Origin of the sequence: Pseudoalteromonas sp. GutCa3, from assembly GCF_002836155.1 — a bacterium.
Taxonomy (GTDB): domain Bacteria; phylum Pseudomonadota; class Gammaproteobacteria; order Enterobacterales; family Alteromonadaceae; genus Pseudoalteromonas; species Pseudoalteromonas arctica.
Genome location: NZ_PJBK01000090.1, coordinates 1 through 57671, shown reverse-complemented (window position 1 = coordinate 57671; position 57671 = coordinate 1). Strand labels below are relative to the sequence as shown.

The window sequence follows — 57671 nt, the reverse complement described above, 5'->3', positions numbered from 1 at the left end:
GCATCTGGACATTGGTACTTTTCGTTAAAAGACGATAAAGCACAAATTAAAGCCGCCATGTGGCGAGGCAATAATCGCAACCAAAGCTACCGCCCTGTAAATGGCGCACAAGTTACAGTAAAAGCGCGTGTATCGCTTTATGAACCTCGCGGTGACTACCAGCTTATTGTTGAGCATATGGAACCCGCAGGCGAAGGCCAGCTAAAACAAGAATTTGATGCGCTTAAAATGCGTTTAGCCGCCGAAGGATTATTTAGCTCTGCTCACAAACAGCCATTGCCCCAAAATATTAATCGCATTGGTGTTATTACCTCAGCAACCGGCGCTGCTATAAAAGATATTTTAACGGTACTCAAACGCCGTGCACCGCAGCTAGAAGTCATCATTTACCCTGCTATGGTACAAGGCAAAGAAGCGCACGTGCATTTAATTAACCAAATTGAATTAGCCAACACACGTGATGAAGTAGACGTACTTATTTTAGGGCGAGGCGGCGGATCACTTGAAGATTTATGGTGTTTTAATCACGAACAGCTCGCCCGCGCTATTTTCAAAAGTGAATTACCCATAGTAAGTGCGGTAGGCCACGAAATAGATACCACTATTAGCGATTACGTTGCTGATGTTCGTGCAGCGACCCCATCAGCCGCAGCTGAGCTTGTAAGCCCAAATACGCAAGAGTTACACAACAAAGTAACGCAATTAGTTAATCGTTTATCTAACGCGTTTAAGCACGGCATTGCCGACAAGCGCGCACTAGCAACGCAGTTACAACACCGCCTTAATTTATGTCATCCGCGTAATCAGCTTAATCAAAAATCACAACGTTTGGATGAGCTAAGCATTGCGCTGCAACAGGCGATGCGTAATCGTTTATACCAACAAGAACGCACACTCAATAACTTAACGCCGCGTTTAATGCGCCAATCACCCGATAAAAAACTCGCTACAGCAAGCCATCAACTTTCGCAATTACAAGCTAGGCTAAATCAAGCTATACAGCATCAGTTACAGCAAGCGAATAATAGCTTAGCACTGCAAGCAAGCAGGTTAGATTCAGTAAGTCCGCTTAATGTTTTAGCGCGCGGTTATAGCATCACTAAAACACAACAAGGCAAAGTGGTTAAATCTGTGGGGCGAATTAAAACAGGCGATGTTTTGATTACAGAGCTAGTTGATGGCTCTATAGAATCACAGGTTATACCTGTTACATAAAGTTGGTATTACTTAAAACTCTGTACTTAGCAACAATTTAAGCTCGCTATCGCTTGATGTGGAGGTAGTGCTTTTAAATTGTTGCCAAAACTCTTGCTTCATCAACTTGTCGTTTAGCTCTCGCCATTGAGAATTATCAAATGTGTCGTTATCAGCGGGTGCGGCAAGTTCAAATTCACATATCGTCGTTTTACATTTTGCGCTAACAACATCGGGTATAATCGCTAAATCAGCTGTTAATAAAAAATCTTGTAATGCCATTTCAGTACGATAAGCCCATTCTTCGTCACGCGTTTGCTTTTCAAATTTATCACGTAAGATCTTCTCAAAATCTGAAGGACCTCTCATTTGCTTTAAAATACTTTTAACTGTCGCTTTCTGCTCAGCAAGTTGCTGCTTAAGCTGAGTTACTTGATCTTCTAAAGGTAGCTCATCAAGCATTTGGGTTTCTGAATAGGTTGGAGGCGTGTCTTCAGCGGGCTCTATACTAGCATCTTGCTCAGGTACTGCAGAGTCTGCATTACTTAATACTTCATTACTTTGTTGTTCAGTATGAAGCTTTTGCTGTTTTTCATAACTTGGCTGCGACTTAACAGATTCTGGATGACTTGAAGCTGCGTTAAAGTAGCTCCAAGTTAAACCTACACCCGCAATAAACCCAATCCCTAGAGCCAATAAACTATTCTTGTTCATGTTAATTCCTTTTAAGTTTTATTATTTTTAATTACTTATAGCATTGCACTCGTGTGCGATTCGTTTTCAGGCTCAGGATTTGCTAAAAAGTTTTGGTTCATACTTTGCGCCGGACACTCACAATCCGGTCGACCAATAATTTTAGCGGGTACGCCAACAGCGGTTGTGTGTGGTGGAACATTGCTAAGTACAACTGAGCCCGCACCAATTCGTGCGCCCTCACCTACTTCAATATTACCAAGCACTTTAGCGCCAGCGCCAATTAATACACCCGCTCTAATTTTAGGATGACGATCGCCCTGCTCATTACCTGTACCGCCAAGCGTTACAGATTGCAAAATTGATACATTATCTTCAATTACCGCTGTTTCACCAATAACAATACCGGTTGCGTGGTCAAACATAATGCCTTTACCTACTTTACATGCTGGGTGAATATCAACCCCAAACACTTCAGAGTTACGGCTTTGAATAAAGCGCGCTAACTCTTTGCGGTTTTGTTGCCACAAGCAATTAGCCAAACGGTGTGCCTGAATAGCATGAAAACCTTTTAGATTTAATATAACCGTAAGATAGGTTTCTGATGCAGGGTCGCGGTCTTTTACCGCTTTAATATCCTCGGCAACAAAAGATAGCATACGGTCACATTTTACAAATGCTTGGTCAAACAGCTCTCGGATAGTGAATGCCGATACCACCGCATCAGCCAACTTATTAGCAACAATAAAGCTCAATGCCGAACCTAAACAATCATGATTCAAAATGCATGAATAAACATGACTTGCTAATAATGGTTCACGTTTTACTACATCGTTAGCTTCGTCGCGAAGCTGTTGCCAAATTGCATGACGCATAATACTGCACTGCCTTAAGTTGATATAAAATAGCCTTTTCCCAAGTCTAACGGATTTAAGCACTAAGGTGTTAATCCCTTAGTTATTTGTTCTGGTTATTAGATATAACTAGCACCCAGAAATGATATTTTAAATACGTACCTATTTTTTAGATTAAGTCATACGACAGTAGCTAAAATGACCAATACATACTTAAAATATAATAAATTAATAAAAAAAATCAAAAGCTAGCAACATACGAAAGCTCACCTATCATATGACAAAATACGGACTGACGTACAGCTGACGGCGTAAAAACGCTAAATTAATTAGGATTTAAGCTAAGTTTGTTCATTATACCGAGCTAAGCTATATTTAGTTTTATTGATTTTTTACATAAAAAATAGAAATGAGGAATTCAAAATGAGTGATGACTCTGAATTAAAAAATAAAGAAAAGCGTGGAATAAATATATTACTTCTCATTAGTTTAATAATTATGATTATTGGTATTGCCATCAAAATATATGATGCGCGTTTCATTAATTAAAGGACCCTACTACAGAGTCCTTAAAGATATAAAGTGCCCCATAAGTTAGGGCACTTTCCAACCATTAAAAACCACTTAAATTATTGAAATACTTTTTCAACTTTTACCACTTCAATATTTTTTGCAGGAATTGCTAATTTATAATCGGCAATCACTTTATCCTCAGCAACCAACTCAGCAGGTTTATTAGTGTTGTAAACCATTGGCGATGTTTGCTCAGGCACTAAACGTTTTTGCATATCAGCGCCGTCTGCGGTTATAAACACATATTGAACATTGTCTGTTTGTAAGTTTTCTTTGATTACGCGATTTACATCAGCAACGCTTAGCGTTTTAAGTTTATTAGTTACGTAACTTACAAAGCTATCTGTGTTGTAAAATTCGCTATCAAGTGCGTAACCTAATTGGCGATTTTGACTTGCCACCATTTGCGGCACAAAGTTAATTAAAAAGTTACGCGTTGCTTCAAAGTCATCTTCGCTCATACCATTTTTAATTAGCTTATCTAGCTCAAACAAGGCTGTGCGTGTTGCAAAGTGCGCATCGTTATTAGAGCGAAGTGGGCGTAACCACACTTGAAAAATTTGCTCAGAGCGCCCTAGGTTTGCATCAGGCTTGGTTTGAAACATACCACGTGGAAAGTATTCAATGTATGCGTAATCGCCATAGTTCATGCCGCGAGTTTCGCGAATGCGCTCATATAAAAAGCTGTTAGAACTACGGTGCTCACCGAAGTACGAACGCACAAGCCAAAGGGCTGTCCAGTCTTCGCTACTTCTTATTGTATCAATAGGGAAACCAAACGATACCGCCGTCGATTGCGCTGACTTTTCTACAATAGTTGCATGATGACCTTTAAGCGCTGGTGCATCAGGAATACTTAAACGGCTTTGCTCACCTTTTGGTAGCGTTGCAAAATCGCTCATCATTTTAGCTTTAAGTTTTGCAGGCACAGCCCCAATTAAACCAACCGTTAACTTAGATTGCGTAAGCTCGCTGTTATAAAACGCTTTAACATCATCAAGGGTCAGCGCTTCTAAATCCGAAATATCACCATAGTTGTAGCTTTCGTAAGGGTGATTTTTGTAAAGCGCACTGTATAGCACTTCTTTGCCTAGCTCTTCATCGTTAGATGCTTTTAAGCCTGATTTAATACCGTCGATCATTTCTTTTTTAAGGCGTTTAAAGTCGTCATCTCTAAAACCTGGGTTTAGTAATTGATCGCTCACAAGTGTATACCACTGCGCCGCATTATCTTTATGAATACGCCCTTGAAACGACAGCATTTCTTTATCTATTTGATAGCCAAAGCTACCCGCAAGCGGATAAAGTGCTTTTTGAATATCTTTATAGCTTGTCGCCTCTGAGCCACCTTGTGCAAGCATAGCCGCAGTTAACGCAGCAACACCTTTTTTGCCTTGTGGGTCGGCAGCCGCACCGGTATTGAATAAAAAGTTAACATCAATTAATGGCGAGCTATTCGTTTTATCAAGTACTTTAAATACAGGTGCCGCAGGTGCTTGTTCAAGCTTTGCAGTAAGCGCATTTAAATCAACTTCTTGCTCAAAACCTGGGGCTTTATCAAGTGCCGACATTGTTAATGTGGTACGTGCGTTATCAGTAAAGTATTTATTAGCAACGGCTTTAATATCTGCGCTGGTAATGTTATCTGCCGATTTATACAGCTGGTTTATAACCTCAGGATCGCGCTCAAAATGCATGTAGCTGGCAAGAGTTGATGCAATCGCTTGCGATGAGTCTAAGCCATTAATAAAACTGTATTTAAGGTTCGATTTTAAATCACTGAGCTTTTGCTCATCAACAAGCTCAGTGCGTGCTTTTGCATAAGTTCGGTTAATGGCATCGCGTGCAGTGGCTAAATCATCTGCATTTTCTACTTTAACAAATACGTGTAATAAACCCGGATCTTTAGTCTCTGGGTTATAGGTAAACATTTGGCTGGCAATTTGTTTGTCGACCACTAGCTCTTGATATAAATCTGAATTATTTGAAAAATAAAGCTGTGAGATTAAATCAAGTGCCGCTCTGTCTTTTTTAGCAGGCTCCCACGCAGCGCCTTTGTAAGATACAAGTAACCAATGCCCTGGTAGCGCTTCATCTTGCTGGTGCAAATATTTTGGTGCTTGTTGAACAGGCTCTGCTTTAATGTCAGCAACATAGTTACCCTTTTTCCAGCTGCCCCAATGCTTTTTAACCATTGCCATTGTTGCTTGTGGATCTACATCGCCCACAATAACAAGTGACACATACTCAGGTTTATAAAACTTAGCAAAAAACTCTTTCCCGTACGCCATTTGATCTGGCATGGCTTCTATGTCTTTAAAAAAGCCCATAGTGGTGTGTTTATACGTGTGCTTATCAAACGCTTCTTCGCGTACAGCGCTTAATAATTTACGAATTGGACTCGCGTTGTTTTTTAAGTACTCACCTTTTACCGTTTGTGCTTCTGTTCTAAATTGCTCTTCGGTGTAAGTTAAGTTTTGAAAAATATCAGCTTCAAGCTCAAGTACTTTATCAAGATGCTGCTTTGAAAAGTTTAAATGGTAGTTTGTAAAATCGTTTGTTGTATAAGCGCGGTTATCAACACCTGAATTTTTTAATATGTCTGAGTACACATCTTCAGGGTATTTTTGTGAGCCTTTAAACATCATGTGTTCAAAAAAGTGAGCAAAGCCTGTTTTGCCCTCTTCAACTTCGTTACGCGATCCAACCGATACCGGAATTTGCAGCGACACTACATCAGGGTAATCGGTTTTAACAACCATGACACGTAAGCCGTTTTCTAGCTTTTCAATTAAATAATCTTGCGAAAAAACACGATCATCAGCTTTATTTACTTGTTCTTGTTGTGCTGTTGTTTGCGTGCTTTGGTTTTGTTGCATGGCGCAACCCGTTAACGCCAGCGATACCGCTAAGCTGGTTGCTAATAATTTAAATTTCATTGTTGTCCCTTTTTAAATTGAGCAAATTTGTTGTCAGATGTATTACTAACTCACTCTCGATTATGCCCCAAAGCCAATAAATATAAGAGCCCAAAGGGAATTTATTATGTAAACAACTGTGTCAATTATAAATTATGGGAACAAGCAATATGAATAAACATCATGTTAGTTGAAAAACTTTCATTAAATAAATCTATCTAGACGTCTAAATGGCTGCTATATTAAATCCATCAAAACAAACTTAGCTGGAATGAGGATTATGGCTTTATCACTAAAAGAGAAGATAGTGGACACCAATCAAGGTGTTTATCTTATTGGTACTACCCCGCCTAAAATTGGCACCGATAAAGCGCAATTAAAAACCATTGCAGAAAAGCTATTAGGTCGCTTACACGAAATTGAATACGACGGCGTGATAATTTACGACATTCAAGACGAAAGCAGCCGAACCAATCAAGACCGCCCATTTGCGTTTAAACAAACCGTTGATCCGCGTGAATACAGCCATTTACTTCGTAATTTATCTGCACAAGATGTGATTACTTATAAAAGTGTGGCGCAGCGTGGCGTAGGCGAATTTAAAGATTGGCTAAGTGAAACTAAAAACGACTACGATTTACAAAATGTTGTTTTAGTAGGTAGCCCATCATCGATAGGCGATATAAAGCTAAGCCTGCCAGATGCGTATAAAGCGATGGCTGAGCAATCAGATGATTTCTTTTTAGGTGGCGTTACGATTGCCGAGCGCCATTCAAGTAAACGAAATGAGCACGAACGATTAATAGAAAAAACAGCACAAGGTTGTCAGTTTTTTATATCGCAAGCTGTTTACGATGCACAAGCGACTATAGAGCTAATTACTAGCTACGCACGTACATGTAAAGCACAGGGTATTACACCTCAACGTATTATATTAACGTTTACCCCGTGCGGCGGCGAAAAAACCTTAGAGTTTATGCAATGGTTGGGTATCTCAGTGCCAGAGGCAACTAAATGGCGCATGCTTGATGCAGACAATACATTAAGCGAATCAGTCCGTATTTGCCGCGAAAACCTCGACTTAATACTTAAAAGCTGTGCGCATTTAGATGTACCGCTGGGCTTAAATATTGAAAGCTTAACAAACCGTAAAGAAGAAATTGACGCGTCAATTAATTTATACCGTTTATTAAAAGCCATTATGGAATTGAACCTTGCGGAAAAGCTAATAGCTTAAAAGCTAGGTTAGAGCTAATTAACACCCTTCTTGGCAAGCCTCATGGCTTGCTTTTTTATGTCCGTACTTTGAAAAATAAATTAATAAGTACAAGTAAAAATTTGCAGCTTAAGCTATCCATGAAAGCTATTTTTGGTTATTACTCTCAAGCCTTTTTAAGGCAAACCCCATCGATGAGCACATAACACCAAAAATAATTCCCTCATCAGATATAAATCTAATGCTAGGGAGCGTTTCAAATAAGCTTATTATTGCTAATGAAAAAATAAAACCTATCGCAGAAAAAACCAGCCAAGTTTTTGTGGCATGAGTCATGACGAACCTCCTTTTTCTATGTTGACTTTATATAAGTAAACTTTATAAAAGGTAGCTTTTCTTTCATTTTATCTATATCAGATAAATAATTAAACTTCTCAATATTTTAATATTCAATCTGCTATTCAACTGAATATTACGACAATAAATAGTAAATCACTTACTCTTAACAAGTCGATTACTGTACAAGTCTGCTACTGGAAAAATCATTTTATAATCGTCCCAATTTAAATTCCCATCTACAATTTTATAATTGAGAAAATGCCTTCTCTGTTTATAAATATCATAATCTGGGTGCCCAACAGAGAAAATAAATGGATGAAAATCAACCAAACATTTATGCCCATCACTAAAATATATCTCTAAAATATGATCAGCTATGGGTTTTGAATTAATTATCGATAATTCCAGCATTAAGTTCCTTTTTACATTTTACCTTTCATAAATCAGATTCAAGTACACTATCAATGCCTTCTCGCATATCAATTGATAAATGATATCGTTCTGATTCTTCATCGAGCTCAAGCACAACAAACCCACAGTTAAAAAACTTTTCAGCTTCTTCATATTGTTCATACGACCAATGAAAATAACGCATTAAAAAGACTAAAGCTGTAATACCATGTGTACTAATAACAAGACTATCGGTCCAATTATCTTGAGAAAAATCGCGATACAGCGTTTCTAAAAACGTAGAAATTCGATCATATACATCTGCACCTGATTCACCATTTTCTATACGATAAAAAAAGTAACTATGCCTTTTGCGATCTTCATATTTAAGACGAGCCTCATCTTCTGTATAAAAATTCCCCCAATCTTGTTCACGTAATCTAGGATCTTCTTTATATTTAATATTACTTTTTAGCTCAGAGGTGATTAACTCAGTTGTTTGCCTTGCTCTGTTATAAGGTGAGGACCACACAGTTACATTTTTATTTGCTAGCAGTTCGTTTAGTTTTACACCCGTTTTTATACATTGCTCTTTACCTGATTCAGTTAAATTAACTAAATGATCAGGAGTATGCTCATACATCCCTTTATCTATGTTTGCTTGAGATTGCCCATGACGAATAATAATAATCTGCTTAGGCTTCATTACGCCCTCCATGCACTATTGTAATAAATATCTAAATAAATAAGCTCTTGATGAATGATTAAAACATAAAAAAGAGCTTATTATTTTAAGGTTATTTCAGAATAATTTAACCACTAGTCGCATAATATTCAACCCCTAGTTGATGTAGTTACATTGATTAATAAGTTAAAAGGAAACAGTGATAAATACAATTTTTCATAATACCTTTTTAGCTAATTAAAAATGAATTAAGTAAAATCAACTCAAACTACGTAATTAAATTTTAAGTTATTTTTATTACTGCGCTTTTTTAGCGAGCTTGTACGCTTGTTTATTTTTATACATTGCGTGGTCTGCATCATTTAATAGCATTTCAAAAGGCTGCTTTTGTTTATTAGTAAAGCTATAACCTATGCTGAGCGATAAATCGCAAACGTCTTCTTTGAGTAAAGCTTTTGAATACTCAGAGGATATTTTATCCATGATGTAATTAATTTTACTCTTATCGCTTAATTGCATTACTGCAACAAACTCATCGCCACCTAAGCGCCCTACTATATCGGCATCTCTTAAATGCGTTTTTAGCGTATCTGCCAATATAATTAAGGCTTTGTCGCCCACTTCATGTCCGCAGGTGTCGTTTAATTTTTCAAAGTCGTTTATATCGATAAACAAACAACACACGTCAAAGCCTAAACGCAGTGCTAAGTTAAGCTTTTGCTGAGCTAGTAAGTTAAGTGCTCGGCGATTATAAATATTCGTTAATGAGTCTAACATGGCTATTTCACGCATTTGCTCATAGCTATAAACAAGCGCTAAGTCGTCTTCAATCAAATCGCGTAGCTGTTCTATGAGTTCAAAGTATTCATCGGTATAGCTTGTTATTTTAGTGTCTTTTAAACATAACGTGCCAAACACTTCGCCTTCAGGCCAATGAATGGGTAAACCTAGGTAGGATTCAACACCGTCTTCAACTACTTCTGGTAGGGTGTTCCATGCATCATTATTACTTGCATCATTAACATATAATGTATTGTTAGTTTCAGCTACGTGGCGACAAAACAGAGGAGTTTGAGGAGGGAGTATAGGGTTGGTCTCAAAGTTAGAGCCACCCTCGTTACTTCTAATAACAACGCGATAGCCTTTGCTTGTTGCCTGAACTATATAACCAGACGGGGCTGAAAAAAGCCCCGTTATAAGGTCGATTGTTTTTTGCCATTTATGCAAAGATATTTGGCCATCAATACCAGAAAATGCCCATTGATCAATTTCAAACATTGCTTTACCTCAGCGACTTATTAGCTCCAGTATAGGCAAAAAAGCAAAGTAAAAGCTATTATTTACGACGTCTACTTGGCTCTCTTTTACCAGTGATGCGTTTTTTATCACGATCTTTTCGCGACTTATTGGTGTTTTTACGATTGTCTTTTGGCTTTTTATTAGGATCTGGCTCGTAACCTTCTAACCACTGCGGCGTTAGACGCGTATCGAGTAGTACTTCAATTTCTTCTAGCAGCCATTGCTCATCAAGACTTACCAGCGACATAGCAAGTCCTTGTTCACCAGCACGACCTGTACGGCCAATACGGTGCACGTAATCCTCGGCAATGTAAGGTAGTTCAAAGTTAATTACGTATCTAAGTGTAGAAATATCTAAACCACGCGCAGCTACATCGGTTGCAACAAGTACGCGTGTAATACCTTCTTTAAAGTTTTGTAGTGCGCGGTCGCGCGCGCCTTGTGATTTGTCGCCATGGATTGACTCGGTTTTTAAACCGTCTTTACACATTTCTTTAGCGAGCTGATCAGCCATTTGTTTTGTGCGAGTAAAAATAAGCACTTGGCGCCAGTTTTTCATGCCAATCATGTGCGATACAAGTTCGCGCTTACGATCCTCATCTACAGCGTAAATAACTTGCTCTACTTCAACCGCAGCTGAGTTACGTTTATCAACTTCAATTAGCTCTGGGTTTTTAAGTAGTTTTTTACTGAGTTCAAACACGCTGTCATCAAACGTAGCTGAAAATAGTAAAGTTTGGCGATCGCCCGGGATATGGCGCAATATACGTCTAATTTCATCAATAAAGCCCATATCAAGCATGCGGTCAGCTTCGTCAAACACTAAGGAGTCTACGCTTGAAAGTACCACACTGCCTTTAACTATATGATCAAGTAAACGCCCAGGTGTTGCCACTATAACTTGGGCTGTTTTAAGTGCTTTTATTTGTGGACCAATACTTACGCCGCCATACGCTAAAGCACCATTAATGTTAGTGCCTTGTGCGTACTTTTCAAAGCTTGCAAATACTTGCTGAGCAAGCTCACGGGTTGGCGTTAAAATTACAACGCGAGCAATGCCTGGCTCATCTTTTTTTGGGGTATTTAAAAGCTTATGTAATAAAGGTAAAACAAAGGCGGCGGTTTTACCCGTACCTGTTTGCGCGCTGCCCATTACATCACTTCCGGCTAAAATAGGCGGAATAGTTTTAATCTGAATTGCGGTAGGCTGGGTGTAATTATTTTGCTCAATCGCTGTTAATAATAACGGGTCGAGATTAAGTGATGAGAACGTAGTGGCAGACATAGGCTTAGCTTTAAAATAACAAAGAGCGCTATTGTACGCATATTACTGTACTGCGTAAATTAACCAGTCCAGAAAAGTATTTAATCGTGGTTGCTCACTTTCACTTTAGCGCTAAAACAATAAAAAACCAATAAAAAAGGCGCTAAATAACAGTTGTATTTAGCGCCTTTTATAATTTTCTGTAGCTTTAAGCTGGCTTTAGTGTCGCTTTACGTTCGTTGTAAAACGCGATTAAATCATCAACTGTTGCTTGGCAGTATTCGCGTATACCCGAAACTACCATATGCTTTTCACCACTACCCACTTTAACGCCGTTTTCCAACAGGTTAAAACGTAGTGTGATTTTTCCGCGCTTACCGGCATACTCAAAACTAGGCTCTGCAAACTCAAGTTCTGGTTCTGTAATATCAAGATTATCAAGGTTGATAAGCATTGATTCGTAAATAATCATTGGGCGAGCAGGGTTAATCATTACCTCTTGCTTACCCATTAATGGAATAATTACATGCGGGAAAGTAGTACCAGAAAACTCAACATAATTTTTTATTAGGCTATTAGTCAGTGCTGGGCATTGGCTGGTTTTACCTTTGCGCTTTACCTTTAAAATAACTTTTTCGCCATTGGTTACATCAAACTCATCAGCTCCCTCAGGAAAATTAAGTTTGGTGTTTTCATCAACCATACCGGCAAAAGTAAATTCCATTTGTTCACTAATACCGTAGCGGTCTAGTACCAATGAAAAAAGTAAGTCTCCTGGCGCGCAAAACTTTTTGGCATCTTTGTCGTGGAGTGGATTGTAATCGTCAGCAACGCATTTAGCGAATCGACAACCTTGCTCACGAGAGATAGAAACATAATCAGCATGCTGCTGAAAAAAAGGACTTAACATAGTTTGTTCACTGCTTAAACTGCTTATAACCTATCTATATTACCAGAAAAAAAATACTGAGAGGTCGAATCTGTTAGATTAGTTGCTAAATAAAACAGAGCAATAAAAAACAATGACCTTTTATTTATTAGCGCTATCAATTATATGTGTATTTCCGTACTGCAAAATATCAATAATGCGGCAACCCCTTTGGCACTACTTACTAGCTTTAAGTGTTGTAAGTGCATATTTTCAAGGTTATATAAATTTATATGCTCTGCTGTTCATTGGGCTTTACGTTGTTTTATACTACTGTGTGCTAAATACAAAGCGTGCAATAATACGCGCTATATTAAGTACTGTGTTTATAGTTTCCTCATTAGCATTAGCACTTCATTGGGTGCCTGGTTTTAATAACCTCCCCATTGTTATAAACGAGCGTATTACCAGCGATGCGATTACTTTTACCCTTTATGCTAATTTTGATAAAGCTATGGCTGGGTTATTTCTTTGTGCTTACTTTTATTCGAATAAAAAAACTTTAAAAGCAGACTCTAATAAAGCGGGCCCATTAAACGTTAAACAAGCCAGTTTAATAATTATTGCTACTGTTTTAGCTGCGCTCACTGCGGCTTTAATGCTTGGACTTGTAAGCTTTAACCCTAAGGTTCCTGGCTTTTGGTTAGCCTTTATTGCTATTAATCTTTTATTTACCTGTGTTGCCGAGGAAGCTTTATTTCGAGGTTTACTACAAACTAAGCTTAGCAAAATAATTACACCTACCCGTTTAGCAATACTTGCCCCTGTAATTACTGCAGGTATTTTTGCTTTGGCACATTTTGCTGGAGGAATTAACTATGTATTGGTTTCATTTATTGCAGGCTTGGGGTATGGCTATGTTTTTTATAAAACGCAGCGCTTAGAGTGGGCTATTTTATGCCATTGGTTGGTTAATATTTGCCACTTCTTTTTGTTTACTTATCCTATGCTCAATAAAATCTAAATACATTTACAAATGCTAACAATTTACTTAGTAGTAAACATTGCCCGCATTTGATTTTGTTAGTAATTTACTACTTTAAATAATAAATTAAGGGACTAATAAATATGCTACGTTTTATAACGGCAATAACCGTGCTCGCCACAATAACGGGTTGTTCAGGCATGACTTATCATACAGATATAAACAACGACGTTTTATCTCAAGAAATTGGTACTTACGTTAATAAAAGAGATTTACGGCAGTTTTATAGCGACCAAGAAGCCCATGAAAGTGGCGCTACACTCTTAGGGCGAATAGAAGGTGAAAGCTGTGATGGCGACGGTATGGGTAACAACAATGTAAGCTATAATCGCTCTAAATCAAACGCGATTGATTTACTTAAAGAAGATGCCATGCGCAGAGGCGGCAATGCTTTTACTATTAATTCTTGTAGCGAAACGTCTGTATCGTATTGCGATTTATCTATTTTATGCACCGGGCAAGCTTTCGACTATTAATAAGTAAAGGTGCAAATTATATATTAAGCGCAAAGCTAAGCAGCACACGCTTTCCAGACTCGATTTTAGATACGCTGTGCTCGTGCTTATCGGGTCTAAACAAATACACGCGATTAAATAAATTTATAATGCATTTTGAGCATTTAAATACCCCACCTGTTTTAGGTTGCTCTAATACAAAATTGAGCTTGTAATAGCGCCCTTGCTGCACAGGGTCAATATGGTTCATTACGCTATGATTAGTTGGGTAAGTAACAAGGTTTATCGAAAATATATTACTGCTAAAAATAGCTTTGTTTTTAACGGTTGCAATCATACTGCCTCCTATGGGTTTACAGGCCTTATTGTATCATTGGGTTGAGTACTAATACTTTAGTTAAACAATATCAAAATGCCATGTCATATAGCTAAACAACCTGACACAAAAAAGCCGAACTTATTTTACTAAGCTCGGCTTTTAAAAATGCATTATTTAGTAATTATGCACTTGGGTATTCGCGGTACGCACGCTCTATATTTTTAGCCTGCTTTTTAGAAATACCTAAATGAGCAAGTGCAACACGTAAACGAGCACGTGATAAGTCAGACCCTAATATTTCCATTGCATCAAGCACTGACGTACTTGATGTTTTGCCTGTAATGGCAACAAATATTGGCTCTAAAAAGTCTTTAATTTTAAGCTCGTGGAAGGTTGCTACTTCTTTTGCAATTGCAAAAATAGCGGGCTTTTCAAAGCTAAGTAAGCCTTCAAGCTGCCATACAAAAAATTGTAGCGCTTGGCGAATCACGTTTTCGTCTGCTTTACCGGCTGTTAAAAGCGCTGGATCGTATGTTGGAATTCCGCCTACAAAGTGACCTGCAAGCTCAACCATATCCGACAGCGTATTAATACGTGTTTTAACTTCTGGTAATATTTTAGCGAGCATCTCACCATTAAACTTCCAATCAACAAAGCGCTGAATTAACTGCTCGTCGGTTAGGTTTTCGCGGATCCACATGCCGTTTAACCAGCTTAATTTATCTACGTCGAATACTGGACCACCAAGCGATACGCGCTTCATGTCGAAGTTTTCAATCATCTCGTTTAACGTGAACTTTTCACGCTCATCTGGCATTGACCAACCCATACGGCCTAAATAGTTAAGCACGGCTTCTGGCAGGTAGCCCATTTCTTTATAGTAGTTAATAGACGTTGGGTTTTTACGCTTAGATAGCTTTGATTTATCTGGGTTACGTAATAACGGTAAGTGACCAAGTACTGGTGCTTCCCAACCAAAATCTTCATACAGTTTTAATAACTTAGGTGCTGAGTTTATCCATTCTTCGCCACGGAAAATATGGCTAATTTCCATGTGGTGATCGTCAACTACGTTCGCTAAAAAGTAAGTTGGAAAGCCATCCGCTTTTAAAAGCACTTGCATGTCTACGTTTTCCCACGGAATCTCAATTTCATCACGTAGGTAGTCGTTAAACTTAAATGTGCCTTCGCTTGGGATTTTCATACGTATAACGTAAGGTTTGCCCGCTGCTAAGTTTGCTTTAATTTCTTCATCTGTATGGTTTAAACCACGACCGTCGTATTTAGGGCGCAAGCCTTCTGCCATTTGCTCTTCACGCATTTGGTCAAGCTCTTCGCTTGTTGCAAAGCAGTAAAACGCTTTGCCATCGTCAACTAACTGATGCGCGTATTTTTTGTATAAATCGCTACGCTCAGATTGACGGTATGGACCAAATTCGCCCCCCACATCAGGACCATGATCCCACTCAAGCCCTAACCAACGTAAGCTATCCATAATCGCAAGTTCAGACTCTGGCGTGCTACGTACTTGGTCTGTATCTTCTATACGAAGTACAAATTCACCGCCTTGTTGTTTAGCAAAACAGTAGTTAAATAAGGCGATATAAGCGGTGCCAAGATGCGGGTCACCAGTTGGCGACGGGGCAACACGGGTGCGAATTGTCATGGTATATTCTCTTTAAATAAGTGAGATAATAAAAGTGGTTTATGCAGCTACTTTGTTTAAGTAAGCAATAATATCGTTTGATTCATACAGCCATTGTACTTGGCCGTTTTGCTCTATACGCAGGCAAGGCACTTTAACTTTGCCGCCTTGTTCTAGTAGCTCTTGACGATATTGCTCATTGTCTTTTGCATCACGCGTTTCTATGTTTAAGCCTTCGCGTTTAATAGCGCGACGTACTTTTACACAAAACGGGCATGCTTTAAATTGATACAGTTTAAATTGTGAGGTTTGCTGATCAAGCTGTGCTTGCTCGTCGCTTGCACGCTTTTTACTGCGAGGAGTAAATACAAAATTAAAGAATAAGATTATACAACCTAAAAACCAACGAACTAATTTCATGTTCTGTGCTCTGCTTACAACAATTTAAGGAGCCAGATTTTAGCACAAATTTACAATCAAAAAAGTGTAATACTGCGAGAATTACACTCAAGTAATTTAATTTACTAAAAGTGCTTCTATAGCAATACCATATCATCCCTATGAAGTACTTCTGCGCCACTATCGTAATCGAGTAATTGGCCTATTTGACTAGAGTGCGCACCCTTTATTTTATTTACCTCGGTACTACTAAAGCGCGTTAAGCCCCGTGCAATCACTTGATTTTTATTATCAATTAAATCAATTAAATCACCGCGTTCAAAACGTCCAAATGCATTAGTAACGCCTTTAGCGAGTAAGCTTGCGCCTTTATTTTGCAGCGCTGTAATAGCACCTGTATCAATAACAATTTGGCCGGTACTTTTAGGCCCTGCTAGTAACCATTTTTTACGGCCATCTTTTGGGGCGGTGAGTTTTAAAAAACGCGTGCCTGGTAACTCGTCACTCATACATTTTAAAATAACGTTTTTACCTGCGCCTTTGGCAATAATAACTTCTACACCTGCGCGCCTTGCAATATCGGCGGCTTGCAGTTTAGTCGCCATGCCGCCTGTGCCTAAATTTGTGCCACTGCCACCAGCAAGTTGGCGCAGTTCATCGTTTATATGTGTTACTTCGCCAATGAGGGTGGCATCGGCATTTGTGCGCGGATCGCTGGTAAATAACCCTTCTTGATCAGTAAGTAGCAGTAACTTATTAGCATTAGCCAAAATAGCGACAAGTGCCGATAAATTATCGTTGTCGCCTACTTTTATTTCGCTCGTGGCTACAGCGTCATTTTCGTTAATGATGGGTACAACGTCGTAATTTAATAACGCATTGAGTGTATCGCGGGCATTAAGGTAGCGTTCTCTGTCGTCTACATCAGCGCGAGTTAGCAGCATTTGCCCTACATTTACCCCGTATAAACCAAACAAGCTCTGCCAAATATGAATAAGTTGACCTTGTCCAATTGCAGCAAGCATTTGTTTATCAATTAAGCTTCTGCCACAGGGTTTTAATAGTTGTTCGCGCCCAGCAGCTACCGCGCCGCTCGATACTAAAATAACCTGGTGACCTTGTTTTTTAAGCTCGCAACATTGGCGTACTAATTCAACCATATGTGCTTTATCTAGTTTATCGGTGCCGCCAGTAAGTACGCTTGTACCAAGCTTTACAACTATTACCTGTTCCCTTTGCATGTGCTTTTTACTACTGATTAATTAAAGATGAATTAATTTATACCAGCTCGGTATTTTTGAACAAGTTAAAAATATTCATGCTAGGATCTGATTTTATTAAATTATGTAAATTACTCTCTATGCCTGCCAGTTTATGTTTAATTATTGCCACCTTTTTATGGGGCAGCTCTTTTATTGCGCTCAAATACGCCATTGCCATTTACGACCCTGCATTGGTGATATTTTTACGCATGCTCACCACGTTAGTTTTGTCGCTTTGTTTATGGCGCTACGTTATTCGGTTTGAGTATTTAAAAGGTGACTGGAAGTATTTAGTGGGTATGTCACTTGCTGAGCCTTGCTTGTACTTTTTATTTGAAGGCCATGCAATGGAATACACATCGGCCTCGCAGGCTGGTGTTATTGTGTCGTGCTTGCCCATTATTATTGCGCTGCTTGCCTTTTTATTGCTTAAAGAATACATAAGTAAATCCATCGTGGTCGGTTTTACGCTGTGTATTGGCGGCAGTATTTTACTTACGCTTCTTTCACCAAGTACCGACCAAGCACCTAACCCGTTGCTGGGTAACTTTTTAGAGTTGATGGCTATGGTGTGCGCTGCATTTTATACCGTAAGTATTAAACATTTAGCTAATCGCTACTCGCCCCTGACTTTAATTGCGTTGCAAGGTATTAGCGGCAGCTTGTTTTTTGCACCGTTTTTGTTTTTTATCGACCTGCCAAGCGAAAACCAACACGACTTAACCGCGCTTATGAGCATTTTGTATTTAGGTTCGTGTGTAACCCTTGGCGGCTACGGCATGTACAATTATGCTATTAGCAAAGTATCGGTATTAACCGCGGCTGCGTACTCTAATTTAATTCCTATTTTTACACTTATTTTGTCAGCTATTATTTTGGGCGAAGTGCTCAACGTATGGCAATGGCTGAGTATATTTGTGGTATTTATTGGTGTAATGGTAAGCCAGCGCCATCAAGAACTTGTGGTTGATATACCGCTTAGTGAATCGGGCGAAGACATTTGCGCAGATACAAGCAACCTCAAATCAGTACCTGAGGCAAGCGAATCAAAAGGGTAACAGGTAAGCAAGTACAATCCAGGTGTTTGTAAAAAGTCATGTTGAGATTGATGAATAACCTCAATCCCCGTTACTTTATAATTTTGTATCACCCCACTTTGCAGTTGCAAAGTAAACGCCTCTCCCACTTTTGCGTTTTGTAAAAATGCAAAGTGGGTGTCGTTATGCCCTGCTATTAGCGCGCCTTTTTCGTTTCCAAACTCTTTTCCGCCAAGCTCCCCTGCTGGTAAAAATTGGCTAGGCGCAAACGCTAAATTACGACCACTCGCTCCAGCCAATACACTTAATGTTTTATTATGACTTGGCCAATCAAGCTTTGCAGTAACGTAGCTGTCGGCGTAATACCACGGCCTTACTTTAATCCCGGGTGATTTAAGCGCCTCTTGCCATGCTTGTTCAATTAATACTTGAGCAAGCCACGCTTTTGCCTGCATATAAGCGCCGTGCCCAAATAATCCAAGCCCAGCTATTAGTAAGCCCACGCTTAGCCACCTTTTCATTTTAAGTCTCTTTTCATTTAGGGATTCGCTCTGTGTTTAAATTTAAGAGCGCCAAATCCTAATAATAAAATACAGCCTAATAATATGTGCAGCCTACTTTGCCCATCTGTTTGTGGTAAACGCATTGCCATACCTTGTGGTACTGCATTAGTAGCTTGCGCCGTTTGCTCTGCCACTTCTTTTATTTGAGTTTGTTCAATCGCTATAAAAGCAGTAAACGGGCTAAGTAATTGATGAGTAAGTGCAAGCTCCTGTACTTCATCTTTAACGGTATTTTGCTCGTTGTATAAAAGTAATGACTTAATTTTTTGGCGCGCCCACAGTTTTGCTATACCTTGAGCGCTTGAGCTATTTTGTGTACTTAATTTAATACTTAAAGGCCCTTGTGCTGTTTGCCCAGCAAGTACCACACTTTTAGCATTATTAAGTTTTATAGCGACCATGATAGGCTCGCCAAAATATAAATCAGGTAGTGGTGATGGCCAAAAATCTAAGTTGTTACCGCTTTCATCGCTTAGCGCCAAATTAGTAATAGCCGGATGTGCAAGCTTATCAAACAACTGCTGCATTTTAGGTTGCACCTCACTTGTGCTGCCTATAAACGTAAATGAGCCCTTACCGACATCTGCCGCTCGGCGCATAAAAAAGCTGTTAGGTGCGCTGCCAATACCCACTGTAAATAAGCGGCTATCACCTAATTTACTTTGAATATTTTTGAACAATGCGTCTTCATTACTTACGCTACCATCAGTTAAAAATACAACTTGGCGTACAAAACCATCAAACTCGCTGCCATCAAGTACGGCATTAAGCGCACCTTGTATTTCTGTGCCGCCGTCGGCTTCTAGGCTATAAATAAATCGCTCTGCACGGCGTAAATTAAAGTCGCTGGCTATAAGTGATTTATCGCTCATTGGAGTCACTATGTTATCAAAACCAATTATGTTAAAGCTGTCGTCGCTATCAAGTAATGACAGCGCATAAAACAAGGCTTTTTTAGCTTGCTCCATAGATTGCCCGTGCATAGAGCCAGACGTATCAACTACAAATACCATTTCGCGAGGTAATCGCTGAGTTTGTGTAAAGTGATCCCCTGGTGGCATTAGCATAGCAAGGCCGTATCGGTCACCATTTTCAAACTGCTGAGTAAAAAATGCGGCTTGAGCTTGCTCTTTTTGCAGCGGTTTAAACTCAAGTACAAAGTCGCGATTAACTGCATTTGTCTCATTTAACGCTATTTTATATTGCCCAAACGCAGTGTTTTGTACATCAACATTATGAAATTTAGAATTGATATCCACCAGCTCTAAGCCTACGTCTATATCAATGTTTAAGCTAAATTGGCTGCTTGGTACGTTATCATTTTGAGTACTGCTTTTAATACTGTAAACAGGGCTTAACCATCCCGTTGGGAGCGGATTAACATGCGCTTGATTTTGAGTATTAACTTCACCACTAATCGCGTGATAACGCGGTGTAATAGTAGTCGGAAATCTAATAGCAAATGTGCCGCTGCTGTAATCAATTATTTCTTGATACTCAAGCTCAATAATTACTCGCTCACCAGGACCAATATTTGCCACATTAGTAATAAACATATTGGCGCGTTGCTGGCGTACAAGGGCCGCTTGCTTACCTCCTTTTTTAGCCTTCTCGTATTTTTTTTCAGCTTCCACTTTTTTATCAATTTGGCCTTTAATGACTCGCTCACCTATACGCATCGTCATGGCATGTACGGCGCTTTCATCAGGCAATGGAAAAACGTAGCGCGCGTTAACTGCAAACGGGTTTTCGTTTTGATAGGTCTGCGTTACTACAACATGATTAATTAGGCCGGTTAAGGTCATATTGGCGTCGCTTTTTAATATTATTGCTGGGCCTGCTGGCGCACCATTGCTATCAAAAAGTTCTAACTTGGGTGATTGCGCATGGCTTTTAAAGCTCACTAACAGCACAATCGCTATGAATATAAAAATACTTACTTTAGTAAGCATTTTGGTTGGTTTACTCAACATAAAATCACTCCATCGAACGCTTTGTTTTAAATAGTTTTAGTTACTCGCCGTTTGGCCATTTACACTATTCATTGAGCGAGTGGTAAGCGTTACGCGTCTATCAAAAAAGTTATCTTCCACCGTGTTGCTGTTAGCCAATGTTTGCTGCTCGCCAAATGCCTGCGTGCTTAAGCGTTTATGGCTCACACCGTGTTTTATTAAATAGCTTTGCACGGCATTTACACGCGCTTTAGAAAGTAAAAGGTTAGCTTGCTCATCGCCGCGTTGATCGGCAAAGCCACTTAAATCAAGTACGAGTTGTGGTTGATTGTTTAACAAGGTAACGAGTTGGTCTAACTGCAGTGCAAAATGCGGAGCAATAACACTTGAACCTGTTTTAAATTGCACCGTCATCGCCAATAAGTTATTAATTTGAACTTGAGTTAACTGCTCATTTTGATTGGCAAGCACTTCTAGCTGTTGCTCTAACATATTATTGTGGTTAAGCACGTGTTGGTAATCGCTGGTTTTTTCTTTCATAACCGTAATTGCACGCTCTTGCTCTGCAATTTTGTTATCAGCTACTTTTGAATCACCTATTAAACCACCGGCAAATGCCCCAATAAACGCACCTATTGGCCCGCCTACTACGCCGCCAATAATAGCGCCTGCACCTAGCCCAATAGCCGTTTCTTTATGGGCTTCTTTTGATGGCGTGTTAGATGTTGAGGCAATTGCTGGAGTACAAAAACTAGCAATCAGTGTTAACGCAATTAATGTCTTCTTCATGATTTGATCCTTAAACTTACTTTTTAATTTGTGATGTTTTGTTTTGATGGGTGTATTAAAACAAGTTCAAGTGGCAATAAAGGGGAGCAAAAATGGCAAACTGCTGAGCAATTGTGGCAAAAAAATGGCAATTGCCTTTTTAACCTTACTTAGGTTAAGAACTTCGATATAGTGCACAGCAGAGGCAATAGGATAATGATTAGAATGAAAAAAATAGCCATCATTGAAGATGAACCCGCAATCCGCGAAAACTACATAGAAATGCTGAGCTTACAGGGCTACCAAGTGAGTGGCTTTGCCGATCGCGCCAGCGCTGAAGCTGCATTTAAAAATGCCCTGCCCGATTTAGCCATTGTTGATATTGGCCTAGGCCATGAAATAGATGGTGGTTTTTTACTGTGCCAAACATTGCGATCGCTTTCTAAAACACTGCCTATTATTTTTTTAACCGCCCGCGATAGCGAAATAGATACCGTATGCGGCCTGCGCATGGGCGCCGACGACTACCTAACAAAAGACATAAGCTTGGCTCACTTGGCTGCACGTATTGGTGCGCTATTTCGCCGAATGGAAGCACTTGAACAACCCGCTGATGCAAATGCACTCATAACACGCGGGCAGTTAACACTCGACACGCAACGTATGCAGGTTTTTTGGCAACAACAATTAGTTGATTTAACCGTAACCGAATTTTGGATGCTGCATTCACTCGCCCAGCGACCAGGCCATGTTAAAAGCCGTAACGAATTAATGAGCGATGCAAAAATTTATGTAGACGACAGCACCATTACTTCACACGTAAAACGTATTCGTAAAAAGTTTATAGCACTCGACAGCTCCTTTGATTGCATAGATACAGTGTATGGCATGGGCTATCGGTGGGAACAACACTAATGCTACGATTTGGTCTGCGCAGTAAATTTATATTACTTTCATGTTTTTTGTTTTTGCTACCGTGGCTTGGCTACGAGTACGTATGGGAAATGGAAAAGTTTTTACGCCAAGGCCAAGAAAAAACCCTAGTAGGCACCACTCGTGCTCTTGCTACTGCATTACATGAGCGCCCGGCATTATTTGACGAGCAAACCAACTTTTTAGACCAAGTAGTAAAAGGCCGCGATTTATACGCTTATAATCTTAAAAACCCTATCCAGCTCGACGGTAAACTTAACGATTGGGACAGCTACCAGCCGTTATTTTGGCACTACGACAAGCGCTACTTACAAAAAACAGATAACAAACATCAAGCCAGTGACTTATCGTTTGATCATATGGTGGGAAAATTTGATAACTACTTATACGCCGTATTTAAAGTCACCGACAATACCCTTATTTATCGCGCTAAAAATAGCTTAAGTATTACCAATAACGATTATTTACAAATTGGCCTAAAAACGCCAGACGGTCAGTTTAATACTTACATTATTGCGCCGCGCCAAGATGGTTGGGTTAATGCGTTTGATGCAAATACCAAAGCCCCTTTTACAAAAATTCAGGGCTATTTTGAAAGTACCAAATCAGGATATAACGTAGAGCTGCGCTTTCCTATTAACATGCTGGGCAACAAACTTGGCTTTGCCATTGTTGACATTGATAGTAAAGAGGCATTGTTAGAGCCTAAAATAATGTCGACCTCAAACTTAAATAACCCAAACGATTTAGGCTCTGTATTAGTCCCTTCTCCAGAAATTAGCCGTATTTTAAAAGGCATGGGCCACAGTGGTAGCCGCATTTGGGTGGTCGATAACCATCATCGCGTACTTGCGCAGTCGGGTACTATTCAAAATGCAGATGGCGTTTGGGCTGATGGACTTGCTAACCAAGCACCTGAAACTTGGTGGCAGCGCTTTGAGCAAAATTACTTACACCCAATTTACTATAAAATTTTAACGCGTCCCGAAAATGAGTTTTTAGATACCCTGCACGATGTAGCTTCTATGCAGGGCACACATTTAGCGAAAGCATTAAAAGGACAACCAGCATCGTCTTGGCGCTTAACCCCCGACAGCAAAGCCGTTATTTTATCGGCCGCTTATCCTATTTGGATCCAAGACCAAGTAATTGGCGCAGTAATAGCAGAGGAAACCACAAACGGCGTACGTACGCTGCGTAATAAGTCACTCGAAAAACTGTTTAACGTTATTTTAGCTGTGATGCTAATTGGTACTGTGACTTTATTCTTTTTTGCCTCACGTATATCGAACCGAATTAGGCGGCTGCGCGATACAGCTGAACAAGCAATTGATGCACAAGGGCGTGTTACCGGCAGTATTAATTACAGCGATGCTAACGATGAAATTGGCGATCTGTCTCGTAGTTTTTCAAACATTGTAAGCCGACTTGGCGGCTATACCGATTACTTAGAAAATATGTCGTCGCGGTTGTCGCATGAACTGCGCACGCCGGTTGCCGTAGTGCGCTCATCACTCGAAAACTTACAAAGCTTGCCACAGAACGAGCTGAGTCAAAAATACCTCGACCGCGCCAGCGAAGGCGTTGAACGCTTAGGTAAAATAATAACTACCATGAGCGAAGCCACTCGCCTTGAACAGAGTATTCAAAGCAACGAGCCTGAGCCTTTTGATTTACAAAAAGTAATAAATGGTTGCATGCAAGGCTATCAGCTTACTTACCCAAACCAGTTATTTACGCTTGATGTATGCCAAAACAAATTACCTATGCAAGGTGCACCGGAGTTTATAGCTCAGCTGCTTGATAAACTTATTAATAACGCGCTGGAGTTTAGTGAAGCCAATACGGCTATTAATGTAGGCCTTAAGCAGAGCGAAAATAAAGCAACATTAACAGTGCGTAATACAGGCCCCGCGTTACCCGAAGGATTAACTGAGCATATTTTTGACTCTATGGTGTCGGTACGTAGCCAGCAAATGCAGCAACAGCCACATTTGGGGTTAGGTCTTTATATTGTAAGGCTGGTGTGCGACTACCATAAAGGCAGTGTAACAGCGCAAAACAACGAACAAGGTGATGGTGTAGTGTTTACCGTAACACTGCCGTTAGTTAATGGTTAAGGCTGTATTTATACCGTTATATTCGTACCGTTATATTTATAGCCACAGCATTATATGCAAATAGTAAGTACGTAATAAATTAAATTCAGCTGTATATTTTTAGTTAAAAAGAGTTATTTTAATTTACCTTAACTCCATATAAATTAACAAATAAACCCCTCTCATCCCTCAAAACCTGCCGGTTACAATTTAGTACAACTTCAAATGTAACTATTCACTTTTAATTCAGTCGAATGACCATACCCTACATCATATTAAAGTATTAAATTGAAGGAATACTCATGAAACCATCACTAGAGCGTGAAGAACTAGACTTTATTTTTGACTTATACAGGCCCTCTAAAAAACCTGAGTCTGAAAATGTAAAACCAAAAAGTACAAACTACAAAGAGCTAAGAAAGCACGACGCGACTAAAAACCAAGGCGTATCGCACTACTTAGTCTAATTTTATTACGCTTGGGACTTCTCATGTTCTAAAAATGCTTTAATGCAGTTTATTTCTGCAAGTTTTACTTCTTCGCCTATTTCAGGGCCTTTTTTGCCATTTTTAAGTGCATTTTGCACTACCAGTTTCTTATCCATTTTTTGCAGTTCAGTATGAATTGCTCGCAGCTTAGCTGCTTGCGGGTATGGCTTATCAACAAGTGTTTCACCACGCCCTTGTGCATCGCATTGGCATGCTTGGGTAAACGCTATAAAACGTTCTGGGTGTACCAACGCATTTAAGTTAGTCACTATTAGCTTGTGAATGGTTTGCGGCCTTAACTGATCAATCGTGTGGCAAAGGGTATGATTATCACTGGTGAGTACGCCAACATCGCGAAAACGGTTAGGCACTTTTAAGCGCTCACAAAACGCCTCAATAACTGCAACACCTTCGCGTTCGTGTCCACGTAGGTTTCCATATTTTTTAAAACTAAGCGCTTTTCCAAAATCATGGGTTAGTGCAGCAAAACGAGTTTCCAAGTTAAAATTCAAATCCGCTGCACGCCTAAGTACCAGCATAGTATGCACAAATACATCCCCTTCAGGATGATGGTTTGCTGGTTGCGGTACATTAACCATGCGCTCAAGCTCTGGAAAAACCCCCAAACCTTGCAATGCTTCAAAATAAAGCTCAGGGTGCTTTTCACCCAGTGCTTTTTCGGTTTCAAGCCACACGCGCTCAGGTACTAAATGATTTAGCTCACCTTTATTTTTAAGCTCGCGCATTAATGCATACGTACTTGGGTGAATACGCCAATCACTGCCATAGCGCGCTAAAAAACGGGCAATACGCAGTACTCGAACAGGGTCTTCTACAAATGCCTCAGTGGTGTGGCGCAGTGTTTTATTTTGTAAGTCAGTTTGGCCATTAAACGGGTCAATAATATTACCGTGTTCATCAAGCGCCATTGAATTTATGGTTAAATCACGCCTTGCTAAATCTTCTTCTAGCGTCACTGTTGGGCTGGCATCAACCACAAAGCCAGTATAGCCTTTGCCGCTTTTACGCTCTGTGCGCCCAAGTGCATATTCTTCTTTTGTTTTTGGGTGCAAGTAAACCGGAAAGTCGCTACCTATTGGTACAAAACCGAGCGACTGCATTGTGTCTGGCGTTTCACCAATCACTACATAGTCGTTATCTTTTGATTTTATATTTAGCAGTTTGTCGCGCACTGCACCACCAACGAGGTAAACTTTTTTTAAGTTACTTTTCACTTTATTCCCATAAACATTAATAAAATTGTTTGATACTAATCATAACATTAATTAAAAAATTCTGCGGTGTTTGCCAAGCTTAAGTAAGCTCATTACAATGGCGCATTATTTTCAGCTATAGCCTCACAATTAATGAAAAACCATTCATCAAAAAAAGAACTTATGTTACTACCCATTTTATTAGTGGTTATTTTAATGTGTGTGGCGGGTCACTTTTTACTACAAGCAAATTTTCAAGACAGTAATGTGGTTGAATACATGTTAGCAGCACTGCCGTTTGCTATGTTTGGATTGGTTATTGTGGCGTTTAAAATGGCGGCTAAAAGCGAAAAGGATGAACAAAACGAGCAGGACTCTTAATCCTGCTTAGTTTTAGCTACTTATTATAATTTAAAGTATGTGATAGCCAAACCAGTCTGGCTTTATAGGCTGCGATATACCGCTGGGCGTGAGCTTAATGTTTAGCTGGCTGTCGAGTAAATCAATCGCAAAGCAATCGTCTACGTCATGTAAATCATCTTTATGAATATGGCTAAGCCCTGCTAGCAAATCGTTTTTAGCTCGCTCTTTAGCTTCATGGCTACTGCTTGCAACATACAGTGCAAAGTCGTGTTGCTCAGCCATAGAATCACTTCTGTAAGCGCCTAAATTTACAAAATAGAGTTGTTTATTTTGCTCCACATAGCTATCGACTACTTCTATTTTAAAACCATCTATATGATTAATTGCCATGTAGCTATCCATGTGAACACTACTTCTGTCGCCTACCCATTGGCTTTTTAACTTTGAATAAGTTTGCTCAATGTTTTGCCCTACAACAAAACGAATATCATGCATTTCAATGTGGCAACCTTGAATCCGGCCACCTAAATACACCATAAATAACTGCATGCTTTTCCTTAACCTAAATTATCAACATCAATATTATGCTTTTTAATCAACTTATAAAAATCTGAGCGATTGCGCTTGGCAAGCTTAGCGCCTTCGGCTACGTTACCACCTGCCATTTTTAAAGTGTTAATCACATAGTCGCGCTCAAACTCTTTTTTAGCGTCGTTTAGTGATAATGGTTCTACGTTTGTTTCATTACTATTTAGCGCAGCTAACACTAAGTGCTCTGAAATAACATCGCTTGGCGTTAATGCTACAACCTGCTCTACTACGTTTTGTAATTGGCGGATATTACCTGGCCAGTCGTAACGCACAAGCGCATGCATAGCATCGCTGGCAAAGTGTTTTTCAGTTTGCTTCATGCGCTTAGCAATGCTTGCACTAAAGTGCTGTGCTAATAAGCTTATATCTTCGCGGCGCTCACACAGTGGCGGTAATTTTAAATTAACTACGTTTAAGCGATAGTATAAATCTTCTCTAAATTGCTGGTTTAAAATAGCTTCAGGAAGATTTTTATGTGTTGCCGATACAATACGTACATCAATCGCTATTTCTTCTTGAAAGCCTACGGGGCGAATTGTTTTTTCTTGTAATACGCGCAGTAACTTAACCTGCAAGTTAAGTGGCATATCGCCTATCTCGTCTAAAAATAGCGTGCCGCCCTCAGCTTGTTGAAACAAGCCTTGGTGATCTTTAATTGCGCCCGTAAAAGAGCCTTTTTTATGACCAAATAATTCAGACTCTAAAAGCTCCCCTGGTACAGCGCCGCAGTTAATTGCAACGAAAGGGCCACCGCTTACATGACTATGCTGATGAATCGCTTGTGCGAGTAGCTCTTTACCTGTACCACTAGCCCCCGAAATCAATACATTAACTTGCGTTGGCCCAAGTAGTTTTACTTGCTCTAACAAGTGCAGCATTGCACCACTGCGCGTAACTATATTACTTTTAGGTGCTGCTTCATCTGCATTAACACCATGTATTTCTATCGCTTTAGCAAGGCTGTCAAATAGCTCATCTTTATCTACAGGTTTAGTTATAAATGCAAAAATGCCCTGCTTAGTTGCCTCTACGGCATCAGGAATTGAGCCATGCGCTGTCATCATAATGACAGGTAATGCAGGGTAGCGGCTTTGCAGCTGACGATGCAGTGCCATGCCATCCATTTCATCCATACGTAGGTCGGTTATTACGGCGTCAAACACTTGGCTTTTAAGTATTTGTAATGCGGTTAAGCCGCTTTCACAGGTCGTTACTTCGTATCCTTTTGATTCGATACGAATAGCGAGCAGTTTTAATAAGCTAGCGTCGTCGTCAACGAGTAATACTTTTGCACCTTGCACTTTAGTTGCTGCCATAGTTACTGCTCCTTAGTTTCTTCTCGTAGTAAAAGCTGCTGCTCAATAGTTGCTAACGATGAGAGGGTTTCTTGCATTTTATTGTTAAGTGCTTGCTGCTCTTTTTTGGCATTTATTTGCATAGTCACTTGCTGCTTTTGAAGCCATAAATATTGCTTTATATCATCTGGCCAAAAGTAAGCTAAATCGAGTTTTAGCAACTTAGTCATTACCGTATTTGGATCATCATTTATGTTTAAGCACATAAATTTAAAAAAACGTTTAAGATCGTTTTCACCTGTAAAAATATCTTTTTTTGGCACCAATTTAAATCCGCCACACTGATTAGCGTGCCATGCAATAACTTGCTCTGCAGGCGGATAGCTTGGTTCAATTTTTGGTCTGGGTTTTGGACTAGGTTTACTGTTTTTGTCGTTCGTTATTTTGGTATCGACCACAGGTGCAGGTGTAATTGACACACGCTCTTCTTGCCCATTATTAATTTCACAACCTGATATAACCATGCTACTACTGAGCACACATAAAATAGCGATTAAACGCAAGCGCATGTTAATTAACTCCTAGATTTTTTGTTATGGGAATTTTAATTGAAAACCGGCAACCATGCGGCTCGTTATGCTCAACAGTAAGTGTACCTCTTAGCTGTTCAACAGATTCTTTCACAATAGTTAAGCCAAGCCCACTGCCTTGCAGCGTAACATTTTTACTGTGTTTACCTTGATAAAATGCGCTGAAAATTTGAGTTTTTTCTTGCTCTTTAATACCGCACCCTTTATCAAGCACACCAATGCAAAGTTGGTTTTGCTCAAGTGCTAAATTAATAGTAACGCTTTGCTTATCTTGTGAAAATTTTAAGCCATTTGAAATAAGCTGAATTAAAATCATCTCAATAAGCTCACTAGGTAAAGCAAGCTGTTTATTAGGTAAGTTATTTTGCCATTGCAGAGCTTGCTGACGCGCACTTAAGCGATGTTCAAAATGGCTATTAATTTTATTAATAAGATAGCTAAACTCAACTTCGCTTAGGCTGTCTTTACTGGTGCGAATCGCATTATAACTCAGCAGGCTGTCAATCATTGTACGAAGGCGCACCATAGATTGGCTAATAAGCTCAAGCACTGCTTTTTGCTCAGCAGTAATTGGGCCTACTATTTCATCAGTTAGTAAATCAGTGCCTTCGACCATTGAAGCAAGCGGCGTTTTCAGCTCATGGGTAACATGGCGTAAAAAGGTATCTTTTTGCTGCTCAAGCATGTGAAGTTGCTCTTGCACCCATTGGAGTTTTTCTCCTAGCTCAACTAGCTCAGCGGAGCCTTTCACAGATATTTTTTGCTGCCAATGCCCCTGCCCTAGCTTATCAATAACCGTAGTTAACCCTTTTAGTCGCCCACTTATACGCCATAAAAAACCACCACCAACAATTAAAGTAAGCGGAATAAGTGCCACCAGCCAGTTTATAAATGAAGTTTGTAGGCTTGTAAGCTCATTTTGGTTATTGGTAATTTGCGCTTCATTTTTATCACGTAACCATAAAGTAAGCTCAGCAACTAAATCGCTCACTGGCACAAATAGCTCCGCTTGCTGTTGTTTTTGCTCAACAAGCTCTACATGCGCTGTTTGTAAGGTGACATATAAGCGTTGCCATTGGTGGGTGTAATCTTTATCCGTGTTAACAAATTTAAGTTCATCAATACTTTGCAGGGATGATTGCCATTTATCGACAATGAGCTTATCTAACGATTCGCTTTTTAATACCCAGTTTTGCCTAGTGGCGCGCTCAAGGCTGTTGAGTTCTTGTTTTAGAGTATTAAACGATTTGGTAACTTGGTAGTTGTTACTCACGATACTTTGAGTCACTGCTAATTGCTTGTTAAGCGCATTTAAAAATACAATCACCACTATAGAAAGCGGGAGTAACGAAAGCAGCATACTCATTGCAAATTGCCCAATTAAATTAGGCCGCCAGTTAAGCATTGCATGGTATTTTTTAGCTATGGTTGCTGGCATTTAGTTTAGTCCTTTTAAGTTAAGCGTTCTATTATTAAGTGCTTACCTTATACACTAGCTGAACCAGCAATTATATTTAATACGATTAACAGCCAGCGCTACAAAAACAATGTGTCGCCAAATAGAGACAACGTAAACCATTGATTTTTAAACCCTACCTTTAATCTCACTACATAGTGTTGCAAAAGGCACACAAAAATTACAATAAACCCCGTAAAAACTTCTCACCCCCTTTAAGTTGAAAATATAAATACTTGAAAATTAACAATAATTATTTTTGGCATCATTTTTGTAGTAGGAGTAATAACTTTAATCAATAAGGAAATAATTATGAACAAACGCATTTTAGTAATTTCATCATTACTGGCTTTAGGCTTTTTAGGCGCTAACGCACACGCAATGGACGTTCACGCGACTTTTAACGAGCTTGATAAAGACAGTAACGGCACATTAAGTGAAGCCGAAGCAGGTGAAGATGCCGTTCTACACGAAAATTTTTTACAAATTGATACTAATCAAGATGGGCAATTGTCGCTAGATGAATTCAAAAAATTTATTCAATAAACTCATTTAATAAGGAACGTGATTATGAAACAACTTATAGCCGCTTTTTCATTAATGTTTTTAGCAATTAGTGCCACCGTAATTGCATCGCCAACAAACGTGCGCTTTGCCCATTTAGATAAAGATATGGATGGACAAATATCAATTGTAGAAGCAAAGGAAGACAAAGAAGTAATGAGACAATTTGCCGACTTAGATGAAGACGGTGATGAAAAAGTCTCAAAAAAAGAATTTGAAAGCTTTAAGCCTTAATGAGTAATTACTGATTAAGCTTTACTTAAGCTTGTTACAAGTAAACTGAATTTAAAAGCATTTGCCATAATCCCTGAGGGAGTGTGTAAAAGGATTTAATGTTGGGAGTTAAATTACGGCAAGTGCTTTTTTCCTTTTTACTTTATTTTAGCCACGAACTTTTAATACATCTTTTGGAAGGAAGACCATGAAGATACTTTCCCTTGTTATAAGCATTTTAATGCTATTAAGTTTTGATGCCGCGGCACTTGATGTAAAGCAACGCTTTGATCACCTAGATAGCGACAAAAGTGGCTATTTAACACACGACGAACTTGATCCCCAACCACAACTTTTAAACACCTTTGTAAAATGGGACAAAAACCAAGATAACCAAATTTCGCTAGTCGAATTTAAAAGTTATCTAACTAACAACCTTTACTAAGTGATTTGTATGAAAAGTATTAGCTATATAACGCTGCTGGCGTTTAGTATTTTTAGCACATTTAGTTTTGCCGCAAGTAATGACATTGCAAAGCAATTTAAAAAGCTAGATAGGAATAAAGACGGTTTTTTATCACGTTCAGAAACCGCTATAGACCCGGCTTTATGGTCACGGTTTTCAAGCTACGATAGTGACAAAGACGGTAAATTAGCATTAAATGAATATGGCTTATATGCAAGTAAGTAGTTTTATAGCTAGGTAAAAAACACCTAGCTTATTATATTTATATCTATTAATTACGTTCAGGCTTTATTTTTAGAACAATGCGCCAAATACTCTGCATCAGTAGGTTTTGGGCTCACCATAAAATCCATTTTGAGATAAGTTAGAACAGGTTGATTACTCGTATTTTCAGTTGTCGCTTTCCAGCGCCATAAACCCACAGCAGCTGCCGCATTATTATCAAACACGCCCTCTGGGTAAGACGAGATAACCTTATACCCTTGTGCTTTACCTTGTGAATTAATTAACGTAGCAAGCTCAACACAACCTGAAATACTTTTCTTCGCAGCTTCTATCGGATATCGCGGCTCTACTCTTTTAATAACATCCCAGTATTCACCTGCCTTACTTCGCAGTTCAGGACTCGATAAATCAATAAAACTCAGCATTTCATCGCTTACTTGTTTATCAGACGTTGAGCTACAGGCTGTTAGCATCATGCTCAAGGGGAGTAATAAATAGAGGGCTTTCATAGCGTTTCCTTATGCTTTATTGATTATTTTACATACTAAATAATCACATCAATTACCTATTTTGTAAACAGTTAATATAGAGAAAAGCCTTAAAATGAGGTCTATCAATTCATTGGTATTATAAAATCAAGTTTGTTAATGTAAGTAAATTAACAATAAAAATTAAGTAACTATGCCACTCAAAAAAATAATCAAACCACTCATACTAGCCGGCCTTTGCGCTAGTTCTAGTTATACTCTCGCACAAACAAAAGTAATTTATAACGCCAATGGTTATACCCCTTTATACAAAGGTGAAGTACAGCAGTTTTCTACCCTTGTTATTAAAAATGGCAAGGTAGTTAAGCTCGGTAGCGAAACACTTAAAGATAGCTACCCAGATGCCAAGCTAATTGACGCGCACGGTAATACCTTATTACCTGGCTTAATTGATGCTCATGGGCACGTTATTGGCCTTGGCGACAATTTATCGCAACTTGACGTACGCGGCGCAACATCGGTTGATGAAGTAACAAATAAACTAAAAGTATTTGCCAATAACAAACAAGGTTGGATTATTGGGCGAGGTTGGAACCAAGAGCTTTGGGCTGATACACGCTTTCCTACAGCTAAAGATTTAGACAAAGTAGTGAGCGATCAACCTGTGGTTCTTTCGCGGGTTGATAGTCACGCCATTTGGGTTAATTCAAAAGCGCTCGAACTTGCTGGTATTACCGCCCAAACAAAAGCCCCTGAAGGCGGTGAAATAATTAAAGACGAATTTGGCAATCCTACAGGTATTTTTGTAGATAAAGCAGAATCGCTAATTACCCAGCATATGCCAGCCCCTTCAAAGCAAGATATAAGTGACTCACTAGATGCAGCAGGTAAGCATTTATTAAGTTTAGGCATTACCTCTACTCACGATGCAGGTATTGATAAAGCCACATGGGAGGTTTACAAAGAGCGCGGCGACCTTGGTAATTTACCGCTACGTATTGTGGCAATGTTAAGTGGTGCAAGCCCTGATTTAGATACAATGTTAAAGGCAGGCCGATACCACGACAAAAATGACTTTATGGAAATTCGCAGTGTTAAAGTTTACGCCGATGGCGCACTTGGCTCTCGCGGAGCCGCTCTGATTGAAGAATACGCAGACAGACCTGGTCACCATGGTTTAATGCTTGAAACACAAGAAAAACTCGAAGCGCTCTTTACACAAAGCTTTAAAAGCGGCTTTAGCGCAAATACCCACGCCATTGGCGATAAAGCAAATAAAGTAGTACTTGATGCTTATCAAAATGTGTTTAAAAAAACGGGCGGTATATTACTACGTAACCGAATAGAGCACGCACAAATTGTAACGCCTGAGGATATCCCTCGCTTTAAAGCGTTAAAAATAATCCCTTCAATGCAGCCAGTACATGCCACTTCTGATATGCATATGGCAGAGCAACGCTTAACTGAAAAACAATTAAGCGGTGCCTATGCTTGGCAAACATTTTTAAAGCAAGGATCGGTTGTTGCAGCAGGCTCTGATTACCCGGTAGAGCTTGCAAATCCATTTGATGGTTTGTATTCAGCCATTACACGCATGGATCATAACAAACTACCTGAAAACGGCTGGCGCGCAAGTGAAGTACTAAGCCGCGAAGATGCATTACGTGCATTTACTCTCGGTGGCGCTTATTCAGCTCATCAAGAATTTAAGGTGGGTAGTTTAGAAAAAGGTAAATGGGCCGACTTTATTTTAATTGATAAAGACTACTTTAAAGTACCTGTTGACGAGATATACAAAACAAACGTACTGCAAACATGGGTAGTAGGAATAAAACGGTACGAAAAAACCAAAACAGAAAATACTATCGATAAATAAATAAAAAGGGTTAACGCAAGTTAACCCTTTTTATTTGTGTAATAAAACATGTTTAGCTAAACATGTTTTTCACATCTTTTAGCATATCGTTGTATTCATCACTTGTGAATAATTGCATAGACGGTATTACACCTTTATCTATGTACGTTTGCAGCGCTGCTGACTTATCAGAAACCTGTAATGTTCCCTCTAAAATAGCGCCTACTCGAATAAAGTCTACGTAACTAACTTTATCAGGTTTGTAACTTGGATCTGCCCAGCTTAGAGCTACATCAACAAACTCTTTAGGAAATTCCCACGCTTGCATAATCGATGAGCCAATTTTCCCACTCAGCTTTTGAATTGCGTGCGCTAAAAAGCTTGGGTTGGCAAACACTTCAGGGTGGCGCTCAGCTTCTGTTAAAATTGGTAATACACCAATATTATAAACAAGCGCAGCTAATGTAATTGAATCACGATTTAATGAAGTGTGTTTATTGTTTTTTAAGTAAAACTCCATGAGTGTTATTGAATGGCTAGCAACGGTTAATGTTTTTTGCCAAGCCTTGCCCATGTAGCCTTTAATCAGCTCATTGTTTGATACAAATAATTGCTCCATAGCCATAGCTGTTGCAATATTTTTAATTTGGCGCAACCCAATGCGAGTCACTGCTTGTTGTAAATTAGATACTTTTACAGAACGTCCCATAATCGCACTATTAGCTACTTTTATCATTCGAGCTGAAAGCGCTGGGTCTTGTGAGATTACATCTGACATTTGCATTAAATTCACATCAGGGTTATCTGCAGCTTGGCGAACCTTAATCGCTACTTCAGGTAGCGTTGGTAAAACCAACGTATCGTTATTTATTCTATCGACTAGAATCGTTAATAAAGCGTTTTCTGTAGACATAAAGCTGCCGTCCTTTTGTGTTCAGCCTGTAAAGTAACTGCAAACTCAGGCAGTTAATTTTCGTATTAGTAATATAATTAGTATTGTCTAACTTACCGATAAAGTTAAGATAATTATAGAAGTTTATTTTTATTTATAATGCTTTATCGCTCATGCTTGCCTTACAACGCCAAATACTTGCTATTTACTATTTAGTTTTGCTTTAATGCACTCACAATAAGGAAGCGTTTGTACATATTTAGTCTTTTAACTAAAGCAGTACAAATTATTAAACTTACTTTTTAACAGGCAATATAATGATCTTAAATAAAATTAGCCAAGCAATTATGCTCTCTGGTGTCGTTTTTCTTAGTGCATGTTCTGAACAAGCGCCGTCTTCTACCGACAACACAGCCACAGAGCTTGCTCAAAAAAGCAGTGCACAATCAGGCCCTGAGCTTATTAATGCAAATAACCAACGTTTAGATATTTACACCGACTTTAGCTTACAAAGTGATTTATCGCACTTAAGCGACAACCAACGAGCAATGGTTGCAAAGCTTATTGATGCTTCAAAAATAATGGACGAGTTATTTTGGAAACAATCTTTTGGTGAAAATAAAGATGCTTTTTTAGCAAAACTAAACGACGACAAAGTACGTAAATTTGCCGATATTAACTACGGTCCATGGGATCGTTTAAATGGCGATGAAGCGTTTTTATCCAGCTATAAAGAAAAACCTCTTGGCGCACAGTTTTACCCTGCCGATATAACCAAAGAAGAGTTAAACAATGCAGACGTTGAAGACAAAACTGGCCTTTACTCTGTAATTAAGCGTGATGAGCAAGGTAAGCTTTACAGCGTGCCATATTCAAAAGAATACGCTAATGAGCTTGCAAAAGCCGCTGACCTTTTACGTCAAGCTAGTAAACTTGCTGACGATAAAGAGTTTGCTAATTACTTAAATCTGCGTGCTGATGCTCTACAAAAGGATGACTTCCAAGTATCTGACTTTGCTTGGATGGATATGAAAAACAACCCAGTAGATGTGGTTATTGGTCCAATTGAGACTTATGAAGATCAATTATTTGGTTACCGCGCAGCTTATGAATCTTACGTACTTATTAAAGATTTAAAATGGAGCGAACGCTTAGCTAAGTTTGCCGCATTTTTACCTGAGCTTCAAAAAGGCTTACCCGTTGATGCTAAGTACAAACAAGAAGTACCGGGCTCTGACGCCGACCTAAATGCATATGATGTTGTTTACTACGCTGGGCATTCAAACGCGGGGAGTAAAACAATTGCAATTAACTTACCAAACGATGAGCAAGTACAGCTAGAAAAAGGAACTCGTCGCCTGCAACTTAAAAATGCGATGCGTGCTAAATTTGATAAAATTCTAGTACCAATTTCAAAGCAGTTAATTGTACCTGAGCAGCGTAAACACATTACTTTTGATGCATTTTTTGCCAATACGATGTTCCATGAAGTCGCTCACGGTTTAGGTATTAAAAATACAATCACAGGTAAAGGTACTGTTCGTCAATCATTACAAGAACACGCAAGTGCGCTTGAAGAAGGTAAAGCCGACATTTTAGGCCTGTACATGATTGAGCAATTACTTAAAAAGGGCGAAATTACAGAAGGAACTATTGAAGATTATTACACGACCTTCATGGCGGGTATATTCCGCTCAGTTCGTTTTGGAGCATCAAGTGCGCATGGTAAAGCAAATATGATCCGCTTTAACTTTTTTGCTCAAGAAGGCGCTTTTTCTAAAAATGAAGAAGGCCTGTACCGCGTTAATATGGAAAAAATGAGCATTGCAATGGCCAAGCTTTCTCGCTTAATTTTAACCTTACAAGGTGATGGCGATTACGAAAAAGTAGATCAACTAATTGCAACGCATGGCGATATAAAAGAAGAACTTGCTGAAGACTTAGAAAAACTAAGTAAAGCAAATATCCCTGTAGATGTAACGTTTAAGCAAGGTAAAGAAGTACTAGGGCTTAAGTAATTTTAGTTAAACTTAGCTAAACCCTAAAAAAGCGTTGCAGCTTAAAACTGCAGCGCTTTTTTTAACTCTGTAATTTGTACATCTGTATACGGCACAACTGGATACTTACCCCAAATTGGCGCAGGCCATGCAGCATCAGTAGTAAAGCGTGCAATATGGTGAATATGTAATTGCGGCACCATATTACCCAAAGCCGCTATGTTTAACTTATCAGGGCTAAACACATCCATTAATAATTTACTTAGCTTGGCTGACTCTTTTAAATACACAATTTGATCATCCTCAGATAAATCAATTATCTCTTTTAAGTTAGCCTGCCTAGGCACTAATACAAACCACGGATATTGGCTGTCGTTCAATAAAAGTACTTTACACAGTGGCCAATCGGCAAGCTCTATACAGTCGCGTTTAAGTTCTGGCGCTAGTTTAAATTCAGGGTTAGTCATTGTTATGTCCTACTTTGTCTTTAATAATCGCCACTTTATAGCATTTAGTTGCAGTTGCACACGCTTGGCTTTACCATCAAAACAATATTTATAATAAGCTAAGGCAACCTTGTGCTAAAAAAAATAAAACACCTCTCACTAGCCCTTCCATTAATGGTTGGCGCTATTAGTGTTCAAGCAAAACCTTTATCGTTGGAGCGTATTTTTGACGATCCGAGCCTTTCAGGTAAATCACCTGTACAACTTAAATTTTCGCCTGACGGCAGCCGTGTAACTTATTTACAAGGCAAAAGCGATGACTACAACCGTTACGATTTATGGGAATACAATCTAAAAGATAACACCAACCGTGTGCTAGTTGATTCGGCAAAGTTATTTTCAGGCCCAGAAAACCTATCTGATGAAGAAAAAGCACGCCGCGAACGCCAACGTATTTTTGGTAAAGGCATATTAGAATACAAATGGTCTAAAGACGGTAAAGCACTTTTATTCCCACTTAACGGCGACCTTTACTATTACGATTTAGCCTCTGCTAAAAGTAAAAAACTAACCGACACTGAAACATTTGAAACCGATGCACGCTTTTCACCTAAAGGTAACTACGTATCGTTTATTCGAGAGCAAAACCTATTCGCTTTAGAGCTTGAGTCAGGTAAAGAAATTCAGCTTAGTAAAGATGGCGGCGGCGTAATTAAAAACGGCATGGCCGAATTTGTTGCTCAAGAAGAAATGAGCCGCATGACAGGTTACTGGTGGTCAGGTGATGAAACTAAAATTGCCTATACCCGCGTTGACGAAACCCCAGTAAAAGAAGCTATCCGTAACGAAATTTACGCTGATGAAGTTAAATTATTTAACCAGCGCTACCCGTTTACAGGTACCGATAACGTAAAAATTCAACTCGGTGTGGTTAAGCTAAATGACCAAAAAGTAGATTGGATTGATTTAGGTAAAGATGAAGACATTTATATCGCGCGTGCTAAGTGGCTAAAAGACGGCAATACACTGTCTTACCAATGGCAAAATCGCTCGCAACATAAATTAGAGCTTCGTTTTTATAACAGCGAAACTAAAGTCCAAAAAGTAGCATTAACCGAAAACAGCGAAACGTGGATTAACCTACATTTTGATCTTGAGTTTTTAAAAGACAAAAAACATTTTGTATGGGCATCTGAGCGCGACGGTTTTAAACACTTATATCTGTATCGCACAAACGGTCAACTTGTTCGTCAAATCACCTCTGGTGATTGGGCTGTTGATAGCTTAAAAGGTATTGATGAGAAAAAAGGCATTGTTTACTTTGCTGGCCGAAAAGATACACCGCTTGAAAGCCATTTATACAGCGCGCCTTTATTTAAAAAGGGCGATGCCAAACGTATCACCGAAAAAGGTCAGTACCATAATGTTGTGCTAGCAAAAGACAATAAAACCTTTATCGATAATAGCTCGTCTGATAATAAACCAAACTCAGCAGCGCTTCGTAAAGTAAACGGCGAATTTATTACATGGCTTGAAGAAAATAAGCTTGATAGTAACCATCCGCTTACTCCTTATTTAAGCGACTTAACAAAACCAGAATACGGCACAATTAAAGCCGAAGATGGCCAAGTTATGCATTACCGTTTATTTAAGCCTAGCAACATTACTGATGGCAAAAAGCACCCTGTTATTGTTAACGTATACGGCGGCCCGCATGCTCAACGAGTGACGAATAGCTGGCGCAGTAAAAACTTGTACTTTCAGTACATGGCGCAACAAGGTTACGTAATTTTTCAACTGGATAACCGTGGTTCGTACAACCGTGGTAAAAAGTTTGAAGATGCTATTTATAAAAACCTAGGCGTGGTTGAAGTTGCCGATCAAATTAAAGGCGTAGAGTTTTTACGTACACTTGATTACGTAGACCCACAACGCATCGGTGTTTATGGCCACAGCTACGGCGGCTACATGGCACTTATGACTATGTTTAAAGCAGGCGATTACTTTCAAGCCGGCGTATCGGGTGCTCCTGTAACCGATTGGGCTCTATACGATACGCATTACACAGAGCGTTATTTAGGTCACCCTGATACGAATGCTAAAGGGTATGAAGACAGCGCAGTATTTCCATATGCTGATGGCTTAAAAGGCCCATTAATGATTTATCATGGAATGGCTGACGACAATGTGCTGTTTACGCATTCAACTAAATTGTTTAAACAACTGCAAGATAACGAAAAACAGTTTGAAATGATGACCTACCCAGGCTCTAAGCACAGCCTACGTGGTAAACAAGTGCAAACACATTTACATCAAACAATTACAAACTTCTTTAATCGTCATTTTGATGTTAAATAAGCAAGTAAAGTAATAACAGACTAAAGGCTGATTGATAAATCAGCCTTTTTTTTGCATTAATGGACGTTAAGCCTAGATTAAACTCTTTTTTTAGCTACGCTTATTCTATGCGCTAAAGCGCACACTTTTTGAGGATAAATGTATGCCTAATCTACGAATTTTTAGTATATCCCAGCGTTTTTCACTGTTAATAGCCATAGTTATATTTGGACTAATAGTACTTAGTATATCGAGCCTAACTCATCAATATAGCTCGCTAAAAGACGAGCAATACACAAAAACACAAAATGTAGTAGAAACTGCGTACAGTATAATCGAGCACTTTTATGACCTTGAGCAAAGTAATTCACTTACTCAACAACAAGCTCAATCGCAAGCACTTAATGCAATAAGAGCACTGCGCTACGACAAAACCAATTACTTTTGGATTAACAACTACCAGCCAACAATGGTTATGCATCCTATAAAACCTGCGCTTGAGGGAAAAGATTTAACCAATAACAAAGACCCTGACGGCAAAGCATTGTTTGTTGATATGGTTAATATAGTTAAACGCTCTGGCGAGGGATTTATTCCTTATAAATGGCCAAAACCAGGTAAAGAAAAACCCGTTGAAAAAATCGCATTTGTTAAAGGTTTTAATCAATGGCAATGGATTATTGGCTCAGGTGTTTATCTTGATTCAATTGACGAAGCATTTAGCGAGCAACGAAACCTTATAGTCGTCAGTGCAACAATTATGATTATTGCTGTTATTTTACTTAGTTACTTTATAGGCAAGAGCATTTTAATACCTACTCGTTTAGCAGCCGATATGATGAAAGACATTTCACAAGGTGAAGGCGATTTAACCCGTAAATTAAATGAATCCGGTAATGATGAAATATCTGAACTATCACATTCATTTAATTTATTTGTTTTAAAAATGCGAGAGTCACTTGTTCATGTAGCACAAAGTGCAAACGACGTAAGTGAGCATGCGCATACAGTTGATGATTCAAGTAGAACAAGCCACTCGTTTATTGAGCTCCAAAACGATAGCTCAACCCAAGTTGCAGCTGCCATGGAGCAAATGACTCACCAAATACATGATGTAAGCCGTAACGCCGAAGCCGCAGAGCAAGCAGCTAAAGATGCAGCACAAAACGCATCAACGGGTAAAAATGTGGTTGCGCAAACAATTACAGCAATAGAAACACTCTCAAGCAACATAGAAACAGTCAGCCGTGTAACAGAAGATTTAGCCAACGAGAGCCATAATATAGGCTCTGTACTTGATGTAATAAGAAGCATATCGGAGCAAACAAACTTACTGGCATTAAACGCTGCCATTGAGGCTGCTCGCGCAGGAGAGCATGGCCGAGGATTTGCTGTTGTTGCAGATGAAGTAAGAACACTAGCCAGTCGTACAGGGCAAAGTACCGACGAAATTCAAACCATGATCACTAAACTTCAAGAAGGTGCAAAAGCAGCAGTAGAAGCTGTTAAATCAAGCCAAGCACTTTCAGTTTCTACCGTAGATCAGGCGTCATCGGCCAATACTTCACTTAATGAAATAGAACGACTTGTTTCAATTATTACCGAAATGAACAGTCAAATAGCACGTGCTACAGAGCAACAAACTCAAGCTGCTGATGAAGTTAATTTACGTATTAATGAGCTATCTCAATCAACTGAGCAGTCACTCAATAATACTAAACAGCTTACAAATGCTAGTGATAATCTTAAACAAAGTAGTCAAGAGCTTTCGAGCGTAGTTAATCGTTTTAAATTAGATTAATCGATACCGTTCTCATAAAATGCAAAAAGCCCTGAATTAACAGGGCTTTTTTATTGCATGTAAGTTTTTAGCTTACAAACAGTAACGTGCAAACAAGCTGGTTACTGATGCAGCCGTTGGCTTGCCATGCTGCCAATCACCGCCTTCAACACCGCTTCCTGCAATGTCCATATGCACATAAGGCAAAGGCTGTGCAGAGTCGTTACAGTGCTTATCAAGCCCACCAACAATAGCCATAAACGCCATAGGGAACTGATGTCCACGCGCAGTAACAGCAGATGCTGCGTTATTGCTCGAGAGTACATCGTCAGCTAGCGTGCGTGGTTTAATAAAGTCGTAATCTTCACGGCGAGAACGCGATACTTCAGCGCCATCTGCCCACAAATCTCCAAGGTCAGCTATTTGACGTGAAATACCAGCGCTACGAGCTGGACCATTTTCAACATACGCACCGTAAGGACCCATTGCACGTGCCGCGTGACCCGTTAATGTAGCAACAGTAAATAACGTTGGGTTTATTTCGCCTTTAGCTAAATCTTTCATTTCGCTAAGCAGGTCGCCCATTGCTAAGCGCCCTTCTGCATCGGTATTACCAATACGTACACGAATACCTTCGCGACTAGTAATAATTTCATCTGGCACAAAACAATCCGAGCCAATAGAGTTACGAACAACAGCTAAGTACGATACCACTTTAACGCCTTTAGGCTGATAATCCGCAACGGCTTTCATAAAGCCCGCAACAGAAGCAGCGCCGCCTTTATCGCGGCTCATGCCTGCCATGTGCCCGCCAACTTTTAAATCGGCGCCGCCTGTATCGTATACAAGACCCTTACCTACAAACATAAGTGTGCAAGTAATTTCGCCCTCTGGTACATATTCAAGCTTAACAACACGTGGGTGATGGCGCTCAACTGCATACGATGCACGAGCAACAGTGCTTAGCATTGGGTAGTTTTTATCAATAGCTGCAATATCATCAATTACGTCAACCGCAATGTTTGAGCCTTTAAATAAGTCAACGCAATAATCAGCAAAACGTGGTGGAGCCATACGCTCAGGTTCAGTGCCACATAAGTCACGCGCGGCATATTGGCCTGCAGCAATTGCATTAACAGCTTTAATTGTTTGCTCGCTTGCGCCAACTAAACCAATTTGAGTAATAGGTTCAATACTTTCACCGTGATATTCACGCGCTTCTAATGGCTGCCATAAGGCTTGGCAAGCGCCTAAATAAGCAACTTCTAAAGCATGCTGATAACGGCTATCGCCATTTAAATTTGGTAAAAATAATGCAGGATTAACACTACCCGACGCTTTTGCTTCGTTAATTGCTAATTTAGCAGCATCAAAATAACGGCGAACATCGTCGTAATCTCTATTTAACGGACCCGTTGGCGCAAGTACAACGCGTTTGTTTTCAATCACTAATAAAGTAACTTGTTTACCAATACGAGAATCAACTTTTGCTTGGTCTAAAATAGCATCACGTAATGAGTTATTTGGTAATTGAGAAAAGTCATCACTAATAATAATAAGCGCATCATGAGATGTACATTCAAGGCTTGCACTAACCGCTTGAGGGTATGCCATAAATAAAGTCCTGTTAGAAAACATAAGCCCCTATTATCGTCGATTTAAATATTGAAGACCAGCAAGGTGCGATGAGCTAATTATACAAGTTGCCAATAAATGGCAACTTGGGGTTACAGGCTTTACAGCTTAATCGAGAATACTAAGTTGAAAGTTTTGTTCTGGCTCGCTTTTAATGCCAACGCCTATGCCAAGTAATCTTACAGGTTGTTGTAGCCCTCGTTGATAAGCCTTAGTAAGGAGTTGAATAAATATTTCTGTGTTTAGCTCGTGGTATGCCTGATCGGCTGAGGTTACTATAAAATTTGCAAACTTCACTTTAACACTCAGCTTATTAATACGGTTTTGTAATTGCTGTTTATTAAGTCTTAAAACTAATTCGTCTAACAATTTTGGCAGCTCATCTAAGCACTCTTGCAAACTTGTTTTATTGTATTCGTAGGTATGCTCAACACTCAGCGACTTTCTGATGCGATCTGTTGATACTTTACCAACATATTCACCTGCACATTTTTGATAAAGCGACACACCAAAATTACCCACATGTTGCTGCATCCAGTTAACGCCTTTTTCACGTACATCCTTGCCGGTATATAAGCCTTTTAAATTTAGCTTTTCGAGCGTTACTTTACCCACCCCCGGAATTTTCCCCAGCGGTAATTGCGCTAAAAAGTCATCGACCTCATGAGGCAAAACGACAAATTGACCATTCGGTTTTTTTTCGTCGCTGGCTATTTTGGCAATAAATTTAATCGGTGCAATACCTGCTGATGCAGTGAGCCCTGTGGCATTGTAAATATCGGCTCTTATTTGCTGTGCAATAAGTGTGGCACTGCCTTTACAAGCAGTACTGTCTGTTACATCTAGGTAGGCTTCGTCTAAAGAAAGAGGCTCAACTAAATCTGTGTAGCGGCTAAATACTTCACGTATTTGATTTGAAGCTTCTTTGTATACAGCCATGCGCCCAGGGACAATAACTAAATCGGGGCATAATTGTTTAGCATGATAGTTCGACATAGCCGATCGTACGCCATATTCTCTAGCTATGTAGTTAGCGGTTGAGAGCACGCCTCGTCGGCTATTGCCTCCAATAGCAAGCGGTACACATGCAAGTTTTGGATTATCTCGCATTTCTACTGCTGCATAAAAGCAATCCATGTCTATGTGAATAAACTTCTTCATCACCACAACAACAACTGGTTATTTATACAGTCATTATTATAGAATCAAATGCGATAAGCAAGCCTAGGGCCTGTTTATCTTTCGAGGTTAAATTTGCAGCAGTATGTTTGGTATTTAGGCAAGGCAGAGCCTATGTAGTGTGGTTATTCCCCATAAATAGGCGATAACGTAGCACAAATGCCAAACATACGCTGCCCGAAGGGTTCTGCCTAGGGGCAATTTACTCTTTGTTGCTCGGTTTTTACTTAGCCCACTAGGTCACAAACCTCGCGCCGAGATTAAATAGCCCCTAGATTGAACAAATTTTAATCCTGAAAGGTCAACAGGCCCTAGTTAGCGATTAAAAAAAGCGCTTATTACCTTCTTGCTCTTTATAACCGTGCAGCCAAAATATGACCTCGAATAAAAATCCCGCTAACATTAAAATAATAGCGCCTGATTCGTTACCCATTGCGTAACAGGTAAAAGAGGCTATAAAAACCAAACAAGCTAAGGACCAATTAATTATATTCTGCATATTTTTACCTTTGTGTGTTTTTGTGTTTGTCTGTGTAATTTAACTGTAGACCTAAAATTAAACAGGTACAATCATCTTATAAAAAAACATGCCATTAATTACCTTGAGCTCGTAACCCCATGTTGATAATCTAAGTACTTTAAAATTAAGGGCCAATAAATAATGCAAACGTTTAAAGATCAGCACCCTATCCATACCGACATCACCGTAGCGTGGGCTGATATGGATGCACTACAACACGTAAATAATGTAGTGTATTTACGTTACTTTGAAATAGCCCGAATCGACTTCTTAAATAAAATAAATCTGTTCGATACAATAAGCCCTAATGGCGTGGGCCCGGTAATAAGCGAAAATAACATTCGTTATAAACGCCCAGTTACATTCCCAGATACGCTTACAGTCGGTGTTACTATTTCTGATATAAAAACAGACCGATTTGTTATGAATTACACCGTATTTAGTCACGCACAAAACGCTATAACAACAACAGGCACTTCAAAAGTGGTTATGTTTGATTTTGAAACAGGCCAAAAAGCCCTCATTGCAGAGCCTCTTTTATCGGCGTTAGTTAGCTACTCTCAAGACGAGCAATAAGGAATTCTCATGCAATACAGCCCACTTGGCAGCAGTGGTATTAACGTTTCAAGAGTATGTTTAGGCAGTATGACTTGGGGTAAACAAAATACTCAAAGCGATGCTGATGAACAAATAGCCTACGCGTTAGAGCAAGGCGTAAACTTTATTGATACAGCCGAAATGTATGCAGTACCGCCCTCTCCAGAGACCTATGGTAAAACTGAGGAAATTATTGGCAATTGGCTATCGCGTAATCAGCAAAAGCGCAGCGATGTGGTACTTGCTACAAAAATTGCAGGCAATGGATTATCGTGGGTACGTGATGGTGGCAATATTACGCGCCAAACAGTAATAGAAGCCGTAGACGATTCACTTAAGCGCCTTAAAACCGACTACATTGATTTATATCAGCTGCATTGGCCAAACCGCTCTACCCCGCACTTTGGCAGACAATGGCCCGGCACTCTTAAATTTACCGACGTAAATACACAAGAGCAGCAAGCTAGTATGCTTGATATTCTAGAAGGCCTTAATGAATGTGTTAAAGGAGGTAAAATTAAACACTGCGGTTTATCTGACGATACGCCATGGGGTATAAGCCAGTTTTTAAGTTTGGCCAAAGAGCATAACTTACCGCGCATGGTATCTATTCAAAACGAGTTTAGCTTAGCGCATGCTAAAGACTGGCCGTATTTAATAGAACAATGTGTACACGAAGATATTGCCTACTTACCGTGGTCGCCTTTAGCGGCCGGTTTATTAACGGGTAAATACCTAAATGGTGCTCGCCCAGAAGGCTCTCGTTGGACCTTCATGCAGCGCAACGGTATTTTTAGAGATACACCCAATGCAGAGCAAGCCACTAAGCAGTATGTTGAGCTGGCTCATGCAAACAATATTACTCCAGCACAACTAGCACTCGCATGGTGTAACCAAGTAGATGGCGTAACCTCTTCAATTATTGGTGCAACAAGCATAGCCCAATTGAAAGAAGATATTGATGCATTTAACATCACGTTAAGCGACGAAATTCTTAGTGAGATTAACACTATATTTAAAAACTATCCTATGCCTTATTAAGCATGTACCAGTTAAAAGCAGCCTTGAACAAGGCTGCTTTTAACTAAAATATTTGACCCTACTACAACCAACACTATACTTTAATTAAGTTTTCTTAATTCAACGAACACTTATCAATGCTGAGAAACGGATACTATGCATTTTGCCTATTAATTGTATTTAACGCGCATGCCGTTGAGAAAAAAGTACAGCCTCTAGAAGAAATTGTTTGGCTGCAAAGTTACACGCCCCCTTTTCATATAGCTAAAAGCGAAAGTGCACCACAAGGCGGTATTTGCGACAACCTAACCGAGCAACTCATTAGAACAATAACAGATGTAAAACATACCCGCTTAATTGTCCCTCAGCAGCGTATAAATAAATATTTAAATGAAGGAAAAAACGTATGCTTCCCGTGTGTTATTTATAAAAAACATAATAACCAACTACTTAACTACTCAAATCCAACAACGGTATATCCCCCATTTTCAATTATCACGACTAAAGAGCTAAAGCCCAAATTAGAAGAAAAGCACGGCTCGCCCATTCACCTTATTAATTTATTAACCGACCCGCAATACGTATACGGGCAAGCTGCTGCACGTAAATTTACAACTAAAATTAATACAATTATTGAAAATACAAAACGAGATAAAGAGTCATCGTTAAGTTGGAGTAGCGAAAATGAAAGTCAGGCTGTTATAGCACGCTTGAGTCATGGCTTTTTAGACTACTCAATTGATTACCCGTTTATGGCCGATTACTTTAATAAACAAGGGGAGTATACGAATATAGAAAGTGTACCAATAGAAGAAAATGATGTTCAATTTATACGAGGAGCAATAGGTTGTGCGGCTAACGCACCTAATAATTTTGCACAGCAAGCGCTTAAAAAAATTAACCGCGCGCTAAAAAACAATGTACTACAATCGCCTGAGTATCAACAAAGTCAGCATAATTGGCTTAAAACTACCTTTGCCGACTTTGATCAACACTACCAACAGCAAGTTATTAATTTTTACTTACTTGCCACTGATGCTCAAGCAAGCACTGATCATTAGCATACAGTGCCACAGAAAAAATACTTTTAGGTGTTACCTCGCCTACGCCCGACGGTGTGCCTGTCATTACTACATCACCATCTTCTAAGCTCATAAATTCACTAATTTCTTGTAAAATTGAGTCCGGATTATGCAGCATAAAATGAGTATCGCCTTGCTGAACTACTTTATTATTAATTTTAAGTTCAAAGGTAAAGTGCTTCATTGCATCAGTTAGCGCTACAAAATCAGTTAAAATTACAGAGCCGTCGAACGCCTTAGCGCGCTCCCATGGAAGCCCTTTATTTTTTAATTTACTTTGTACTGTGCGTTTAGTTAAATCAAGGCCGAGTCCAACCCCTACAAATTTTTTATTTTTAACTACAAAACATAACTCGGTTTCATAATGCAGCGTATCGCCGTTATGAGCCGCAAATAACGTATTAGTAATTGCGCTATTTGGCTTATTAAATAAAACCATTTGATCTGGTGTTTCGTTGTTTAGCTCTGCAATATGTGCGGTATAGTTTCGACCAACACAGACTACTTTTGATGGTGTTAATTCTTCAGATACTAACTTTATTGAATGCATATAAATAATGTCTCAGTTATTGGACCTGTTGACCTTTCAGGATTAAAATTCGTTCAATCTAGGGGCTATTTAATCGCGGCGCGAGATTTGTAACCTAGTGGGCTAAGTAAAAACCGAGCAACAAAGAGTAAATAGCCCCTGGGCAGAACCCTTCGGGCAGCGCATGTTTGGCATTTGTGCTACGTTATCGCCTATTTATGGGGAATAACCACACTACACAGGCTCTGCCTTGCCTAAATACCAAACATACTGCTGCAAATTTAACCTCGAAAGATAAACTGGCCCTAGCTAATAAGCGTTTCAAGTAAGCTCAAATTAATAGGTTTAAGTAAAACTCGGTCAATATTTAAATCTTTTATTTCTCTTGGATCTGGCTCTGCGCCACTTACAATCACCAAGCGTAGCTCTGGATATCGCTCATTAATTTGCTGGCCTAAATCAATGCCACGCCCATCGGGTAAATGCATATCTAGCAATACCTTATTAAATTGCTGGTCGTGATTAAGTATTTGCAAACATTGTGCGCAGCTAGACGCAATGACGGTTTCAACGCCTAGACTTTCTAAAAGTAGCTGCGTAATTTGCGCTGCATCGTGATCGTCTTCAACAAGTAAAAAGCGCTGCTTTTTCTCGGTTAAGCCCTTACTACAATTTATATCTTTAGCTTGCGGTGCATGCTCTGGCGCTACCAAATAATCTTGCAAACATTGATATAAAGCCGCGCTATCAACAGGTTTTGGTATTACATCGTTAAAGCCAAGTGCAGCAAGCTCCTCATGTATGCCTTTCATAGTAGCGGCAGTGAGCGCGATTATTGGGCCTTTGTAACCCATTTTTCTAAGCTCTATGGTAGCTTCCTTGCCGCCCATTACAGGCATATGAATATCAATAAAAATAATGTCGTAAGGCGCTTTATACGCATCTGCAATACGCACTTTTTCAAGCGCTTGTTGGCCATGTTCGGCATAATCGACGCGCGCACCACAGGTACTGATCATATGACCGACTAGCATGCGTAAATCACGTAAATCATCAACTACTAATACTCGCCCATGCACTTTACATGGAGCCGATTTACTTTGTAGTTGCGGCGCACTGCTAAAATTAAGTACCTGTCGTTCTACTTCGCTAATATCACCTGGGTAAACCGAAATAGTAAACGTAGAGCCTTTACCAATTTCAGAGTGCAAACTAATATCACCGTGCATACGTGCTAACAATTCAGCACATATTGCCAAGCCTAAGCCTGCGCCACCTACAGAGCGTGATTCTACATCGGCTATTTGTTCAAATGGCTTGAATATTAGTTCTTGTTTTTCAGGGGCAATGCCCATGCCTGAGTCTTTAATGCTAAAAAATAGCATTTCACGATCATCAACCCACTGCGTCCACGCATTAACAACAATTTCGCCTTTATCGGTAAATTTAACCGCATTGTTTATTAGATTTATTAAAATTTGGCGAACTCTTGTTGCATCAAGTCGTGCAACCAAAGGTAATGGCTGATGAGATTCAAAGCGCAGCGTAAGGCCCTTATCTAGCACCGATACGCGCATTAGCGTGTATACATCGGCAAGCATGCTATCAAGGTTAACTTCGCTTAGGGTAAGTTCCAGTTTATCGGCTGCTATTTTAGATAAGTCGAGCACATCGTTTAACAGGCTCAATAAATGTTTACCGTTTCGATAAATAACACCCAATTCATTTTCTGCTTGCTGACTAAAGTCGCTCTGCATTAATAGTTCGGTGTAACCTAAAATAGACGATAGAGGAGTACGTAATTCGTGGCTTAAATGAGCTAAAAAGCGGTCTTTTGAGCGATTTTCAGCTTCGGCCTTTAAACGCTCTACTCTCTCACCTTCAACATCTTTACGAGCAAGTGCATAGCGAATAGCGCGCGCAAAGCGGCTCGAACTCATTTCTGTTTTTATTAAATAATCTACTGCACCGGCATCAAGCGCCGCCGAGTCTAACTCGTCGTTTGACTGCCCGGTAAGCATAATAATTGGGCCGCTAAAGCCATTAGCAATGGCTTCTTTTAATACATCTAAACCATTAGATGCACCCAAGCGGTAATCAAGCAGGCAAATGTCGTGCTCATTTTTGCTAAGCGTTGCAACTGCCTGCTCTGGGGAACTTATCCATTGAATGTTAAACGTGTGTGAATCCAATTGGTCCAGATAGTCGCAGGTGAGTATGTAATCATCTTCATCATCTTCTACAAGCAGCAACTGAGTCACTTTATCTAACATACAATCTCCATTAATCGTTAAATGTTGTCGGTAGCTCTACAAACTCTACCCAGTATTTTCCTAGCGTTTTCATCAAATCAACTAAACCATCAAACGTTACTGGTTTTGTAATATAAGATGCAGCACCTAAGTTATAGCCTTTAACCATGTCTTCTTCTTGCTTAGACGTAGTTAATATAACAACCGGGATTCCCTTTAAATTAAGGTTCCCTTTTATAGCTTCAAGCGCTTCACGGCCATCCATTCTTGGCATGTTTAAATCAAGTAATATTAATCCTGGTCGTGGCGACACTGTTTTGTCTTCAAACTTACCTTTACGTTCTAAATATTCAAGTAACTCAACGCCGTCTTCAACAAAATGAAGCTCGTTAAGTACACGGCTTTCGGCAAGGGCATCTTGTGTTAACAAACGATCATCTTCATCATCATCTGCCATTAAAATAGTAATAGGTTTTACTTTTGAATAGGGCATTTAAGCCTCTCCTTGCAATGTGAAAAGCGCAGCTTCCACAGGTAGTTTTATAATGAAGGTTGCACCTTCACCGTCTTTACTTTGGGCTGTAATTGTACCACCGTGGCGCTCCACAATACGCCTACATACAGAAAGGCCAATACCCGTGCCTTTATATTGTGAGCGACCATGTAAGCGCTGAAACGGTACAAATATTTTATCGGCATAGTCTTGTGAAAAACCAATACCGTTATCTTCTATGGTAATAACTTGAAAGCTCAAATTGGTATTATGATCCTCACTAAAAATATCTTCATCTTGATAACTAATTTTTATATGTGGACTTACATCTGGGCGTCTAAATTTAACTGCATTCGACAACAAGTTTAAAAACAGCTGCTGCATTTGGCTTTTATCAGCCTGAATAACCGGTAAGTCTTCTACATCAACTTGTGTATTAGACTCACCTATCGCAATTTCTAAATCACTTAATATATCGGTTACTACTTCGTTTAAATTTGTATCATCAAAGTCTTTGCCGCGTGTTGTAATACGCGAGAACTCTAATAGGTCATTAATTAAGTTAGACATGCGTTGCGCTGCATTTTTCATGCGGCCAATGTAATCAATCCCTTTTTCACCCAGCTCATCTTTAAACATGGTTTCGAGGCGGTCACTAAAGGCTTGAATTTTTCTAAGCGGTTCTTGTAAATCATGGCTCGCTACAAAAGCAAATTCTTCAAGCTCTCGGTTACTTCGGCTCAGTTCGTCAGAATACAATGTTAATTCTTGCGTACGCTCAGACACTTTAGTTGCTAAAGTCTCGTTTTGTTTTTCAAGCTCAAAACGATACTTAGCTGCATTTCTTAAATTAAGACGTGTCATTACAAACATACCAATAATAAGTAATAAGCTTGTGATTGCTGTAATAGCAAACGTGATTTTAGCTTCATTTTTAATTTGCGCTAACTTTGAAAAATGGCTCACTTTAAAGAGTAATTCGCGGTCTTGAATTTCATTAACATACTCTCTAATTTGCTTATAAAGCTCCCGACCTTTATGTGTATTTAACACATAGATTGCACGTCGCTCTTTGTCATCCAATGCTAGGTTTACAGTTTGCTTCAGCTCTTTAATTTTGCTATCAACTAGTACTAACAACTGAGCAATACGCTCAGCTTGGCCGTCAATCTCAGAGTGTAGTGACTTAACATGATCTGTTTGAGCTTCAATTTGTCCAATAGCATCATAATAAGGCGTTAAATAGTCAGTCTCTTCTGTTAATAAATAACCGCGCTGACCCGACTCAGCCTGCACTATTGATAAATGCAGTTGCTCAATTGCCGTTGTCAGCATATTAGTGTTGTCTAAACTCTTTTGGGTTTGCGTTATACCTTGAATCGTATTCAATGCTAAAACTGCGTTACCTACAATAATACTTAACACAACAACTATAAAAGCTGCCCAAGTAACATTCGCTTTACCTTGCTGTTTTTGCTTGCTCATTTAGCTTCCCGAATTAGAGTTTGTACAACACTTACTATTTATTGAGAGTCAGTTATTTTTTGTAAACTTTCACTACACTGTTGGCAATTGTTAATAATTTTATCAAGTGCATCTAGCGCTTTTTCTTTTGGCATATCGTTTTCAAGTACCAACTTAATAAGCTCTGCATTCATCGATATACGATTAAGCGGCGCTCTTGCATCGTGTACTAATTTATTTAGTTGCTCTGTTTGGTTATCGGATGTCATGCCCTTCCTCAAATCTATTTATATTCGCCAATACCGCCATATGCATTAAGGCGGTTATAAAGTGTTTTAGTACTAATACCTAGCATTTGTGCAGCAAGCGTTTTATTACCTTGCACCTTGTCAAGCGTTGCATGAATAAGTTCTTTTTCGACTTCTTCAATGGTTTGTCCTGCTGATACTGGCTTTTCGGCAGTTTGATTATTAACGCGCGAAAAAGGCGACTCTAAGTTATCTGGTAGAATAATATCGCTAGTTTGCGGATCGCTCATAATAAATGCACGGTGTATAGCGTGGCGAATTTCGCGCACATTACCCGGCCACTCATAACTTTGTAGCTCTTTAAGCTGCGCGGGTGTCCAACTAAATGCGGTACCGTTTTCATCATTAAGCTGATCTAAAAATGCTTTAGCTAATAAAGGAATATCTTCTTTTCTATCGCGAAGTGGCGGTATATCAATAGGAAAAACAGCCAACCTAAAGTAAATATCTTCACGAATAATATTATTTTGTGCTAAATCAGTAAGCGAACGGTTCGTAGCTGAAATAACACGACAATTGGTTGGTATTTCTCTGTTACCACCTACGCGTGTTACCTTTTTAGTTTCAAGCACTCGCAGTAAATTTGGCTGCATATCAATTGGCATCTCGGTTACTTCATCTAAAAATAAAGTACCGTTATTAGATTGCTCAAACACACCTTCTTTGCGTGCAATTGCGCCTGTAAATGCGCCTTTTTCGTGGCCAAATAATTCACTGCCAATTAACTCTTTTGAAAGCCCACCACAGTTGCTCGCAACTAATGGGCCTTCGCATTGGCTTGCGTTATGAATAGCTTGAGCCACTACTTCTTTACCTGCACCACTTTCCCCCATAAGCATCACGTTAGCATTTGTTTTAGCAACGCGTTCAATCATGTTGTAAAGCTTTTGCATTGGCTCAGATTCACCAATTAACCCACCAAAGTGGCGTACAATACCGCTCGATTTTGCTTTTTTAACTGCTTTTTTAGGGCCATTCAAAACGAGTTCTAAATCTTCACGCTGTAATGGCTTTAATAAATGCCCTACATTTGGCTCACACATTTCAGCTAAAATGCCTTTAACTGAAGGATGACCCGATATAAGTGTAATTTTTGGAGATTGCCCAATCGTTTTTAAATGATCAAGTAAATGCAAACCGCTACCATCAGGTAACATAAAATCAAGTAGCACATGGTCAAAGGTATTATTTTCAAACCATTGATGTGCTTCTTTTAAACTGGTGGCGGTGCTTATATTGTGGCCGAGGAATTCGACTATGTGGCAAACAACGTCACTAAATTCAACGTCATCGTCTACTAAAAGTATGTCTAACATGATAAATCCCTATGCTTTTTTTCTTATTCTACGCATCCTAAATATTAATTTAAAGGCACGCCTAGAATCTAATTACTTAAATAGCTAATTAATCCAATGCTATTTATTTTACCAACCTAATATTTACGTATGCTTAAAAAAACGATCACAAATTACGAAAAATAATTAAAATCGTTTCTATTTATAGAATGGTAGCAACTGTTATCATTAAAAGCTTAAAAAAGGAGACGAAATGCAGCAATTAAAAACCTTAATTCATTCAGGTATTAATATTGACCACGGTAGTCAGTTTACGCGTTTAACAGCTCGCGCCATTGTTATTAAAAATAATAAAATACTTTTAATGTATACAAGCCGCTATGAAGATTACAGTTTACCTGGTGGTGGAGTAGATGAAGGCGAAAGTATTGAACAAGGCTTAATTCGCGAACTAAGCGAAGAAACCGGTGCACAACAAATAAGTGTAATTAAAGCCTTTGGACTCTATGAAGAGTATCGCCCTTGGTATAAAGAAGACTTTGATATTATTCATATCAAATCGTATTGCTTTGTATGTAATATTGCCGACGAGTTTGGCAAAGCACAGTTAGAGCATTATGAGCAGCAAAATGGCATGACTGCTAAATGGGTTGATATTAACAATGCAATTGCTCATAACGAGCGCACACTTGCTAACAGTGAAAAACAAGGACTCTCCATTTTACGAGAAACCTACCTACTAAAGCGCATTGCTAAAGAACTTCTATAAGTTGAATAAGCATGAGCAGTCAACCTTGTAAATTTTGCATCAATCAGAACTTTTTACTGCTTTGGATAATATATTCATAGTAGTAAAAAGTTATTAGCAGAATAAAAAACCAAAAATAGATACTACATTTCAATAGCTTGAGATTAATTAATACTGTTTTTTTGATATTGGCTTTCGTTTTGCACCCTTATAGATAATTAATTTGTAAGGAGATAGAAATGAGTAACACAGTTAAAACGATTAATCCGGCAACTGAGCAAACCATTGAAACCTACACGCTACTTTCTCAAAAAGAAGCAGAACAGGTAATCGAAAAATCTCACGAAACATATTTAAAATGGCGCTTAACGTCGTTCACTGAACGTGCGAGATATCTTAATAAGTTAGCCTCACTTTTCGAAGAGCAAAAAGAATCTATCGCAAAACTCATGACAGAAGAAATGGGTAAAGTATACGAGCAAGGCTTTCAAGAAGTTGAACTATGTGCAGGAATTTGTCGTTACACAGCCGAACAAGGCCCACAAGTACTTGCTGACGAAGAACGTGATATGGACGGCGGCCGCGCAATTATCAGCTACCAACCAACAGGTGTACTGTTAGGTATTCAACCGTGGAACTTCCCGCTTTATCAGGTAATTCGCTACAGTGCTGCCAACATCATGGCAGGTAACACAACCGTATTAAAGCATGCTGGTAACGTATTTGGCATGGCTGTAAAAATTGAAGAGCTATTTAAACAAGCTGGTTTCCCAGAGTACTGTTTCAGCAACTTACTCATCGACGGTAAAACTGCCAGCTCACTCATTGCGCACAAAGCAATTAGCGGCGTAACCTTTACGGGTAGCGATGCCACAGGTAAAAAAGTAGCTGAAGAAGCGGGTAAACACGCTAAAAAGACAGTGTTAGAGCTTGGTAGTAATGACGCTTACTTAGTACTCGATGACGCAGATTTAGAGCTTGCAGTTAAAACCTGTGTAACAGGCCGCATGATCAATAACGGCGAAACGTGTGTTTCAGCTAAACGTTATGTTGTTGTTGAGTCACTTTACGATGACTTTAAAGCACAAATTAAAGAGCAGTTTGAAGCCATGAAAATGGGCGACCCAATGGCAGATGGCACAGATTTAGGCCCAATGGCTCGTGAAGATTTACGCGACGGCATTCACGACCAAGTTATGGAATCGGTTAAAGCAGGTGCAAACATAGTAACGGGTGGCGAAATACCATCGCAAACGGGCTATTACTACCCACCTACTCTACTAGATAACCTATCACCTGGCATGCCGGCCTACGATGACGAATTATTTGGCCCTGTCGCTTCGCTTATTAAAGCGAAAGACAACGATGATGCAATGCGTATCGCCAACGACTCTCGCTACGGTTTGGGCGGCGGTATTTTCTCAAAAGACGAGAAAAAAGCCATTGAGCTTGCTAAAAAGTACTTCGACACCGGCATGATCAACATTAACGGCTACGGTTTAGCACAACCTAACCTACCGTTTGGTGGTGTTAAAGGCAGCGGCTACGGCCGAGAACACGGCGGTTTTGGTATGCGCGAATTTGTTAATGTTAAAAGCATTATGATTGCTAGCTAATTTAGCTGCATAAATGAAATAAGTGTTTTAAATAGATGTTTTTAATACGTGTTTAAAATATAAAATTACTAAGCCTAAAAGTGGGTAACCACTTTTAGGCTTTTTTATTACTTTTAAAAAGTAATTTTCAGGAGGCAGTACTTAGTTTTTAGTAAGAGATAGTACCGAATTTTGGATATATTCGTAGGTGCGATTTTACATCGCGCTTTTAATGTGAATATGAGGAGCTAAAAGCTAAAAAGTAGCCTTTAATGTTGAACAAATATCGTGGTCTAATTTTATGTTTAATCGTAGACACTTATATCACCTAAGTGTTTAGTCGTTTTTCAATGCTCTAGCTAAATCATTTACTGCGGCCTGAACAACTAACCAAGAAATATCACATGTATCGGCATCAGGGTACATTTTACTAGCCATTTGCTCATAAGGATGTATTAGATTACGAAAACCTCTAAGTGCATGAGAGAACTCCCTAACATCCATACCTAACCAACCTACGTTATGTGCCACATCAATCATTTCAGCTAGCTTCCAATGTGCGAAACTTTTTACTTTTCCTGACTTTGAATCTTTAGGCGCAGTACTGCAAAGATTTGCTTTACCAGGGTTTCTTTGAAGAACTCCTAATAATAATCCTTCAAGCATACTACCCATGATTATGATTGCTGAAAGGTGGGCTTTAGAATCGACGCAACGCTGGGCTTCTTCCCAACGATCTACAAGTATCTTTCCTACTTCTGATTCAAGACCTAACGCCATAAAATCAGGTGCAGGCATTGGAGAAAGTGAAGAAGTTTTTACATTTTCATTTGAAAAGTTAATATCAAATTTTTCAAACTTAGGTTCAAGACCTTCTAATTTAATCTTGAAACCCTCTACATAGCTGTCTCTTGATCACAAGTT

55 protein-coding genes (1 of these 55 running past the window's edge) are annotated in these 57671 nt (G+C 39.3%); 23 read left to right on the top strand and 32 right to left on the bottom strand.

Features of this window, described 5'->3' with window-relative positions; all coding sequences use genetic code 11:
- A protein-coding gene (xseA, locus tag CXF64_RS16445) for an exodeoxyribonuclease VII large subunit (protein WP_101217543.1) crosses the window boundary here: on the top strand, window positions 1–1215 show its 3' portion. Its footprint begins 126 nt before the window's first position; only the last 1215 of its 1341 coding nucleotides appear in the window; its start codon lies off the left edge, out of view; its stop codon occupies window positions 1213–1215.
- A gap of 12 nt (window positions 1216–1227) precedes the next feature.
- Here the strand turns inward: xseA and CXF64_RS16440 are convergent, their stop codons facing one another.
- Both CXF64_RS16440 and cysE read right to left on the bottom strand, forming a co-directional pair.
- Window positions 1228–1908, bottom strand: coding sequence for a hypothetical protein (locus tag CXF64_RS16440; RefSeq protein WP_101217542.1), 681 nt, complete (start codon window positions 1906–1908; stop codon window positions 1228–1230).
- Between the two features lie 35 nt (window positions 1909–1943).
- Entirely contained in the window at window positions 1944–2762 is an 819-nt protein-coding gene (cysE, locus tag CXF64_RS16435; RefSeq protein ID WP_024606056.1) for a serine O-acetyltransferase, read from the bottom strand.
- A 402-nt stretch (window positions 2763–3164) separates the two neighbouring features.
- Here cysE and CXF64_RS21050 point away from each other — a divergent pair, with 402 nt between their 5' ends.
- Entirely contained in the window at window positions 3165–3290 is a 126-nt protein-coding gene (locus CXF64_RS21050) for a hypothetical protein (protein WP_007581611.1), read from the top strand.
- A gap of 80 nt (window positions 3291–3370) precedes the next feature.
- Here CXF64_RS21050 and CXF64_RS16430 read toward each other — a convergent pair whose 3' ends face one another.
- On the bottom strand, window positions 3371–6253 hold the full coding sequence (locus CXF64_RS16430) for a M16 family metallopeptidase (RefSeq protein WP_101217541.1): 2883 nt from the start codon (window positions 6251–6253) through the stop codon (window positions 3371–3373).
- Window positions 6254–6512: 259 nt separating this feature from the next.
- Between CXF64_RS16430 and CXF64_RS16425 the strand changes: the two genes are divergently transcribed.
- On the top strand, window positions 6513–7469 hold the full coding sequence (locus tag CXF64_RS16425) for a methylenetetrahydrofolate reductase (protein WP_021032136.1): 957 nt from the start codon (window positions 6513–6515) through the stop codon (window positions 7467–7469).
- 754 nt (window positions 7470–8223) lie between these two features.
- Here CXF64_RS16425 and CXF64_RS16410 read toward each other — a convergent pair.
- The 4 genes from CXF64_RS16410 to CXF64_RS16395 all read right to left on the bottom strand — a co-directional run bounded on the left by CXF64_RS16410 (window position 8224) and on the right by CXF64_RS16395 (window position 12335).
- Entirely contained in the window at window positions 8224–8883 is a 660-nt protein-coding gene (locus CXF64_RS16410; protein WP_101217539.1) for a histidine phosphatase family protein, read from the bottom strand.
- A gap of 276 nt (window positions 8884–9159) precedes the next feature.
- Complete coding sequence (locus CXF64_RS16405) at window positions 9160–10140, bottom strand: sensor domain-containing diguanylate cyclase (RefSeq protein ID WP_101217538.1); 981 nt, start codon at window positions 10138–10140, stop codon at window positions 9160–9162.
- A gap of 58 nt (window positions 10141–10198) precedes the next feature.
- Window positions 10199–11446: a DEAD/DEAH box helicase gene (locus CXF64_RS16400; RefSeq protein ID WP_101217537.1), complete on the bottom strand. Its 1248-nt coding sequence runs from the start codon at window positions 11444–11446 to the stop codon at window positions 10199–10201.
- 187 nt (window positions 11447–11633) lie between these two features.
- Window positions 11634–12335: a DUF3581 domain-containing protein gene (locus CXF64_RS16395; RefSeq protein WP_101217536.1), complete on the bottom strand. Its 702-nt coding sequence runs from the start codon at window positions 12333–12335 to the stop codon at window positions 11634–11636.
- 340 nt (window positions 12336–12675) lie between these two features.
- Between CXF64_RS16395 and CXF64_RS16390 the strand changes: the two genes are divergently transcribed.
- Window positions 12676–13317, top strand: coding sequence for a CPBP family intramembrane glutamic endopeptidase (locus tag CXF64_RS16390; RefSeq protein WP_232783810.1), 642 nt, complete (start codon window positions 12676–12678; stop codon window positions 13315–13317).
- A 104-nt stretch (window positions 13318–13421) separates the two neighbouring features.
- Entirely contained in the window at window positions 13422–13814 is a 393-nt protein-coding gene (locus tag CXF64_RS16385; RefSeq protein WP_101217534.1) for a hypothetical protein, read from the top strand.
- A 16-nt stretch (window positions 13815–13830) separates the two neighbouring features.
- Here the strand turns inward: CXF64_RS16385 and CXF64_RS16380 are convergent, their stop codons facing one another.
- From CXF64_RS16380 to proB, 4 genes are all read right to left on the bottom strand, one after another.
- Window positions 13831–14130, bottom strand: a complete 300-nt coding sequence (locus tag CXF64_RS16380) for a hypothetical protein (RefSeq protein WP_101217533.1) — start codon at window positions 14128–14130, stop codon at window positions 13831–13833.
- Window positions 14131–14293: 163 nt separating this feature from the next.
- Entirely contained in the window at window positions 14294–15778 is a 1485-nt protein-coding gene (gene gltX / locus CXF64_RS16375) for a glutamate--tRNA ligase (protein WP_101217532.1), read from the bottom strand.
- Between the two features lie 39 nt (window positions 15779–15817).
- Window positions 15818–16177, bottom strand: a complete 360-nt coding sequence (locus CXF64_RS16370) for a glutaredoxin family protein (protein ID WP_007581591.1) — start codon at window positions 16175–16177, stop codon at window positions 15818–15820.
- 116 nt (window positions 16178–16293) lie between these two features.
- Complete coding sequence (gene proB, locus CXF64_RS16365) at window positions 16294–17397, bottom strand: glutamate 5-kinase (RefSeq protein WP_101217531.1); 1104 nt, start codon at window positions 17395–17397, stop codon at window positions 16294–16296.
- 119 nt (window positions 17398–17516) lie between these two features.
- Here proB and CXF64_RS16360 point away from each other — a divergent pair, with 119 nt between their 5' ends.
- On the top strand, window positions 17517–18476 hold the full coding sequence (locus CXF64_RS16360; protein ID WP_024593285.1) for a DMT family transporter: 960 nt from the start codon (window positions 17517–17519) through the stop codon (window positions 18474–18476).
- On the opposite strand, the gene CXF64_RS16355 is transcribed toward CXF64_RS16360, so the two are convergent.
- Genes CXF64_RS16355 through pdsO form a run of 3 tightly spaced genes read right to left on the bottom strand, consistent with a single transcriptional unit; the run spans window position 18371 to window position 21759 of the window.
- Window positions 18371–18976: a class GN sortase gene (locus CXF64_RS16355; RefSeq protein WP_101217530.1), complete on the bottom strand. Its 606-nt coding sequence runs from the start codon at window positions 18974–18976 to the stop codon at window positions 18371–18373. The genes CXF64_RS16360 and CXF64_RS16355 overlap by 106 nt on opposite strands.
- A 17-nt stretch (window positions 18977–18993) precedes the next feature.
- Window positions 18994–20991: a marine proteobacterial sortase target protein gene (locus CXF64_RS16350; RefSeq protein ID WP_101217529.1), complete on the bottom strand. Its 1998-nt coding sequence runs from the start codon at window positions 20989–20991 to the stop codon at window positions 18994–18996.
- Window positions 20992–21027: 36 nt separating this feature from the next.
- The gene (gene pdsO / locus CXF64_RS16345) at window positions 21028–21759 is read right to left on the bottom strand and encodes a sortase-associated OmpA-like protein PdsO (RefSeq protein ID WP_101217528.1); all 732 of its coding nucleotides are present in this window, start codon (window positions 21757–21759) and stop codon (window positions 21028–21030) included.
- 204 nt (window positions 21760–21963) lie between these two features.
- On the opposite strand from pdsO, the gene pdsR reads away from it, so the two are divergent.
- The 3 genes from pdsR (at window position 21964) to CXF64_RS20860 (ending at window position 25237) form a co-directional block, all read left to right on the top strand.
- Window positions 21964–22653 carry a proteobacterial dedicated sortase system response regulator gene (pdsR, locus tag CXF64_RS16340; protein WP_101217527.1) on the top strand — a complete coding sequence of 230 codons (690 nt, stop codon included), beginning with the start codon at window positions 21964–21966 and terminating at the stop codon, window positions 22651–22653.
- Window positions 22653–24791, top strand: a complete 2139-nt coding sequence (pdsS, locus tag CXF64_RS16335; protein ID WP_101217526.1) for a proteobacterial dedicated sortase system histidine kinase — start codon at window positions 22653–22655, stop codon at window positions 24789–24791. The genes pdsR and pdsS overlap by 1 nt, the downstream gene beginning before the upstream one ends.
- A gap of 281 nt (window positions 24792–25072) precedes the next feature.
- Window positions 25073–25237 (top strand): hypothetical protein, encoded by a 165-nt coding sequence (locus CXF64_RS20860; protein WP_007581574.1) that lies wholly within the window; start codon window positions 25073–25075, stop codon window positions 25235–25237.
- 5 nt (window positions 25238–25242) lie between these two features.
- Here CXF64_RS20860 and CXF64_RS16330 read toward each other — a convergent pair whose 3' ends face one another.
- Window positions 25243–26493: a multifunctional CCA addition/repair protein gene (locus tag CXF64_RS16330; protein ID WP_024593291.1), complete on the bottom strand. Its 1251-nt coding sequence runs from the start codon at window positions 26491–26493 to the stop codon at window positions 25243–25245.
- A gap of 132 nt (window positions 26494–26625) precedes the next feature.
- Between CXF64_RS16330 and CXF64_RS16325 the strand changes: the two genes are divergently transcribed.
- Window positions 26626–26853: a hypothetical protein gene (locus tag CXF64_RS16325; protein ID WP_007581571.1), complete on the top strand. Its 228-nt coding sequence runs from the start codon at window positions 26626–26628 to the stop codon at window positions 26851–26853.
- Window positions 26854–26883: 30 nt separating this feature from the next.
- Here the strand turns inward: CXF64_RS16325 and CXF64_RS16320 are convergent, their stop codons facing one another.
- Genes CXF64_RS16320 through CXF64_RS16305 form a run of 4 tightly spaced genes read right to left on the bottom strand, consistent with a single transcriptional unit; the run spans window position 26884 to window position 30749 of the window.
- Window positions 26884–27384, bottom strand: a complete 501-nt coding sequence (locus CXF64_RS16320; RefSeq protein ID WP_024593292.1) for a DUF1543 domain-containing protein — start codon at window positions 27382–27384, stop codon at window positions 26884–26886.
- An 8-nt stretch (window positions 27385–27392) separates the two neighbouring features.
- Window positions 27393–28742 carry a sigma 54-interacting transcriptional regulator gene (locus tag CXF64_RS16315; protein ID WP_010553151.1) on the bottom strand — a complete coding sequence of 450 codons (1350 nt, stop codon included), beginning with the start codon at window positions 28740–28742 and terminating at the stop codon, window positions 27393–27395.
- A 2-nt stretch (window positions 28743–28744) separates the two neighbouring features.
- Window positions 28745–29290 carry a hypothetical protein gene (locus CXF64_RS16310; protein ID WP_024607489.1) on the bottom strand — a complete coding sequence of 182 codons (546 nt, stop codon included), beginning with the start codon at window positions 29288–29290 and terminating at the stop codon, window positions 28745–28747.
- A 1-nt stretch (window position 29291) separates the two neighbouring features.
- On the bottom strand, window positions 29292–30749 hold the full coding sequence (locus CXF64_RS16305) for a sensor histidine kinase (RefSeq protein ID WP_101217525.1): 1458 nt from the start codon (window positions 30747–30749) through the stop codon (window positions 29292–29294).
- Between the two features lie 330 nt (window positions 30750–31079).
- Between CXF64_RS16305 and CXF64_RS16300 the strand changes: the two genes are divergently transcribed.
- The 4 genes from CXF64_RS16300 (at window position 31080) to CXF64_RS16285 (ending at window position 32235) form a co-directional block, all read left to right on the top strand.
- Window positions 31080–31313 carry a cag pathogenicity island protein Cag25 gene (locus CXF64_RS16300; RefSeq protein ID WP_007581561.1) on the top strand — a complete coding sequence of 78 codons (234 nt, stop codon included), beginning with the start codon at window positions 31080–31082 and terminating at the stop codon, window positions 31311–31313.
- Between the two features lie 24 nt (window positions 31314–31337).
- A complete protein-coding gene (locus tag CXF64_RS16295) occupies window positions 31338–31565 on the top strand; it encodes a hypothetical protein (RefSeq protein ID WP_007581559.1) in 228 nt (75 codons plus the stop codon).
- A 187-nt stretch (window positions 31566–31752) separates the two neighbouring features.
- Window positions 31753–31989, top strand: coding sequence for a hypothetical protein (locus CXF64_RS16290; RefSeq protein ID WP_007581558.1), 237 nt, complete (start codon window positions 31753–31755; stop codon window positions 31987–31989).
- Between the two features lie 9 nt (window positions 31990–31998).
- Entirely contained in the window at window positions 31999–32235 is a 237-nt protein-coding gene (locus tag CXF64_RS16285) for a calcium-binding protein (RefSeq protein ID WP_024598659.1), read from the top strand.
- A gap of 56 nt (window positions 32236–32291) precedes the next feature.
- Here the strand turns inward: CXF64_RS16285 and CXF64_RS16280 are convergent, their stop codons facing one another.
- Complete coding sequence (locus CXF64_RS16280) at window positions 32292–32744, bottom strand: energy transducer TonB (RefSeq protein ID WP_101217524.1); 453 nt, start codon at window positions 32742–32744, stop codon at window positions 32292–32294.
- Between the two features lie 172 nt (window positions 32745–32916).
- On the opposite strand from CXF64_RS16280, the gene CXF64_RS16275 reads away from it, so the two are divergent.
- Window positions 32917–34599, top strand: a complete 1683-nt coding sequence (locus CXF64_RS16275; RefSeq protein ID WP_101217523.1) for an amidohydrolase — start codon at window positions 32917–32919, stop codon at window positions 34597–34599.
- 52 nt (window positions 34600–34651) lie between these two features.
- Here CXF64_RS16275 and CXF64_RS16270 read toward each other — a convergent pair whose 3' ends face one another.
- The gene (locus tag CXF64_RS16270) at window positions 34652–35491 is read right to left on the bottom strand and encodes an HDOD domain-containing protein (protein WP_024590070.1); all 840 of its coding nucleotides are present in this window, start codon (window positions 35489–35491) and stop codon (window positions 34652–34654) included.
- Window positions 35492–35787: 296 nt separating this feature from the next.
- Here CXF64_RS16270 and CXF64_RS16265 point away from each other — a divergent pair, with 296 nt between their 5' ends.
- Window positions 35788–37488, top strand: a complete 1701-nt coding sequence (locus tag CXF64_RS16265) for a dipeptidyl-peptidase 3 family protein (protein ID WP_024590071.1) — start codon at window positions 35788–35790, stop codon at window positions 37486–37488.
- Window positions 37489–37529: 41 nt separating this feature from the next.
- Here CXF64_RS16265 and CXF64_RS16260 read toward each other — a convergent pair whose 3' ends face one another.
- The gene (locus CXF64_RS16260) at window positions 37530–37934 is read right to left on the bottom strand and encodes an HIT domain-containing protein (RefSeq protein WP_101217522.1); all 405 of its coding nucleotides are present in this window, start codon (window positions 37932–37934) and stop codon (window positions 37530–37532) included.
- Between the two features lie 111 nt (window positions 37935–38045).
- Here CXF64_RS16260 and CXF64_RS16255 point away from each other — a divergent pair, with 111 nt between their 5' ends.
- Window positions 38046–40271 (top strand): S9 family peptidase, encoded by a 2226-nt coding sequence (locus CXF64_RS16255; protein WP_101163420.1) that lies wholly within the window; start codon window positions 38046–38048, stop codon window positions 40269–40271.
- Between the two features lie 142 nt (window positions 40272–40413).
- Entirely contained in the window at window positions 40414–42051 is a 1638-nt protein-coding gene (locus CXF64_RS16250) for a methyl-accepting chemotaxis protein (RefSeq protein WP_101217521.1), read from the top strand.
- 72 nt (window positions 42052–42123) lie between these two features.
- Here the strand turns inward: CXF64_RS16250 and CXF64_RS16245 are convergent, their stop codons facing one another.
- The 3 genes from CXF64_RS16245 to CXF64_RS20855 all read right to left on the bottom strand — a co-directional run bounded on the left by CXF64_RS16245 (window position 42124) and on the right by CXF64_RS20855 (window position 45343).
- Window positions 42124–43644 carry a M17 family metallopeptidase gene (locus CXF64_RS16245; protein ID WP_101217520.1) on the bottom strand — a complete coding sequence of 507 codons (1521 nt, stop codon included), beginning with the start codon at window positions 43642–43644 and terminating at the stop codon, window positions 42124–42126.
- 129 nt (window positions 43645–43773) lie between these two features.
- Window positions 43774–44826, bottom strand: a complete 1053-nt coding sequence (gene dinB / locus CXF64_RS16240; RefSeq protein WP_101217519.1) for a DNA polymerase IV — start codon at window positions 44824–44826, stop codon at window positions 43774–43776.
- A 340-nt stretch (window positions 44827–45166) separates the two neighbouring features.
- Window positions 45167–45343, bottom strand: coding sequence for a hypothetical protein (locus CXF64_RS20855; protein ID WP_165783603.1), 177 nt, complete (start codon window positions 45341–45343; stop codon window positions 45167–45169).
- Between the two features lie 162 nt (window positions 45344–45505).
- Here CXF64_RS20855 and CXF64_RS16235 point away from each other — a divergent pair, with 162 nt between their 5' ends.
- The 3 genes from CXF64_RS16235 to CXF64_RS16225 all read left to right on the top strand — a co-directional run bounded on the left by CXF64_RS16235 (window position 45506) and on the right by CXF64_RS16225 (window position 48042).
- Window positions 45506–45940 carry an acyl-CoA thioesterase gene (locus CXF64_RS16235; RefSeq protein WP_010553137.1) on the top strand — a complete coding sequence of 145 codons (435 nt, stop codon included), beginning with the start codon at window positions 45506–45508 and terminating at the stop codon, window positions 45938–45940.
- 9 nt (window positions 45941–45949) lie between these two features.
- Window positions 45950–47002: an aldo/keto reductase gene (locus tag CXF64_RS16230; RefSeq protein ID WP_101217518.1), complete on the top strand. Its 1053-nt coding sequence runs from the start codon at window positions 45950–45952 to the stop codon at window positions 47000–47002.
- A 116-nt stretch (window positions 47003–47118) separates the two neighbouring features.
- Window positions 47119–48042, top strand: coding sequence for an ABC transporter substrate-binding protein (locus CXF64_RS16225; protein ID WP_101217517.1), 924 nt, complete (start codon window positions 47119–47121; stop codon window positions 48040–48042).
- On the opposite strand, the gene CXF64_RS16220 is transcribed toward CXF64_RS16225, so the two are convergent.
- The 6 genes from CXF64_RS16220 to CXF64_RS16195 form a co-directional block, all read right to left on the bottom strand.
- Window positions 47993–48613 carry a fumarylacetoacetate hydrolase family protein gene (locus CXF64_RS16220; protein WP_101217516.1) on the bottom strand — a complete coding sequence of 207 codons (621 nt, stop codon included), beginning with the start codon at window positions 48611–48613 and terminating at the stop codon, window positions 47993–47995. The genes CXF64_RS16225 and CXF64_RS16220 overlap by 50 nt on opposite strands.
- Before the next feature lie 284 nt (window positions 48614–48897).
- Entirely contained in the window at window positions 48898–50865 is a 1968-nt protein-coding gene (locus CXF64_RS16215; RefSeq protein WP_101163923.1) for a hybrid sensor histidine kinase/response regulator, read from the bottom strand.
- 10 nt (window positions 50866–50875) lie between these two features.
- Entirely contained in the window at window positions 50876–51337 is a 462-nt protein-coding gene (locus CXF64_RS16210) for a response regulator (RefSeq protein ID WP_024590273.1), read from the bottom strand.
- Entirely contained in the window at window positions 51338–52822 is a 1485-nt protein-coding gene (locus tag CXF64_RS16205; protein ID WP_024590272.1) for a sensor histidine kinase, read from the bottom strand.
- 38 nt (window positions 52823–52860) lie between these two features.
- On the bottom strand, window positions 52861–53070 hold the full coding sequence (locus tag CXF64_RS16200) for a histidine kinase dimerization/phospho-acceptor domain-containing protein (protein WP_007581523.1): 210 nt from the start codon (window positions 53068–53070) through the stop codon (window positions 52861–52863).
- A gap of 14 nt (window positions 53071–53084) precedes the next feature.
- Window positions 53085–54425 (bottom strand): sigma-54-dependent transcriptional regulator, encoded by a 1341-nt coding sequence (locus tag CXF64_RS16195; protein ID WP_024590271.1) that lies wholly within the window; start codon window positions 54423–54425, stop codon window positions 53085–53087.
- Between the two features lie 232 nt (window positions 54426–54657).
- Between CXF64_RS16195 and CXF64_RS16190 the strand changes: the two genes are divergently transcribed.
- Together CXF64_RS16190 and CXF64_RS16185 are read left to right on the top strand one after the other, a co-directional pair.
- Window positions 54658–55173, top strand: coding sequence for an NUDIX hydrolase (locus tag CXF64_RS16190; protein WP_024608475.1), 516 nt, complete (start codon window positions 54658–54660; stop codon window positions 55171–55173).
- A gap of 218 nt (window positions 55174–55391) precedes the next feature.
- Window positions 55392–56768, top strand: coding sequence for an NAD-dependent succinate-semialdehyde dehydrogenase (locus tag CXF64_RS16185; RefSeq protein ID WP_101217515.1), 1377 nt, complete (start codon window positions 55392–55394; stop codon window positions 56766–56768).
- A gap of 315 nt (window positions 56769–57083) precedes the next feature.
- Here the strand turns inward: CXF64_RS16185 and CXF64_RS16180 are convergent, their stop codons facing one another.
- Window positions 57084–57545: a hypothetical protein gene (locus tag CXF64_RS16180; RefSeq protein ID WP_133120264.1), complete on the bottom strand. Its 462-nt coding sequence runs from the start codon at window positions 57543–57545 to the stop codon at window positions 57084–57086.
- Window positions 57546–57671 lie beyond the last annotated feature (126 nt).

Coding starts and splice junctions, on each gene's coding strand:
- CXF64_RS16315 (WP_010553151.1), bottom strand. CDS start 28,742: ATGGCAGCAACTAAAGTGCAAGGTGCAAAAGTATTACTCGTTGACGAC.
- CXF64_RS16350 (WP_101217529.1), bottom strand. CDS start 20,991: ATGTTGAGTAAACCAACCAAAATGCTTACTAAAGTAAGTATTTTTATA.
- CXF64_RS16180 (WP_133120264.1), bottom strand. CDS start 57,545: ATGCCTGCACCTGATTTTATGGCGTTAGGTCTTGAATCAGAAGTAGGA.
- CXF64_RS16190 (WP_024608475.1), top strand. CDS start 54,658: ATGCAGCAATTAAAAACCTTAATTCATTCAGGTATTAATATTGACCAC.
- CXF64_RS16200 (WP_007581523.1), bottom strand. CDS start 53,070: ATGACATCCGATAACCAAACAGAGCAACTAAATAAATTAGTACACGAT.
- CXF64_RS16280 (WP_101217524.1), bottom strand. CDS start 32,744: ATGAAAGCCCTCTATTTATTACTCCCCTTGAGCATGATGCTAACAGCC.
- CXF64_RS16185 (WP_101217515.1), top strand. CDS start 55,392: ATGAGTAACACAGTTAAAACGATTAATCCGGCAACTGAGCAAACCATT.
- CXF64_RS16410 (WP_101217539.1), bottom strand. CDS start 8,883: ATGAAGCCTAAGCAGATTATTATTATTCGTCATGGGCAATCTCAAGCA.
- CXF64_RS16270 (WP_024590070.1), bottom strand. CDS start 35,491: ATGTCTACAGAAAACGCTTTATTAACGATTCTAGTCGATAGAATAAAT.
- pdsS (WP_101217526.1), top strand. CDS start 22,653: ATGCTACGATTTGGTCTGCGCAGTAAATTTATATTACTTTCATGTTTT.
- CXF64_RS16195 (WP_024590271.1), bottom strand. CDS start 54,425: ATGTTAGACATACTTTTAGTAGACGATGACGTTGAATTTAGTGACGTT.
- CXF64_RS21050 (WP_007581611.1), top strand. CDS start 3,165: ATGAGTGATGACTCTGAATTAAAAAATAAAGAAAAGCGTGGAATAAAT.
- CXF64_RS16290 (WP_007581558.1), top strand. CDS start 31,753: ATGAAGATACTTTCCCTTGTTATAAGCATTTTAATGCTATTAAGTTTT.
- CXF64_RS16405 (WP_101217538.1), bottom strand. CDS start 10,140: ATGTTTGAAATTGATCAATGGGCATTTTCTGGTATTGATGGCCAAATA.
- CXF64_RS16380 (WP_101217533.1), bottom strand. CDS start 14,130: ATGATTGCAACCGTTAAAAACAAAGCTATTTTTAGCAGTAATATATTT.
- CXF64_RS16205 (WP_024590272.1), bottom strand. CDS start 52,822: ATGAGCAAGCAAAAACAGCAAGGTAAAGCGAATGTTACTTGGGCAGCT.
- CXF64_RS16385 (WP_101217534.1), top strand. CDS start 13,422: ATGCTACGTTTTATAACGGCAATAACCGTGCTCGCCACAATAACGGGT.
- CXF64_RS16440 (WP_101217542.1), bottom strand. CDS start 1,908: ATGAACAAGAATAGTTTATTGGCTCTAGGGATTGGGTTTATTGCGGGT.
- pdsR (WP_101217527.1), top strand. CDS start 21,964: ATGAAAAAAATAGCCATCATTGAAGATGAACCCGCAATCCGCGAAAAC.
- CXF64_RS16300 (WP_007581561.1), top strand. CDS start 31,080: ATGAACAAACGCATTTTAGTAATTTCATCATTACTGGCTTTAGGCTTT.
- CXF64_RS16245 (WP_101217520.1), bottom strand. CDS start 43,644: ATGGCATACCCTCAAGCGGTTAGTGCAAGCCTTGAATGTACATCTCAT.
- cysE (WP_024606056.1), bottom strand. CDS start 2,762: ATGCGTCATGCAATTTGGCAACAGCTTCGCGACGAAGCTAACGATGTA.
- CXF64_RS16265 (WP_024590071.1), top strand. CDS start 35,788: ATGATCTTAAATAAAATTAGCCAAGCAATTATGCTCTCTGGTGTCGTT.
- proB (WP_101217531.1), bottom strand. CDS start 17,397: ATGCAAAGGGAACAGGTAATAGTTGTAAAGCTTGGTACAAGCGTACTT.
- pdsO (WP_101217528.1), bottom strand. CDS start 21,759: ATGAAGAAGACATTAATTGCGTTAACACTGATTGCTAGTTTTTGTACT.
- dinB (WP_101217519.1), bottom strand. CDS start 44,826: ATGAAGAAGTTTATTCACATAGACATGGATTGCTTTTATGCAGCAGTA.
- gltX (WP_101217532.1), bottom strand. CDS start 15,778: ATGACAATTCGCACCCGTGTTGCCCCGTCGCCAACTGGTGACCCGCAT.
- CXF64_RS16275 (WP_101217523.1), top strand. CDS start 32,917: ATGCCACTCAAAAAAATAATCAAACCACTCATACTAGCCGGCCTTTGC.
- CXF64_RS16210 (WP_024590273.1), bottom strand. CDS start 51,337: ATGCCCTATTCAAAAGTAAAACCTATTACTATTTTAATGGCAGATGAT.
- CXF64_RS16305 (WP_101217525.1), bottom strand. CDS start 30,749: ATGCCAGCAACCATAGCTAAAAAATACCATGCAATGCTTAACTGGCGG.
- CXF64_RS16425 (WP_021032136.1), top strand. CDS start 6,513: ATGGCTTTATCACTAAAAGAGAAGATAGTGGACACCAATCAAGGTGTT.
- CXF64_RS16215 (WP_101163923.1), bottom strand. CDS start 50,865: ATGTTAGATAAAGTGACTCAGTTGCTGCTTGTAGAAGATGATGAAGAT.
- CXF64_RS16235 (WP_010553137.1), top strand. CDS start 45,506: ATGCAAACGTTTAAAGATCAGCACCCTATCCATACCGACATCACCGTA.
- CXF64_RS16225 (WP_101217517.1), top strand. CDS start 47,119: ATGCTGAGAAACGGATACTATGCATTTTGCCTATTAATTGTATTTAAC.
- CXF64_RS16370 (WP_007581591.1), bottom strand. CDS start 16,177: ATGAAATTAGTTCGTTGGTTTTTAGGTTGTATAATCTTATTCTTTAAT.
- CXF64_RS16310 (WP_024607489.1), bottom strand. CDS start 29,290: ATGCGCTTGCGTTTAATCGCTATTTTATGTGTGCTCAGTAGTAGCATG.
- CXF64_RS20855 (WP_165783603.1), bottom strand. CDS start 45,343: ATGCAGAATATAATTAATTGGTCCTTAGCTTGTTTGGTTTTTATAGCC.
- CXF64_RS16295 (WP_007581559.1), top strand. CDS start 31,338: ATGAAACAACTTATAGCCGCTTTTTCATTAATGTTTTTAGCAATTAGT.
- CXF64_RS16395 (WP_101217536.1), bottom strand. CDS start 12,335: ATGTTAAGTCCTTTTTTTCAGCAGCATGCTGATTATGTTTCTATCTCT.
- CXF64_RS16250 (WP_101217521.1), top strand. CDS start 40,414: ATGCCTAATCTACGAATTTTTAGTATATCCCAGCGTTTTTCACTGTTA.
- CXF64_RS16320 (WP_024593292.1), bottom strand. CDS start 27,384: ATGCAGTTATTTATGGTGTATTTAGGTGGCCGGATTCAAGGTTGCCAC.
- CXF64_RS16260 (WP_101217522.1), bottom strand. CDS start 37,934: ATGACTAACCCTGAATTTAAACTAGCGCCAGAACTTAAACGCGACTGT.
- CXF64_RS16400 (WP_101217537.1), bottom strand. CDS start 11,446: ATGTCTGCCACTACGTTCTCATCACTTAATCTCGACCCGTTATTATTA.
- CXF64_RS20860 (WP_007581574.1), top strand. CDS start 25,073: ATGAAACCATCACTAGAGCGTGAAGAACTAGACTTTATTTTTGACTTA.
- CXF64_RS16355 (WP_101217530.1), bottom strand. CDS start 18,976: ATGAAAAGGTGGCTAAGCGTGGGCTTACTAATAGCTGGGCTTGGATTA.
- CXF64_RS16360 (WP_024593285.1), top strand. CDS start 17,517: ATGCCTGCCAGTTTATGTTTAATTATTGCCACCTTTTTATGGGGCAGC.
- CXF64_RS16230 (WP_101217518.1), top strand. CDS start 45,950: ATGCAATACAGCCCACTTGGCAGCAGTGGTATTAACGTTTCAAGAGTA.
- CXF64_RS16285 (WP_024598659.1), top strand. CDS start 31,999: ATGAAAAGTATTAGCTATATAACGCTGCTGGCGTTTAGTATTTTTAGC.
- CXF64_RS16220 (WP_101217516.1), bottom strand. CDS start 48,613: ATGCATTCAATAAAGTTAGTATCTGAAGAATTAACACCATCAAAAGTA.
- CXF64_RS16325 (WP_007581571.1), top strand. CDS start 26,626: ATGAAAAACCATTCATCAAAAAAAGAACTTATGTTACTACCCATTTTA.
- CXF64_RS16430 (WP_101217541.1), bottom strand. CDS start 6,253: ATGAAATTTAAATTATTAGCAACCAGCTTAGCGGTATCGCTGGCGTTA.